The sequence below is a fragment of the Actinosynnema sp. NPDC002837 genome (assembly GCF_040295345.1).
Classification (GTDB): Bacteria; Actinomycetota; Actinomycetes; order Mycobacteriales; family Pseudonocardiaceae; genus Actinosynnema.
Genome location: NZ_JBEOVG010000039.1, coordinates 1 through 57,671, shown reverse-complemented (window position 1 = coordinate 57,671; position 57,671 = coordinate 1). Strand labels below are relative to the sequence as shown.

The 57,671-nt window shown below is 72.1% G+C and carries 50 protein-coding genes and 1 pseudogene (1 of these 51 running past the window's edge); 31 read left to right on the top strand and 20 right to left on the bottom strand.

The genetic code is table 11. The features are described from left to right. On the bottom strand, positions 1-329 hold the 5' portion of the coding sequence (gene rnhA, locus ABTZ99_RS24855; RefSeq protein WP_498782453.1) for a ribonuclease HI. 157 nt of this gene lie to the left of the window's left edge; only the first 329 of its 486 coding nucleotides appear in the window; the start codon lies at positions 327-329; its stop codon lies beyond the left edge, outside the window. Between the two features lie 85 nt (positions 330-414). Here rnhA and ABTZ99_RS24850 point away from each other — a divergent pair, with 85 nt between their 5' ends. The 3 genes from ABTZ99_RS24850 to ABTZ99_RS24840 all read left to right on the top strand — a co-directional run bounded on the left by ABTZ99_RS24850 (position 415) and on the right by ABTZ99_RS24840 (position 2,038). After that, positions 415-1,245, top strand: coding sequence for a class I SAM-dependent methyltransferase (locus ABTZ99_RS24850; protein WP_498782455.1), 831 nt, complete (start codon positions 415-417; stop codon positions 1,243-1,245). A gap of 78 nt (positions 1,246-1,323) precedes the next feature. Then, complete coding sequence (locus ABTZ99_RS24845; protein WP_498782457.1) at positions 1,324-1,722, top strand: hypothetical protein; 399 nt, start codon at positions 1,324-1,326, stop codon at positions 1,720-1,722. 37 nt (positions 1,723-1,759) lie between these two features. Beyond that, positions 1,760-2,038 carry a DUF7336 domain-containing protein gene (locus ABTZ99_RS24840; protein WP_499614351.1) on the top strand — a complete coding sequence of 93 codons (279 nt, stop codon included), beginning with the start codon at positions 1,760-1,762 and terminating at the stop codon, positions 2,036-2,038. Between the two features lie 290 nt (positions 2,039-2,328). Here ABTZ99_RS24840 and ABTZ99_RS24835 read toward each other — a convergent pair whose 3' ends face one another. After that, positions 2,329-3,426 (bottom strand): beta family protein, encoded by a 1,098-nt coding sequence (locus ABTZ99_RS24835; protein WP_498782461.1) that lies wholly within the window; start codon positions 3,424-3,426, stop codon positions 2,329-2,331. 240 nt (positions 3,427-3,666) lie between these two features. On the opposite strand from ABTZ99_RS24835, the gene ABTZ99_RS24830 reads away from it, so the two are divergent. After that, a complete protein-coding gene (locus tag ABTZ99_RS24830) occupies positions 3,667-4,488 on the top strand; it encodes a DUF4365 domain-containing protein (RefSeq protein WP_498782463.1) in 822 nt (273 codons plus the stop codon). Between the two features lie 61 nt (positions 4,489-4,549). Here ABTZ99_RS24830 and ABTZ99_RS24825 read toward each other — a convergent pair whose 3' ends face one another. Beyond that, positions 4,550-5,227, bottom strand: a complete 678-nt coding sequence (locus ABTZ99_RS24825; RefSeq protein ID WP_498782465.1) for an MBL fold metallo-hydrolase — start codon at positions 5,225-5,227, stop codon at positions 4,550-4,552. 117 nt (positions 5,228-5,344) lie between these two features. Here ABTZ99_RS24825 and ABTZ99_RS24820 point away from each other — a divergent pair. Beyond that, positions 5,345-6,283, top strand: a pseudogene (locus ABTZ99_RS24820) (acyltransferase family protein); the annotation flags it as partial. A gap of 101 nt (positions 6,284-6,384) precedes the next feature. Here ABTZ99_RS24820 and ABTZ99_RS24815 read toward each other — a convergent pair. Beyond that, positions 6,385-7,176 (bottom strand): maleylpyruvate isomerase family mycothiol-dependent enzyme, encoded by a 792-nt coding sequence (locus ABTZ99_RS24815; protein WP_498782467.1) that lies wholly within the window; start codon positions 7,174-7,176, stop codon positions 6,385-6,387. A gap of 247 nt (positions 7,177-7,423) precedes the next feature. Here ABTZ99_RS24815 and uvrA point away from each other — a divergent pair, with 247 nt between their 5' ends. Together uvrA and ABTZ99_RS24805 are read left to right on the top strand one after the other, a co-directional pair. Then, positions 7,424-10,297 (top strand): excinuclease ABC subunit UvrA, encoded by a 2,874-nt coding sequence (uvrA, locus tag ABTZ99_RS24810; protein ID WP_498782469.1) that lies wholly within the window; start codon positions 7,424-7,426, stop codon positions 10,295-10,297. A 327-nt stretch (positions 10,298-10,624) separates the two neighbouring features. Next, complete coding sequence (locus ABTZ99_RS24805) at positions 10,625-11,146, top strand: SRPBCC family protein (protein ID WP_499614346.1); 522 nt, start codon at positions 10,625-10,627, stop codon at positions 11,144-11,146. A 138-nt stretch (positions 11,147-11,284) separates the two neighbouring features. Here ABTZ99_RS24805 and ABTZ99_RS24800 read toward each other — a convergent pair whose 3' ends face one another. The 7 genes from ABTZ99_RS24800 to ABTZ99_RS24770 form a co-directional block, all read right to left on the bottom strand. Next, on the bottom strand, positions 11,285-12,658 hold the full coding sequence (locus tag ABTZ99_RS24800; RefSeq protein WP_499614344.1) for a hypothetical protein: 1,374 nt from the start codon (positions 12,656-12,658) through the stop codon (positions 11,285-11,287). Next, positions 12,655-14,028, bottom strand: a complete 1,374-nt coding sequence (locus tag ABTZ99_RS24795) for a hypothetical protein (protein WP_498782475.1) — start codon at positions 14,026-14,028, stop codon at positions 12,655-12,657. The genes ABTZ99_RS24800 and ABTZ99_RS24795 overlap by 4 nt, the downstream gene beginning before the upstream one ends. A gap of 5 nt (positions 14,029-14,033) precedes the next feature. Continuing rightward, positions 14,034-14,684: a hypothetical protein gene (locus ABTZ99_RS24790; protein ID WP_499614341.1), complete on the bottom strand. Its 651-nt coding sequence runs from the start codon at positions 14,682-14,684 to the stop codon at positions 14,034-14,036. Then, complete coding sequence (locus ABTZ99_RS24785; protein ID WP_498782479.1) at positions 14,681-15,292, bottom strand: response regulator transcription factor; 612 nt, start codon at positions 15,290-15,292, stop codon at positions 14,681-14,683. Before ABTZ99_RS24785 ends, ABTZ99_RS24790 begins: the two co-directional genes overlap by 4 nt. Before the next feature lie 385 nt (positions 15,293-15,677). After that, positions 15,678-17,072, bottom strand: a complete 1,395-nt coding sequence (locus ABTZ99_RS24780) for a GntP family permease (RefSeq protein WP_499614338.1) — start codon at positions 17,070-17,072, stop codon at positions 15,678-15,680. Next, on the bottom strand, positions 17,069-18,658 hold the full coding sequence (locus ABTZ99_RS24775) for an N-acyl-D-amino-acid deacylase family protein (RefSeq protein ID WP_499614336.1): 1,590 nt from the start codon (positions 18,656-18,658) through the stop codon (positions 17,069-17,071). Before ABTZ99_RS24775 ends, ABTZ99_RS24780 begins: the two co-directional genes overlap by 4 nt. A 10-nt stretch (positions 18,659-18,668) precedes the next feature. Beyond that, a complete protein-coding gene (locus ABTZ99_RS24770; RefSeq protein ID WP_499614334.1) occupies positions 18,669-19,922 on the bottom strand; it encodes an amino acid deaminase in 1,254 nt (417 codons plus the stop codon). Positions 19,923-20,024: 102 nt separating this feature from the next. Between ABTZ99_RS24770 and ABTZ99_RS24765 the strand changes: the two genes are divergently transcribed. The 3 genes from ABTZ99_RS24765 to ABTZ99_RS24755 are packed head-to-tail and all read left to right on the top strand — an operon-like array spanning position 20,025 to position 22,152. Then, positions 20,025-20,993, top strand: a complete 969-nt coding sequence (locus ABTZ99_RS24765; RefSeq protein WP_499614331.1) for a sugar kinase — start codon at positions 20,025-20,027, stop codon at positions 20,991-20,993. Then, positions 20,990-21,739, top strand: coding sequence for an IclR family transcriptional regulator (locus ABTZ99_RS24760; protein WP_498782489.1), 750 nt, complete (start codon positions 20,990-20,992; stop codon positions 21,737-21,739). Before ABTZ99_RS24765 ends, ABTZ99_RS24760 begins: the two co-directional genes overlap by 4 nt. A gap of 29 nt (positions 21,740-21,768) precedes the next feature. Further along, entirely contained in the window at positions 21,769-22,152 is a 384-nt protein-coding gene (locus ABTZ99_RS24755) for a RidA family protein (RefSeq protein ID WP_498782491.1), read from the top strand. A gap of 430 nt (positions 22,153-22,582) precedes the next feature. On the opposite strand, the gene ABTZ99_RS24750 is transcribed toward ABTZ99_RS24755, so the two are convergent. After that, positions 22,583-24,859: an ATP-binding protein gene (locus ABTZ99_RS24750; protein ID WP_499614414.1), complete on the bottom strand. Its 2,277-nt coding sequence runs from the start codon at positions 24,857-24,859 to the stop codon at positions 22,583-22,585. A gap of 107 nt (positions 24,860-24,966) precedes the next feature. Here ABTZ99_RS24750 and ABTZ99_RS24745 point away from each other — a divergent pair, with 107 nt between their 5' ends. Further along, on the top strand, positions 24,967-25,563 hold the full coding sequence (locus tag ABTZ99_RS24745) for a hypothetical protein (protein WP_498782493.1): 597 nt from the start codon (positions 24,967-24,969) through the stop codon (positions 25,561-25,563). 37 nt (positions 25,564-25,600) lie between these two features. Here ABTZ99_RS24745 and ABTZ99_RS24740 read toward each other — a convergent pair whose 3' ends face one another. Next, positions 25,601-27,130, bottom strand: a complete 1,530-nt coding sequence (locus ABTZ99_RS24740; protein WP_499614327.1) for a S8 family serine peptidase — start codon at positions 27,128-27,130, stop codon at positions 25,601-25,603. Between the two features lie 245 nt (positions 27,131-27,375). Between ABTZ99_RS24740 and ABTZ99_RS24735 the strand changes: the two genes are divergently transcribed. Further along, positions 27,376-29,607 carry an ATP-binding protein gene (locus ABTZ99_RS24735; RefSeq protein ID WP_499614324.1) on the top strand — a complete coding sequence of 744 codons (2,232 nt, stop codon included), beginning with the start codon at positions 27,376-27,378 and terminating at the stop codon, positions 29,605-29,607. Positions 29,608-29,611: 4 nt separating this feature from the next. On the opposite strand, the gene ABTZ99_RS24730 is transcribed toward ABTZ99_RS24735, so the two are convergent. After that, positions 29,612-29,962, bottom strand: coding sequence for a DUF1844 domain-containing protein (locus ABTZ99_RS24730; protein WP_053722440.1), 351 nt, complete (start codon positions 29,960-29,962; stop codon positions 29,612-29,614). Positions 29,963-30,229: 267 nt separating this feature from the next. Between ABTZ99_RS24730 and infC the strand changes: the two genes are divergently transcribed. The 4 genes from infC (at position 30,230) to ABTZ99_RS24710 (ending at position 32,437) form a co-directional block, all read left to right on the top strand. Next, positions 30,230-30,835, top strand: a complete 606-nt coding sequence (gene infC, locus ABTZ99_RS24725; protein ID WP_498782499.1) for a translation initiation factor IF-3 — start codon at positions 30,230-30,232, stop codon at positions 30,833-30,835. Positions 30,836-30,908: 73 nt separating this feature from the next. After that, a complete protein-coding gene (rpmI, locus tag ABTZ99_RS24720; protein WP_123746324.1) occupies positions 30,909-31,103 on the top strand; it encodes a 50S ribosomal protein L35 in 195 nt (64 codons plus the stop codon). 99 nt (positions 31,104-31,202) lie between these two features. Then, positions 31,203-31,592 (top strand): 50S ribosomal protein L20, encoded by a 390-nt coding sequence (rplT, locus tag ABTZ99_RS24715; RefSeq protein ID WP_073892005.1) that lies wholly within the window; start codon positions 31,203-31,205, stop codon positions 31,590-31,592. Continuing rightward, positions 31,589-32,437: a TrmH family RNA methyltransferase gene (locus tag ABTZ99_RS24710; protein WP_498782546.1), complete on the top strand. Its 849-nt coding sequence runs from the start codon at positions 31,589-31,591 to the stop codon at positions 32,435-32,437. The genes rplT and ABTZ99_RS24710 overlap by 4 nt, the downstream gene beginning before the upstream one ends. Positions 32,438-32,839: 402 nt before the next feature. Here ABTZ99_RS24710 and ABTZ99_RS24705 read toward each other — a convergent pair whose 3' ends face one another. After that, entirely contained in the window at positions 32,840-35,641 is a 2,802-nt protein-coding gene (locus ABTZ99_RS24705; RefSeq protein WP_499614319.1) for a hypothetical protein, read from the bottom strand. Further along, entirely contained in the window at positions 35,638-37,407 is a 1,770-nt protein-coding gene (locus tag ABTZ99_RS24700) for an HSP90 family protein (protein WP_499614316.1), read from the bottom strand. Before ABTZ99_RS24700 ends, ABTZ99_RS24705 begins: the two co-directional genes overlap by 4 nt. Before the next feature lie 683 nt (positions 37,408-38,090). Between ABTZ99_RS24700 and pheS the strand changes: the two genes are divergently transcribed. The 4 genes from pheS (at position 38,091) to sthA (ending at position 43,920) form a co-directional block, all read left to right on the top strand. Beyond that, positions 38,091-39,158, top strand: a complete 1,068-nt coding sequence (gene pheS / locus ABTZ99_RS24695; RefSeq protein WP_499614313.1) for a phenylalanine--tRNA ligase subunit alpha — start codon at positions 38,091-38,093, stop codon at positions 39,156-39,158. Positions 39,159-39,161: 3 nt separating this feature from the next. Further along, complete coding sequence (gene pheT, locus ABTZ99_RS24690) at positions 39,162-41,639, top strand: phenylalanine--tRNA ligase subunit beta (protein ID WP_498782507.1); 2,478 nt, start codon at positions 39,162-39,164, stop codon at positions 41,637-41,639. 306 nt (positions 41,640-41,945) lie between these two features. Further along, entirely contained in the window at positions 41,946-42,437 is a 492-nt protein-coding gene (locus ABTZ99_RS24685; protein WP_498782509.1) for a hypothetical protein, read from the top strand. A gap of 55 nt (positions 42,438-42,492) precedes the next feature. Continuing rightward, positions 42,493-43,920: a Si-specific NAD(P)(+) transhydrogenase gene (gene sthA, locus ABTZ99_RS24680; RefSeq protein WP_498782511.1), complete on the top strand. Its 1,428-nt coding sequence runs from the start codon at positions 42,493-42,495 to the stop codon at positions 43,918-43,920. On the opposite strand, the gene ABTZ99_RS24675 is transcribed toward sthA, so the two are convergent. Further along, entirely contained in the window at positions 43,921-44,550 is a 630-nt protein-coding gene (locus ABTZ99_RS24675) for an HAD family hydrolase (RefSeq protein WP_499614309.1), read from the bottom strand. It lies immediately after the preceding gene. Between the two features lie 118 nt (positions 44,551-44,668). Between ABTZ99_RS24675 and ABTZ99_RS24670 the strand changes: the two genes are divergently transcribed. After that, positions 44,669-45,862: a cytochrome P450 gene (locus ABTZ99_RS24670; RefSeq protein ID WP_498782515.1), complete on the top strand. Its 1,194-nt coding sequence runs from the start codon at positions 44,669-44,671 to the stop codon at positions 45,860-45,862. Here ABTZ99_RS24670 and ABTZ99_RS24665 read toward each other — a convergent pair. Next, positions 45,808-46,251 carry a hypothetical protein gene (locus ABTZ99_RS24665; protein ID WP_498782517.1) on the bottom strand — a complete coding sequence of 148 codons (444 nt, stop codon included), beginning with the start codon at positions 46,249-46,251 and terminating at the stop codon, positions 45,808-45,810. The genes ABTZ99_RS24670 and ABTZ99_RS24665 overlap by 55 nt on opposite strands. A gap of 111 nt (positions 46,252-46,362) precedes the next feature. Here ABTZ99_RS24665 and argC point away from each other — a divergent pair, with 111 nt between their 5' ends. The 9 genes from argC to ABTZ99_RS24620 are packed head-to-tail and all read left to right on the top strand — an operon-like array spanning position 46,363 to position 54,486. Further along, positions 46,363-47,379, top strand: a complete 1,017-nt coding sequence (gene argC, locus ABTZ99_RS24660; protein WP_499614306.1) for an N-acetyl-gamma-glutamyl-phosphate reductase — start codon at positions 46,363-46,365, stop codon at positions 47,377-47,379. Further along, the gene (gene argJ, locus ABTZ99_RS24655; protein WP_499614304.1) at positions 47,376-48,572 is read left to right on the top strand and encodes a bifunctional glutamate N-acetyltransferase/amino-acid acetyltransferase ArgJ; all 1,197 of its coding nucleotides are present in this window, start codon (positions 47,376-47,378) and stop codon (positions 48,570-48,572) included. The genes argC and argJ overlap by 4 nt, the downstream gene beginning before the upstream one ends. Next, positions 48,569-49,456 carry an acetylglutamate kinase gene (gene argB, locus ABTZ99_RS24650; RefSeq protein ID WP_498782523.1) on the top strand — a complete coding sequence of 296 codons (888 nt, stop codon included), beginning with the start codon at positions 48,569-48,571 and terminating at the stop codon, positions 49,454-49,456. Before argJ ends, argB begins: the two co-directional genes overlap by 4 nt. Continuing rightward, a complete protein-coding gene (locus ABTZ99_RS24645) occupies positions 49,453-50,640 on the top strand; it encodes an acetylornithine transaminase (RefSeq protein WP_499614301.1) in 1,188 nt (395 codons plus the stop codon). Before argB ends, ABTZ99_RS24645 begins: the two co-directional genes overlap by 4 nt. Then, entirely contained in the window at positions 50,640-51,566 is a 927-nt protein-coding gene (gene argF / locus ABTZ99_RS24640; RefSeq protein WP_498782527.1) for an ornithine carbamoyltransferase, read from the top strand. The genes ABTZ99_RS24645 and argF overlap by 1 nt, the downstream gene beginning before the upstream one ends. Further along, positions 51,563-52,069 carry an arginine repressor gene (locus tag ABTZ99_RS24635; protein WP_499614299.1) on the top strand — a complete coding sequence of 169 codons (507 nt, stop codon included), beginning with the start codon at positions 51,563-51,565 and terminating at the stop codon, positions 52,067-52,069. The genes argF and ABTZ99_RS24635 overlap by 4 nt, the downstream gene beginning before the upstream one ends. Continuing rightward, positions 52,062-52,469 carry a hypothetical protein gene (locus ABTZ99_RS24630; protein ID WP_499614297.1) on the top strand — a complete coding sequence of 136 codons (408 nt, stop codon included), beginning with the start codon at positions 52,062-52,064 and terminating at the stop codon, positions 52,467-52,469. The genes ABTZ99_RS24635 and ABTZ99_RS24630 overlap by 8 nt, the downstream gene beginning before the upstream one ends. A gap of 12 nt (positions 52,470-52,481) precedes the next feature. Further along, the gene (gene argH, locus ABTZ99_RS24625) at positions 52,482-53,873 is read left to right on the top strand and encodes an argininosuccinate lyase (RefSeq protein WP_498782533.1); all 1,392 of its coding nucleotides are present in this window, start codon (positions 52,482-52,484) and stop codon (positions 53,871-53,873) included. Further along, positions 53,857-54,486 carry a DNA-3-methyladenine glycosylase gene (locus tag ABTZ99_RS24620; RefSeq protein ID WP_498782535.1) on the top strand — a complete coding sequence of 210 codons (630 nt, stop codon included), beginning with the start codon at positions 53,857-53,859 and terminating at the stop codon, positions 54,484-54,486. The genes argH and ABTZ99_RS24620 overlap by 17 nt, the downstream gene beginning before the upstream one ends. A gap of 145 nt (positions 54,487-54,631) precedes the next feature. Here ABTZ99_RS24620 and ABTZ99_RS24615 read toward each other — a convergent pair whose 3' ends face one another. Continuing rightward, positions 54,632-55,153, bottom strand: coding sequence for an EF-hand domain-containing protein (locus tag ABTZ99_RS24615; RefSeq protein ID WP_498782537.1), 522 nt, complete (start codon positions 55,151-55,153; stop codon positions 54,632-54,634). A 156-nt stretch (positions 55,154-55,309) separates the two neighbouring features. Further along, positions 55,310-55,768 (bottom strand): hypothetical protein, encoded by a 459-nt coding sequence (locus ABTZ99_RS24610; RefSeq protein WP_499614293.1) that lies wholly within the window; start codon positions 55,766-55,768, stop codon positions 55,310-55,312. A 93-nt stretch (positions 55,769-55,861) separates the two neighbouring features. Between ABTZ99_RS24610 and tyrS the strand changes: the two genes are divergently transcribed. Further along, positions 55,862-57,136, top strand: coding sequence for a tyrosine--tRNA ligase (tyrS, locus tag ABTZ99_RS24605; protein WP_499614290.1), 1,275 nt, complete (start codon positions 55,862-55,864; stop codon positions 57,134-57,136). The last annotated feature ends 535 nt before the right edge of the window (positions 57,137-57,671 follow it).

The window sequence follows — 57,671 nt, the reverse complement described above, 5'->3', positions numbered from 1 at the left end:
GCGTCGAGGCGCTGCCACAGGTCGACGTTCTTGACCGGCTGCCTGCCCGAGGTCAGCCAGCCGTTGGCCTTCCACTTGGTCATCCACGACAGCACGCCGTTGCGGACGTACGTGCTGTCGGTGTAGATCCGCACCACCGACGGCCGCTTCAAGGTCTCCAACGCGCGGATCGGCGCCATCAGCTCCATGCGGTTGTTGGTGGTGGCCGACGACTCCCCGCCGAACAGGTCGCGCTCGTGCGACCCGTACCGCAGCACCGCGCCCCACCCGCCCGGTCCGGGGTTGCCGCTGCACGCGCCGTCGGTGTAGATCTCCACCACCTGCTCCATGCGGGGAACATACCGACCGGTTCGAGCAGGCCGGGACACGGCTTGTGCGGCGGGACGTCACCCGGGAGGTGGTGGTCGTTCCGCCGTGAGCGCAATCGCTTTCGCCCGGACGACGGCCGTGGGCACGCTGTCCGGCATGGCGCAGGGATTCCGGGGTGACGTGGCCGAGTTCTACCACCGCTACCGGCGGGGGTACCCGCCGGCGGTGTTCGACGCGGTGGTAGAGGTGTTCGGGCTGACACCGGACGACGTCGCGGTGGACCTCGGCTGCGGCACGGGCCAGGTGACCGTGCCGCTGGCGGCCCGGGTCCGCGCCGTGATCGGCGTCGACCCGGAGCCGGACATGCTGGCGCACGGCCGCCGCGCGGGGGAGGAGCGGGACGCGGCGAACCTGGCGTGGGTGGTCGGGACGGACGCGGACGTGCCCGCGTTGCGCGCGGTGCTCGGCGACGGGTCGGTCGGCGTGGTCACGATCGGCCAGGCGCTGCACTGGATGCGGCACGACGAGCTGTTCCGGGCGGTGCACCCGCTGGTCAGGCCCGGCGGTGGGGTGGCGGTGCTGACCAACGGCACGCCCCTGTGGTTGCAGGACGAGGACTGGTCGCGGGCGTTGCGCGAGTGCCTGGAGCAGTGGCTGGGCACGCCCGCCGGCAGCGCGTGCGGCACCGACGAGGAGAGCCAGGCGCGGTACCGGGAAAGCCTGGCCGCGGCCGGGTTCCGGGTCGACGTGCGCGGCGTCGACTACACCGACACCCTGGACCTGGAGTCCATTGTGGGCGGTGTCCTCTCGGCGCTGCCCGTGGACCGGCTGCCCGCGGACCGCGAGGCGTTCACCGACCTGGTCCGCGACGCGTTGGAGCCGCACGCGCCGTTCACCGAACACGTCCGCGTCACCGTGCTGACCGGGCGGCGGTGACCTGGTCGGCGGTGACCTGGTCGGCGGGACCCGCGGATCCCCACCTCGATCCCGCCGCTCGCACCTAGGCTCGGCGGGGTGGACGAACCGAGCAGCCCCGTGGCCGGGATGACGATCAGCGTGCGGACCCGCCGGGACGTCGTGGTGGTCGACCCGGAGCGGTTCATGGCCGCCGCGCGGGCGGCCTACCGGGAGCTGAACCCGGGCCTCACCGACGCCGAGGTGGCCGAGGCGGTCGCCGACGTCACCGACGCCGCGTACGCGTTGATCGACCGCGACGGCGACCTCGTCCCCGAGTCCTCCCGCGCCGGCCGCCCGCCACTGCCCGGCGTTCGCGTCCCGGACCGCCCGGACGGCCTGTCACCCGCCGGCCGCGTCCAGGAGCTCGTCCTGGACGAGCCGCAGCCGTTGCAGGACTACGGCTGCTTCCTCCCGGAGGACGTGTTCGCCCGCCCCACCGCGGCCCACGACGAGTAGCCACGCGCCCGGGGCTCGTCCTCGTACAGTCGGGTGCGTGGAAGTCTTCCTGCTCTGGCACGTCCGCCACGCCCGGAACCTCGACGGCTCCCCGGTCGAGCACGTCGACGAGGACGGCGAGCTGACCTGGGACGAGTGGGACGGCGACAACCTGAAGTTGTTGGGCGTCTACTCGACGGAGAGCCGCGCCCGGGAGCGGATCGAGCGCGCGAAGTCGACGCCCGGCTTCGCCGACGAGCCGGACTGCTTCCTGGTCGACCCGCACGAGATCGACGAGGACGCGTGGACCGATGGGTTCATCACGATCGTCGAGTGACCACGGGCGGGGCCGCCGCCAGTCCCCGGAAGTCCCCGCAGTCACGGTGTCCTTCGCCTTGGCCTCGACGTCGACCGCATTGCCGATCTTGGGAGCGGTGCGGGGCGCTCCCCCTGTGACTCCGTCCGCGAGACGAGGCCGCCGGGCGAGCAGGCAGCCGCGTCCCGCGGACGGGCAGTACACCTGGTCTGGTCACAAGCGTGCCGTGTCGACTCCGCTCGGGCCGGGCAACCATGCGTGTCCTTCTGGCCAAGTGGTCAAGCACGGGCCGTCAGCCCTCAAGGCCGGCATCAGAGGTCGGATGGCGCCCGGCGCGTCACGTGCTCGATGTGGTGCGACGTGGCGATGGCTATCCAGCGGGGTACGGTGCCCGCGGTTCTCCCGCCCCCTCGCCTGCAACGGGTCAGCTCGTGGTCACCCCACGAGAAGTCCCTGCCGGCGAACTCCGGCCGTGCCAGCAGCTCCTCCGCCAAGGCGGTGAAGGCCTCGACGGCGGCACCCTGCACCGGCTTGCCGTCTTCCCGGGCGAGCTGTCTGCGCAGCGCGACCACGGAACCCGGAGCCGTGTAGTAGAGGTACGGGTTGACGGTTCTCGGGCCGGGGTCCCCGCCTTTGGGTGGCACCGGGTGAACCACGCCGTAGTCCCCGTAGTTCACCGCCCCGCCCACCTGCTCGGCGACCGCATGCCACAGAGGCACTTCGGGGCGATGACGGGTAGTTGTGGCGAAGCTGTTCCGGTTGGCCGGGATCGAACCGGCCAGCAACGTCGTCGTCGACGGCCCGATGCCGTCGACGACAGTGCCGATCAGCCGTGCGGTCCGTGTCACATGGGCGGGCTGCACGGTCTCGATGAAGCCGAGGTCGATCACAGCGTGCAGCTGCCCCGCCTCGACACCGGTCCGGCTGACGACGCGCCGGAGCCGGGCGACGATCTCTGCCGGCGGGGTGGCGACCCCGCGCACCCGCACCACGACGTCCCGCGGCCGGTGCTGCCGGAGCAGGGAGATCGTCCTGAGCTCGTCGTCCGTCGCCGAGTCGCCAACGACTGGGGTCAACGCGGTGACGTCGAGCGCCAGAAGCCCGAGTTCGTCGTGCAGCGTGTTCTCGATCTGCTTGTCGAGGAACTCCAACGGGCCGCCCGGCTGCCGGGCCAGCGAACTGGTCGCGCTGAGCAGGTGCGCGTCGATCCACAGCGGATTGTCGTGCGCCGCAGCGTCCACCGCGGCTCTGACGAGCGCGGGCAGGAGTTGCCCTCTTTCCGCTACTCCGACGGAGTCCAGCAATTCCACGAGGATCGCCGGTCGTGACCCGGGGCTCGCCGGAAGGTGGAGGAGCGCGTCGAGTTCGCCCTTTTTGCTCTTCAACGCGACCAGTGGGGTGAAGGTCATCGCGCGACTCCCTGCCGAACAGTGCCTGTGGTCGCAAGCCGGGCAACTTCGATCCTGGGAGTTCGACCGGTCCGCTGACGCCCGCCGATCGGGTGATCTTCAGCTCCGCTCTCGCGCCGAGAGGCCCGGTGACCCGTGCGGGATCCAGGCCACCGCATAAGTGCGGTCAAGCTACGTGCCCGGCGATGGCGGCGGTGCGGTGGTGGCCCGGTTTTCCGGAGGTCGTGGTATTCGTGGTGCATGGCAAGCGTGAGTCCCGACCGCCGAACAGGGCGTGTGGGATTGAACCGGGTGACGGCGTTGTTCGAACGGCATCACCACATCGTGCAGCCGATCGACGGTTCCAACGACTTCGGCGTAGACCTTTACGTCACCTTCGTGTCGGATTTCAAGACCACGGGTGACACGATCGCGGTGCAGGTCAAGGCCGGAAGATCCTACCGCTCCGCAGGCGGTTACCGGGTGCGGGTCGGCGAGCACCGCGACGACTGGTCCAAGCCGAACATCCCGGTGGTCTGCGTTGTCCACGATCCTGAAGCCGACACCCTCCACTGGGCGAACGCCACCGCGCAGTTGCGAAACGCGAGTCGATTCGGCGATGAACTCAAATCGATCCGGGTTCCCCGTGAGTCGGTGCTGGCCGACGACACGTTACCCGAATTCGTCGACGAACTCCGCCTCCACCTCTCCTCGCGCACCGATCTCATTCACGCCCTGGCCGATCACGTCGGTGCCAGTGTGGAGTCCACCGACTACGTGGCCCATTTCATCAACGAGTTCGGCGATCTTCTCTTCTTCCAGCAGCAACTCGGCGTGCCGTGGGCGGTGTTGCGCCACAGCAGGGGAGGAGGGGTCACTCTCTTCGTCGAGAATCCAGATTCCCTGGCCATAACCGACTACGGCGAGGCGGCCTGGGTGGAGGGAGGCAGGATGGTGGACGACTTCTTGGAACACCATGACACCCCTGGCCGTGTGGTCTTGACCGTGGACGAGCGGATGTGGATGCGATTGTGCGCGACCGCGAGCGCGTGGTGGCGCAAAGCGCCGGCGCGGAAGGGCTGAGCGAAGCAGGTCGTGCGGGTGGACGGGCTGCTCGTTCTCACCGAACAGCCCGTCTGCCGGCTCACCAACCTCGCGCGCGCCACTCGTCCAGGTGAGGTCGCTCACGCCCCAGGGTGGTGTCGTCGCCGTGACCTGGGTAGACCCACGTGTCGTCGGGCAGCTCGGCGAAGATCCGGGTCTCCACGTCGTCGATCAGCGAAGTGAAGGTTTCGGGCGACGTGGTTTTGCCGACCCCTCCCGGGAACAGCGAGTCCCCGGTGAAGAGGTGGGGGTGGCCGGTTGGGTCGCGGTACAGCAGGGCGATCGAGCCCGGCGTGTGGCCGCGCAGGTGGATCACCGTCAACGGGACCTCGCCGACGTGCACCGTGTCGCCGTGCCCCACCAGCACGTCCGGCGGGATCGGCAGCACCTCCGCGTCCGCCTCGTGCGCGATGGTGTTGGAGCCGTTCGCGCCCGCGACCGCGCCGAGGGCGCCCCAGTGGTCCTGGTGCCGGTGCGTGGTCACGACCGTCTTCAGCCTCGGCCGCTGCACGTCGTGGCCGACCACGTCCGACAGCCGCTCCGGGTCGGCCGCCGCGTCGATGAGCAGACCCTCGTTCGTCGCGCGGCAGACCAGCAGGTACGCGTTGTTGTCCATCGGGCCGACCGAGACCTTGGTGATGGTCAGCGCGTCGAGGGTGCGCCGTGCCGCCGGGCCGCCCGGCGACACGTGCCCCTGGTAGTCCTCTAGTACGTCCACAATGGCCGACCGTATCCGACCCGGCACCCTTCAGGGCTCCCACAGGTCGACCCCATAGGGTTGGTAACGGTCACCGCCGCTCCCGGCGATAACGTCTGATTAGGGTTCTTCTTCCTCGTGCCTACCAAACGTCGGATCAACTGGGACGTCCTGCGCATCCTCGCCGTGCTGTGCGTGCTCCTCCAGCACGCCACCCGCGTCGGCCCGGCCAACCACCCCGAGCTCAGCCGGCCGTCGTTCGTGTTCGGCTTCGAGTTCGGCGCGAGCACGCTCGTGGTGATCTCCGCCTTCTTCGCCTGCGCCTCGCTGGCCAAGGGCGAACCCGGCCGCTTCCTGCACAACCGCCTGGCCCGCCTGCTGCCCGCCTACCTGGTCGCCGTCGTGGGCACCTACACCGTGCTGCGCCACCTCGCACCGGACGGCTGGAGCGAGCTCGAACCGCGCGACCTGCTCGTCAACGTCCTCATGCTCCAGAGCTGGTTCCCGGAGGCACGCCTGGTCGACGCCGCCTACTGGACCCTCCCGATCCAGGTCACGGGCTTCATCGCGGGCGCCCTGCTGGTGTCGCGGATCCGCGGCCGGGCGGTCAAGCCGCTGCTCTGGGTCCTCATCGTCGTCCCCCTGGTCATCCGGGACTGGACCGCCGACCCCGGCCTCGTCCACGCCCTGTACAACGGCCTCGGGGCCCAGCGCGCGCAGCTGTTCGCCATCGGCGTCGCCATCTGGCTGTGGTCCAAGGGGCGCCTCGGCGACCGGCACCTGTTCGCCCTGCTCACGGCGACCCTCCTGGTGCAGGTCGGGCACAGCGGCGACCTCGCGTCGACCATCGGCTTCGGCGTCCTGCTGATCGGCGTGTGCGCCGCGGCGGGCGGCCCGGACTGGGACATCGCCCCCGTGCGCCTGCTCTCCCGGCCGATCAAGTGGCTCGCGGGCATCTCCTACGGCGTGTACCTGGTCCACCAGGAGCTCGGCTACCTCGTCATGGCCAAGGTCTCACCCCACGGCGGGCCGTGGGTCGAACTGGCGTTCTTCACCGGCTCGGCCGTCTTCCTCGGCTGGCTGCTCACCAAGTTCGTCGAACGCCCGGCGCACCGCGCCCTGACGGCGAGCCGGCCGACCCTCGCCGGCCTGCTGCTCACCGCCCGGCTGCACGCCGCTCAGAGCCACTTGGGCAGCGTCGGCGCCGTCCCGTTCAGCCGGGCGCCGCTGTGGCGGCCCGTCAGCCACGCCAGCACGTCCGCCGCCGCCCCGCCGACCGCGGGCGACGTGGCGCTGTCCGCGGTCAGCTCCCAGCCGCGCTGACGGCCGTCCGGGAACACCGCCTCCACCCGCACCGACGGCGTGTCCGCCCGGTCGGCGTACTGGCCGACGGCCTCCTCGAGGAAGTGCTCCAGCAGCTCCGGCGGCAGGTCGGCGAACCCGACGCCCCGGTCGAGGTCGACCAGGTGGAACCACACCTCGCGCAGCCGCAGCCACGGCACCCGGTGCGCCAGGAACGGACCCGACGTCGGGTGCACCACCTCCGCCTCCCACGCCGTGGCCGGCAGCTCGCGGGCGGCCGTGGCGAACCGCTGGCACGCCGCGTCCAGGTCGGCCCGCAGCAGCTGCGGCAGCCGTCCCGCGCCCTCGGCGATGTCCGCGTCGCGGTCCACCGCGCTCGGGTACATCTGGTGCTCGACGCCCGTCTTCGCCCACATGAGCAGGTTGACCAGGGCGTCGGCGTTGCGTGCGAGGTGCGTCACCACGTGCGCCCGGCTCCAGCCCGGCAGCAGGCTCGGACCGCGCAGCGCCGAGAGGTCCAGGGCCGCGACGACCTCGTACAACGCGCCTGTCGCCCGTTCGACCTCGGCGAGCCCGGCGACCGCGTCCTGGACCGCGGCCGACTGCTCGCGGGGCGCGGGTACGCTCGTCTGGGCGGATCGGACCTGGGCGGCATCAGCGAAGCTCATGGGCACCTCATCCCGGCGTTTGCGGCCGAACGGCCTATCACCCCAGCGTAGGGGCGTTCACTACCGACCGGTAGAGCCGTTGGCGCACGATCGTGGGAGTGTGCCCGTCACGATTTGTCGGTACCCGGCCCTAGCATGGTTGACGCCCTCCCCGACAGGGCCGACGCGGTGGCCGGGCCGACGCGGTGGTCCGATACGCTTTTCGAACGTCTGTTCGGGGAAAGGTCAAGAACCGAAGGGAACCGTTGTGGCCGACCGGCTTGTCGTTCGCGGGGCGCGCGAGCACAACCTGCGAGGGGTGGACCTCGACCTGCCGAGGGACAGCCTCATCGTGTTCACCGGGCTGTCCGGCTCGGGCAAGTCCAGCCTCGCCTTCGACACGATCTTCGCCGAGGGCCAGCGCCGCTACGTCGAATCGCTCTCGGCCTACGCGCGGCAGTTCCTCGGTCAGATGGACAAGCCGGACGTCGACTTCATCGAGGGCCTCTCGCCCGCGGTGTCGATCGACCAGAAGTCGACCAGCCGCAACCCGCGGTCGACCGTGGGCACCATCACCGAGGTCTACGACTACCTGCGGCTGCTCTACGCCCGCGCCGGCAAGGCGCACTGCCCCACGTGCGGCGAGGCGATCAGCAAGCAGACGCCCCAGCAGATCGTGGACCAGGTGCTGGCCATGGAGTCGGGCACCAAGTTCCAGGTGCTCGCGCCGGTCATCCGCGGCCGCAAGGGCGAGTACCTCGACCTGTTCTCCACCCTGCAGTCGCAGGGCTACTCGCGCGCCAAGGTCGACGGCGTCGTCCACGCCCTCGCCGAGGTGCCGAAGCTGAAGAAGCAGGAGAAGCACGACATCGCGGTCGTCATCGACCGGCTGAGCGTGAAGGCGAGCTCCAAGCAGCGGCTGACCGACTCGGTGGAGACGGCGCTGCGCCTGGCCGACGGCCTGGTCGAGCTGGAGTTCGTGGACGTCCCGGAGCACGACCCGGGCCGGGTGCGCGGCTTCTCCGAGAACCTGGCCTGCCCGAACGGCCACGCGCTGGCGATCGAGGACCTGGAGCCGCGGTCGTTCTCGTTCAACTCGCCCTACGGCGCCTGCCCGGCGTGCACCGGCATCGGCGTGCGCAAGGAGGTCGACCCCGAGCTGGTCGTGCCGGACGACGAGCTGTCGCTGGCCGAGGGCGCGATCGCGCCGTGGGCGTCCGGCCAGACCGCCGAGTACTTCACCCGGCTGCTGGAGTCGCTCGGCCTCGCGATCGGGTTCCGGATGGACACGCCGTGGCGGCAGCTGCCCGCCAAGGTGCAGAAGGCCGTGCTGCACGGCGTCGACGAGCAGGTCAACGTCCGCTACAAGAACCGCTACGGCCGTGAGCGCTCCTACTACGCCAACTACGAGGGCGTGATCCCGTTCCTGGAACGGCGGCAGGAGCAGACCGAGTCCGAGTACATGCGGGAGAAGTACGAGGGCTACATGCGGGAGGTGCCGTGCCCGACGTGCCAGGGCACGCGCCTCAAGCCGGAGATCCTGGCCGTCACGCTGCACCACGGGCGCAAGGGCGACAAGTCCATCGCCGAGGTGTGCGCGATGTCGGTGGCGGAGTGCTCGGAGTTCCTCGACGGGCTCAAGCTCGGCAAGCGCGAGTCGATGATCGCGGGCGCGGTGCTCAAGGAGATCCAGGCCCGGCTGCACTTCCTGCTCGACGTCGGCCTCAACTACCTGTCACTGGACCGCGCGTCCGGCACTCTTTCGGGTGGAGAAGCTCAGCGGATCAGGTTGGCGACGCAGATCGGCTCCGGGCTCGTCGGCGTGCTGTACGTGCTGGACGAGCCCTCGATCGGGTTGCACCAGCGTGACAACCACAAGCTGATCGAGACCCTCGTCCGGCTGCGCGACCTCGGCAACACGCTGATCGTGGTCGAGCACGACGAGGACACCATCCGCACCTCCGACTGGGTGGTCGACATCGGCCCCGGCGCGGGCGAGCACGGCGGCAAGGTCGTGCACAGCGGCCCGTACCGGGAGCTGCTGAAGAACAAGGAGTCGATCACCGGCGCGTACCTGGCGGGGCGCAAGGAGATCCCCATGCCCGCCACCCGCCGCAAGGTCGACAAGAAGCGGCAGCTCACCGTGGTCGGCGCGCGGGAGCACAACCTGCGCGGCATCGACGTGTCGTTCCCGCTCGGCTGCCTGGTCTCGGTCACCGGCGTGTCCGGTTCCGGCAAGTCCACGCTGGTCAACGACATCCTGGCGACCGTGCTGGCGAACAAGCTCAACGGCGCGCGGCAGGTGCCGGGCAGGCACACGCGGGTGCGCGGGCTGGACCAGGTCGACAAGCTGGTGCAGGTCGACCAGTCGCCGATCGGCCGCACCCCGCGGTCCAACCCGGCCACCTACACGGGTGTGTTCGACCACATCCGCAAGCTGTTCGCGGCCACCACCGAGGCGAAGGTGCGCGGCTACCAGCCGGGTCGGTTCTCGTTCAACGTCAAGGGCGGGCGCTGCGAGGCGTGCGCGGGCGACGGCACGATCAAGATCGAGATGAACTTCCTGCCGGACGTCTACGTGCCGTGCGAGGTGTGCAAGGGCGCCCGGTACAACCGCGAGACGCTGGAAGTGCACTACAAGGGCAAGACGATCTCCGAGGTCCTCGACATGCCGATCGAGGAGGCGGCGACGTTCTTCGAGCCGATCAACGCGATCCACCGGCACCTGCGCACGCTGGTCGACGTCGGCTTGGGGTACGTGCGGCTGGGGCAGCCCGCGCCCACGTTGTCCGGTGGTGAGGCGCAGCGGGTGAAGCTGGCGGCGGAGCTGCAGAAGCGTTCGACGGGCAAGACGGTGTACATCCTCGACGAGCCGACCACGGGGCTGCACTTCGAGGACATCCGCAAGCTGCTCGGCGTGATCAACGGGTTGGTCGACAAGGGCAACACGGTGATCGTGATCGAGCACAACCTCGACGTGATCAAGACGTCGGACTGGCTGGTCGACATGGGCCCCGAGGGTGGGTCCGGCGGCGGCACCGTGGTGGCCGAGGGCACCCCGGAGCAGGTCGCCGACGTGCCGGACAGCTACACCGGCCAATTCCTGCGCGAAGCCCTACCAGCCACCGCCGCCGTCGGCTGACCAGTCGGCCCCCGACCCGCCGGGCATCCGGCCAAGATCACCCGAAGGCGTGACGGCCTCCGGGTATGAATGGAAAGCCGGCCGGCGTTGCCGGAAATGATAGGGAGGCGCGGCGGCCCCGGTCACATCACCATCCCGGTGTCCGCGGGCCGTCACTCACCCAACCGGTCCACGTGACCATGGCGCCATGCCGCTGAACCATGGCGAGCGTCCACCCGCCGCACCGCTGTCAGACACATGGCGTCCTGCCGCTGGCCCCTGCCGCCATGCCGCGGAACACCACGGCGTTCTGCCACGGAACCGCTCTGCTACGGAACTATGGGCGTCATGCCGCTGAACACGTACCGCTTCCGCAGCGTCTGGTCGGTGGACAGCACACCCGAGCGGACCTTCGACGTCCTCGCCGACCTGGGCAGCTACCCGCGGTGGTGGCCGCAGGTGCGCGCGGCCCGCCGCGTCGCCGACGACGTGGCCGAGCTCCGGTGCCGCTCGGCCCTGCCGTACGACCTGGTGTTCCAGGCGCGCCACAACGCCCGGGAGCCGGCGGCGGGTCTGCTGCGCGCGGACCTCGTCGGCGACCTCGACGGCACGGCGAGCTGGCGGATCTTCGCCGAGGGCACCGGTTCGCGCCTGGTCTACGACCAGGAGGTGGTGGTGCGCAAACCGCTGCTGCGCCGCCTGGCCCTCCTCGCCCGGCCGCTGCTCTTGGCCAACCACGAGGTGATGATGCGCAGCGGCCAACGGGGTCTGCGCACCTACCTGGCCGGGTTCCAGGCGGCGTTAGGGCAGGCGGCGGGTCAGGCGACCGGGCAGGCGGCGGGTCAGGCGGCGACGGGCGGTCAGGCCTGAAGGGGCGGGCACGGTCAGGTCTGAGCGGTCGGGTTTGGTCAGGCTTGAAGGGCTGGGTTCGGTCAGGCCCAAGGGGTGGGCTCGGTCAGGTGTGAAGGGCGGGGGCGGGGGCCTAGGTAGGCCCGAGGGCGTGCTCGGTCAGGTCTGAGGGTCGTCGGGCCACGGCAGCCGCGGGTCGGGGTCGGGGCAGCGCGGTAGGACCTCGCTCAGGTAGCCGACCAGCTGGGGGTCTGGCATCGAGATGTGGTCGCCCGCGGTGGTGGCGCCGGTCAGGCGGAACGGGCCGAACCTCAGCTCAGGGCCGTTGGGGGCGGCGAGGCGGTCGGCCCACGACCCGCCGTCGCTCCACTCGATCTCCACCTTGCGGGCGAGCACGGCGGCGGTCGGCAGCAGTGGCATCACGCCGGTCGGCACGAGCGACCCGACGAGGTCGCCGCCGGTGGAGATCCGGACGCCGTAGGTCCCGCTCGCCCGCGACCACCGCCAGGCGCGGCTGTGCAGCACCAGCGGGTCCAGCCACGGCCGGGCGATCTCGACCCGGCGCAGTTCACAGGCCAGCCGGAACCGGGTCGGCACGGCGGTCGGCAGCCGCAGGCCGCCGTCGAACTCCGCGGTGGACGCCTGGTGGAAGCCGCCGCGGGCGGGGGCGGGCCCGTCGCCGCACCGACAGCGGCACGGTTCCAGCCCGGCCCCGCCGGAGCGGTCCTGGTGGGCGAAGTCGAGCTCGTCGAACGTGAAGGCGGACCACCCGTCGTCGGTGAACCACTCCCGGTACGGGGGTGCGGTGTGGACGTGCTGGTAGTGGCCGCCCACGCCGTAGGGCCGGGTCCACTGCCCGAAGCGCTCACCCAGCCGCTGCCAGAACAACGCCGGCTCCAGCGCGTCGTACTGGTCGATCGTGGCGAACGCGAGGTCGACGCCGTCCCGGTCCCCGTCCACCCGCCACCGCTCCACGGCCCGGTCGAGCGCCTTGCGCAGCCGGGGCGGCACCTTCCGGCCGCCGTTGCGCTCGGTGGCCAGCGCCTGCTCGTAGGCGGCCGACGCCTCCAGGTACGCCAGTCGGCACGCCAGGTACCGCTCGTACCGCGCGGTCGGCGCGCCGTCGGGCTGGAAGACGAGTGCGCGGGCCGCCGCCAGGTCCTGCCGCTGCCGTTCGGTCAGGTGCGTCAACGGCGGCTCCTTGCCGTTCAGCACGGCCTCGTAGACCTCCGTGACGTTCGCCGCGCCGCGCTGCACCACCCACGAGCACGCCAGCGTCGGGTTCAGCAGGTTCGACAGCACGTACTGCGTGCCCGGGTCGTCCGGGTCGAGGTTCTGCTTGACGTACTGGCCGGGCACCATGAGCGACAGCAGGGCGCCGCTGCGCTCGGCCACGGTCTGGGCGGCGGAGAAACCGGTCGCGAGCTTGCTGTACAGCTGGGCGAACAGCTCCGCGTCGAAGTCCTCCGGCGTGAGGTCGAACGGCCCGGTGCGGTACCGGGCCGTTCGGTCGTGCCGGCGTGCCGTGGTCACGGGTTGGGCCACTTCAGCGTCGGGTCGGGGTCGGGCGACTTGGGCAGCACCTCGCACACGAACGCCACGATCTGCACGTCCGGCGCGCTGATCTGGTTGTTCGCGATGACGCCGGTCTGGCTGCCGCTGTGGTCGGCCATGTTGAACCGGCCCGAGATGCTGAACGGACCGATGCCGACCGACGCCTTCGCCTTGATGGCGGTGTTCATCTGCTTGACGATCGTGTCGGTGAAGTTGCCCTTGACCAGCAGGTCCTTCGACAGGATCGCGGCGGTCGGGATGACCGTCATGGTGCCGGTCGGCGCGACGTCGGAGGCGATGTCCGCGCCGGTGGAGAACTGGCTGCCGTACGTCGGCGTGCCGGGCGCCCACCGCCACGCGCGGCTGGACAGCACCAGGGGGTTCATCCACGGGCGGTCCAGGCTGACGCGCAGGAGCTTGCAGCTGAACGCCAGCTCCGTCTGGGTCATCTTCGTGTACGACGAGTCCTTGCTGTAGTCGCCGTCGCCGGAGACCTTGAAGATGCCGAACGTGCCGTCCAGGCTGCCGGACACGCCGATGGCCTGGGACTCCTGCTGGTTGTCCATGTCCTTCTGGTCGAAGGAGAACGAGGTCCAGCCGTGCTCGCCGAACCACGACTTGTACGGCGGTGACACGCCGACGGGCTGGAACGGGCTGCCCAGCCCGGCGTCCTGGGCGCCCGTCTCGAACCGCTCGGTCAGCTTGTACCAGAACGTCTCCGGCTCCAGCGCCTCGTAGCGGGCGATGATCGCCGTGGCCGAGTCGACGGCGGAGCGGTGGCCGAGGCGCTGCCAGTCCTGGAGGGCCGCGGTGACCTTCCGCTTCAGGGACGGCGGGACGGGCGGGCCGCCGTCCTTGTAGTCCGCGTACGCGCTGTCGTAGGCCGTGATCGCGACCTCGTAGGCATCCCGGTACTTCTCGTAGACGTCCTCGTACTTCTCCGCGGTCTTGGTCGCGGCGTCGAGCTGCTTCAGCTGCTCGGGGGTGAGGTGCACCTCCGGTGCTTCCTTGTACTCGAGGACGGACCGGTAGTTGTTGTCGACCGAGCTCGCCGCGGGCTTGTACACCCAGCTGAACTGGGGGACGCGGCTGAGCAGCACGGACAGCGCGTACCAGTCGTCGAGGTCGTGCGCCGGGTTGAGGTCGGCGGGCACGTACTGGCCGGGGTTGAGGATCGCGAGCAGGAACTGCGGGTCCTGGCGCGCGGCGGTGGGGGAGTAGCGCGGTGGCAGCGGTTCGCCGAGCTCGGCGGCCAGTTCCGCGTCGCCCTGCTCGTCGGGCGTCACGCCGAGCGCGAGCGCCATCTTGGAGTACAGCTTGGTGAAGAGGGCGGCGTTCCAGTCGGTCACGACCCTCACCTCCCCGCCGTCGCGGGCTGCGCGGGCACGAACGGCAGCGCGCCGGCCACCTCGGGCACGCCGAGCCCTTCGGGGCTCAGCCAGCCCTGCGCGGTGCGGACGGCCACCAGGCAGGCCACTTCGCCGACGTGGACCGCGCTGAAGATGCGGTGCCCGTCGATCTGGATGCCCAGCACGTCCTGGTAGCTCGGCTGGCTGAACGGCATGGCGAGCATGACCCGGTTCGAGCCCGCGTACGCGGGGCTGACGGACTGCTGGAGCTTGTCGAGGTCGTCGATCACCCCGGGGACGAACGCGGCGCGGTTGTGCCACGACTCGGCCTTGAGCTCGACGATCACCTGCGCGTCCGGCGCGGCGGTCGTGTTGAGCAGCAGGTCGCACCGCTGCCGGGTGTTGGTGTAGACGGGCTGTTCCCGCAGGATCTCGGCGGTGGGCGCGGCCGTGAGGATGGACGCGGTCAGGTCGACCTGGATCCAGCCCTCCCACCCGCCCTTGACGGGCCAGTTGTACTTGAATTGGCCATCGCGCTGCCGGGTCCACCCCTGAATTGCTCCGATGAATTGCAGCACGTCGATGTGGGACATCATGCGCCTCCCAGTGGTCTCGATGTCCACTTCAGGTTGCGCGGCGCCGGCGGCGGTGGTCATCCACAATTTTGATGAAATCGCCGCCACGGGTGGCGCGGGTCGAAGTCGGGGCCGCAGCGGTGGGCGGTGGCCGCGGCGGCGGTCTGCGAGCGGACGTCGAGCTTGCGCAGGACCGCGGCGATCTGGCTGCGCACGGTGGCCACCGAGACCGACAGGTCGCGGGCGATGTCCTCGGCGCGGTAGCCCGCCGCGATGCCCGCCAGCACCCCCGCTTCGCGCTCGGTCAGCGTGCTGATGCGACGTGCCTCGTCGAGCCTCGCCCGCAGGCCGGCCAGTGCCAGGTCGCGTTCCGCGGCCGTGGGCGAGGCCGCCCGCAAGGCGTCGTGCAGGGCTTTGAGCAGGCATTCGTAGGGAAGGGCGGCGTCGACGGCCCGCGCGCCGCGGGCGACGTGGCCGATCAGGTCCTCGACGGCGCGGATGTCGCCCACCGCCACCACGACCCCGGCCCACCTGCCCTCGGCGGTGGGCAGGCGACCGGACTCGTCCTCCACGAGCACGACGCGGCGGGGGTTCGGCGGGCCCGGCGGCTCGGCCAGGCGGGGTCGCCAGCCGAGCAGCCGCAGGCCGCTGGCGAGCGCCTCGGCGAGCGCGTGCCCCTTGCCGAGCACCAGCACGTCCGCGTCGGGCGGCTGCTCGAAACGGGCGCCCCCGGTTATTCCGGGACCGTCGTCCGAAATGGTGGGCGGAGCCGAACAGCCACGTATCGGGAACAATGGGAAATCGCCCCCATCCCGAACCGGTGAACCGTTTCCAGCGATATTACCTCCGGTCGCGCATAGCGCGTCGCAATTCATCCCACCGGTTCAACGGGCCCTCCGGTGGCCACTCGGATGGCCGCACGGCGTACCGGCCGCCGGGGTGCGGTGTAGGCCGTTCGGACCAGTGGGTCACTCGGCGGGACCAGCGCCGCCACCTCCGCCGGCCGTGCCCGCCCGCGGTCCGCCTGGGTGGCTGCCAGGTCGCCCCCGGGAGGTTCACCACGCACCCCGCCGGCTACACCACCAGGCTCAGCAGGGCGGCCACCACGAACCCGACCACGGACAGGATGGTCTCCAGCACGGTCCACGTCTGGAGCGTCTCCTTCACCGACAGGCCGAAGTAGCGCGACACGATCCAGAACCCGCCGTCGTTGACGTGCGAGGCGATGATCGAGCCCGCGGCGATCGACATGACCACCAGCGCCAGCTGCGGCTGCGAGTAGTCCAGGTCGGCCACGACGGGCACGACGATGCCGGTCGTGGTCACGATCGCCACGGTGGCCGAGCCCTGCGCGATGCGCATGCCGCAGCTGATCACGTACGACAGCGCGATCACCGGCAGCCCGACGTCGGCCAGCGACGTGGCCAGCACCTTGCCGACACCCGTCGCGGACAGCACCGCGCCGAAGAACCCGCCCGCGCCGACCACCAGGAGGATCATCGCCACCGGCCGCAACGACGCGGCGGACAGCTCGGTCACCTGCTCGCGCGTCATGCCCCGGCGGAAGCCCAGCAGCCAGAACGCCAGCAGCACGGCGATCGTCAACGCCACCGCGGGCGTGCCGAAGAACGTGAACACGCCCAGCACGGTGGAGCCCTTGGGCAGCAGGATGCTGCCGAACGTGCCCGCCAGGATCAGCACCAGCGGCACCGCGATGATCCCCAGCACCAGCGACAGCGGCGGCTCGCCCTTGGCCTGCTCGCCGCGCGCCGTCTCCGCGGCGGCCAGCATCTCCTCCGGCACGGGCACGTGCAGCCGCTTGCCCATCCACGCGGAGAACAGCACGCCGCCGATGAACCACGACGGCAGCGCCACGGCCAGCGCCATGACGATGATCCAGCCGAGTTCCACGCCGAGCATGCCCGCCGCCGCGACGGGACCGGGGTGCGGCGGCATGAACGCGTGCGTCACCGACAGCCCGGCCAGCAGCGGCATGGCGTACAGCACGATCGACCGGCCGCTGCGCTTCGCGGCCACGTAGACCAGCGGAGCGAGCACGAAGATGCCGATGTCGAAGAACACCGGCACGCCGAAGATCAGCCCGGACAGGCCCATGGCGAGCGGGGCGCGGTTCTCGCCGAACGCCCGCAGCAGGGACCGGGTCAGCACCTCCGCGCCGCCGGAGGCCTCCAGGATCGAGCCGAGCAGCGTGCCGAGGCCGATGATCGCGGCGACGTGGCCGAGGATGCCGCCGAAACCCTTCTCCACCAGGGAGTCCGACGCCTTCTGCGCCGAGCCGACCAGCGTCTCCACGGGCAGGCCCGCGGCGAGCGCGACCAGCAGGCCGACCACGAGCAGCGCGATGAACGGCTCGACCTTCCACCTGATGATCATCGCCAGGAGGAGGGCGATGCCGATCGCGGACAGCGTCAGCAGCCCTCCCGTGCTGTGCTGCAACCAGTCGATCACGGGCGGCTCCGGTGGTGTCGCAGGGAACGGCCGGGCAGGGCGTCGGTCCGCCCTCCCTCGTCGAGCACGGGCACCCCGTTGACGACGACGTGGGTGATGCCCGCGGCGGCCTGCCGGGGTTCGGCGAACGTCGCGGTGTCGGCGATCGCGTCGGGGTCGAACAGGACGAGGTCGGCGGCGTGCCCCTCGCGGACGAGTCCCCGGTCGGCGAGCCGGAGCCGCCGCGCGGCCCGCCCGGTCAGGTGGGCCACGCACTCCTCCAGGCCCAGCACGCCGAGTTCGCGCACGTACCGGGCGAGGTAGCGGGGGAACGTGCCCCACGCGCGCGGGTGCGGCCGGTCGCCGACCAGCAGGCCGTCGCTGCCGCCGGTGTGCGCGGGGTGCCGCATGATCGCGCGGACGTTGTCCTCGTGGCCGACGTGCATCAGGCACGAGGTGCCCAGCCGTTCGGAGAGCAGCACGTCGAAGTACAGCTCGGCGGGCGGCCGGCCCGCCCGGCGCGCCGACTCGGCGACCGAGTGCCCGACCAGGTGGGCGTTCTCGGCCTTGCGCACACCGTTGACCTCGATGGCGGACCAGTCGACCGGCACGCCGTGGCAGCCGTCGGAGCCGGTCTCCTCGACCTCGACCCGGATCCGCTCGCGGGTGCCCGGATCGGCCAGCCGGGCCAGGGTGGCCTCCGGTCCGCCCTCGCCCGCCCAGCTGGGCAGCAGCGCCGACAGGTACGTCGCGCCGGGCAGGTACGGGTAGGTGTCGAGGGTGATGTCCGCGCCGTCCGCGATCGCCCGGTCCAGCAGGTCCAGCAGCTCGCCCGCCCGACCCCGGTTGACCTCGAAGTTCATCGTGGCGTGCGCGAGGTGCAGCGGGCAGCCGGCGTCACGCGACACGCGCACCATCTCCGCGTACGCCTCCAGCGCGCCCGCGCCGTAGCTGCGGTGGTGCGGGCTGTAGAACCCGCCGTGCGCGCCGACGACCCGGCACAGCTCGGTCAGCTCGGCGGTGTCGGCGTACATGCCGGGCGTGTAGGTCAGGCCGGACGACATGCCCATCGCGCCCTCGCGCAACGACCGCGCCAGCACCTCCCGCATCCGGTCCAGCTCGGCGTCGGTGGCGGGCCGGTCCTCGTAGCCGACGCACAGCATCCGCAGCGTGCCCTGCGGCACGAGGTAGGCGGCGTTGACCGCGATGCCCCGGTCGAGGCGGTCCAGGTACTCGCCGACGGAGCGCCAGCCCCAGTCGAAGCCGGGCGGGTCGTCGTTCCACCCGGCCAGCTGCGCGCGCAGCACGGCCAGCACGTCGTCGTCCACGGGCGCGTAGGACAGCCCGTCCTGGCCGAGGACCTCGGTGGTGACGCCCTGGGACACCTTGGCCAGGTGGTCGGGGTCGGCCAGCACTTGGACGTCGGAGTGGGAGTGCATGTCGATGAAGCCGGGCGCGAGGACCCGGCCGTCGGCGTCGATCACCCGCCGCCCGTCGAGCCGGTCGCCGATCGCGGCGATCCGCCCGTCGCGCACGCCCACGTCCGCCCGGTAGGAGGGCGCGCCGGTGCCGTCCACCACCCGTGCGCCCCTGAAGACGATGTCCACGCCGAACCCCCTAGAAGTAGGTGCGGATCAGGTCGACCACGGTGGTGCCCTCGACCACCGGGATCAGCGGCCACTTGTCGAACACCGTGCAGGGGTGGGACAGGCCGAGGCCCACCCAGTCGCCGACCTCGACGTCGTCGCCGGACAGCCGCACGAACGCGTGCTGGTCGTTGAGCGCGGTGACCTCGGCGGAGAACGGCCGCTCGACGCCGTCCAGGCCGCGCCGGACCTGCGGCTCGGGCAGTCCCTCGTCGAACGACGCGTCCCGCTTGCCCAGCGTCAGCAGCGCCAGGTCGGGCTGCGGACGTGAGGTGACCTGCGCCCACGCGCGCAACGCGCTGCGGAACGGTTGCGCGCCGGGCGTGCGGCCCAGGGGCGAGATGCCGCGGTAGAACCCGTCGTCGTGGGTGATGTACGCGCCGCTGCGCAGCACCGGCCGCACCGGGAACGGCCACGGCTCGGTGAGCTTCGCCGCCACCTGGTCGAAGTACGCGCTGCCGCCGGCGGTGACGATCGGCTCGTCCACCCAGAACAGGTCCCGCGCGGCGATCGCCAGCTCGCGCAACGAGGTCAGGTAACCGTCCACGACGGACCGCGCGGCCGGTGACGCGTCGTGCGCCAGCGCGCCCTCGTAGCCGCCGACGCCGGCCAGGCGCAGCGCGGGGCTCGCGGCGGCGGCCCTGGCCACCTCCAGCGCGGTGGCCAGGTCCCGCGCGCCGGTCCGCCCGCCGCGCGCCCCGAGCTCGACCAGCACGTCGACCGGCCGTTCGACCGCGCCCAGCGCCTCGGTCATCCGCGCCACGCCCGCGACGGAATCGACCCAGCAGGTGAACTCGAACGTGTCGTCGGCGGCCAGTTCCGCGGCCAGCCACCGCAGCCCGGCGGGGTCGACGAGCTGGTTGGCCAGCACCACCCGCGCCACCCCGAACGCCCGGTAGACCCTCAGCTGGCTGGTGTTGGCCGCGGTGATCCCCCACGCGCCGTGCGCCAACTGGCGGGCGAACAGCTGCGGGGCCATGGTCGTCTTGCCGTGCGGCGCCAGCAGCACGCCGTGGTCGGCGCACCAGCGGGCCATGGTGGCGAGGTTGTGCTCCAGCGCGGCGGCGTCCAGCACGACCAGGGGTCCGACGAACCCGTCGGCGAACAGGTCGAGCCGGCGGGCGGCCACGTCGCCGATCGTGGCGCCGAACGCGTCGGCGGGCAGGCCCTTGAACCGCCAGTCGACCCGCTCGTCGCGGATGGCGGCCACAGCGTCGAGATCCACGTCTCCCGCTCCTAACGTTGCGCATTTTGCAACGGCTATTGCGCGATGTGATGCTGGAGTGTGTAACATTCGGTCACCGCCGCCGTCAATCAAGGAGTTCGGATGCGGTTCGACCTGCCGGGCGGCGTGGTGTGCCTGGGCGAGACCATGGCGGTGCTGTTGCCCGCCGAACCCGGTCCGGTGCGCGCGGCGCGCACGTGGACCCGGGCGATCGGCGGCGCCGAGTCCAACGTGGCCATCCACCTGGCCCGGCTCGGCGTGCGCAGCCGCTGGGTGAGCGCGGTGGGCGACGACGCGTTCGGCGGGGCGGTCCTCGACGCGGTCGGCGGCGCTGGCGTGGACGTCACCGGCGTGCGCGTCGACCCCGACCGGCCGACCGGCCTCTACGTCAAGGAAGCCGACGCCGCCGGCAGCCCCGTGCGGTACTACCGGCGCGGCTCGGCGGCGTCCGCGATGGGACCGGCCACGCTGGACCGGCTGCGGTGGGACGACGTCGCGCTGGTGCACGTCAGCGGCATCACCGCGGCGCTCTCGGACAGCTGCCTCGAGCTGCTGCGCGCCGTCCTGCGCCGGCCGCGGTCCGCGCCGGTGTCGTTCGACCTGAACTGGCGGCCCGCGCTGTGGCACGACCGCGACCCGGCCGTGCTGCGGGACCTCGCCGACGCGGCCGACATCGTGCTCGCCGGCGCCGACGAGGCGCACGCCGTGTGGGGGACCGGCGACCCGGCGGCGCTGCGGGCGTTGCTGCCCGGCCCGACGACGCTCGTGGTCAAGCACGGCGCACGCGGCGCGACCGTGGTCGAGGGCGGCGCGTCGACGTTCCAGCCGGGCCTGCGGGTGGACGTGGTGGAACCCGTCGGCGCGGGCGACGCGTTCGCCGCCGGCTACCTCGCCGCGCACCTCGCCGGCGAGCCACCGGCGCGCCGACTGCGCGCCGGGCACCTCCTGGCCGCCTCCGCGCTGCTCACCAGGGAGGATGTCGGCGAGTCGCTGCCGCCCGCGGTGACCGTGCCACTGCTGGACGCCGATTCCCGCACGTGGGCCGCCGCACACCTGAGGAGACGTCGATGAGCCAAAGCCTGGACCGGGCGCTGACCCTGGTGGGGGAACTGGCCACCGGGCCCAAGACGCTGGACGAGCTGTCGGGCGTCATCGAGGTGCACAAGTCGACCACCATGAGGCTGCTGCGCACGCTGGAGTCGCACCGGTTCGTGCAGCGCGAGGGCGTGCACCACTACCGGCTGGGCACCGCCCTGTTCGACCTGGCCAACCGGGCGCTGGAGGAGCGGGACGTGCGGCGCAGCGCCGAGAACGCCCTGCGCGAGCTCAACGCCCGCACCGGCTACACCGTCCACCTGGCCTCCTACGAGGACGGCGAGGTCATCTACATCGACAAGTACGACAGCACCCACCCGATGCGGATGTACTCGCGCATCGGCAGACGGGCCCCGCTGCACTGCACCGCCGTGGCCAAGGTGCTGCTGTCGGACCTGCCCGAGCCGCGCCGCCGCGAGGTCGCCCGGTCCATCGACTACGTGCCGCTGACCGCGAACACCATCACCACGCCGGACGCGTACCTGGCCGAGCTGGACCGCGTCCGCGCCGCCGGCTACGCCGTCGACAACGCCGAGCACGAGGACTTCATCCACTGCGTCGCCGCGCCCATCCGCGGCGCCCGCGGCGAGGTCGTCGCCGCCGTGTCGATGTCCGTGCCCAAGGTGCTGCTGGACTTCGACGGGCTGCTCGGCCACCTGCCCGACCTGCTCGCCACCGCGCGGGCCGCCTCCGTCGAGTGCGGCTGGACGCCGCGCGACTGAAGACCCACCAGGAAGGAAACGCACAACCCATGGCGAAGACCGAGATCAGGACCGCCGACGCGCCCACCCCCGTGGCCGCGTTCTCCCAGGGCGTCCGCAAGGGACCCGTGCTGCAGGTGGCGGGCCAGGTCGCGTTCGACCCGGCCACCGGCGCCGTCGTCGGCGACACCGTGGCCGAGCAGACCAGGCAGGCGATGCGCAACGTGATCGCCGTGCTGGCGGCCGGCGGCGCGACCCTCGCCGACGTGGTGATGCTGCGCGTCTACCTCACCGACACCGCGCACTTCGCCGAGATGAACGCCGCCTACGGCGAGTTCGTCACCGAGGAGCCGTTCCCCGCCCGCACCACCGTCTACGTCGGCCTGCCCGACAAGCTGCTGGTCGAGATCGACGCCCTCGCGGTGGTCGAGTAGCCGTCACGGAGCCGGGGCGTCCGGGGGCAGCTTCGCCTGCGCCACGTCCGCCCCGCTCAGCTTCGCCCCCTCAAGTCCGAACCGGTCAGGCCGACGTCACGCAGACCGGCGCCGGCAACGCCCTCCGCACGACCTCGCGCAGCCTCGTCCTCTGCTCCTCGTCCTCTGGTCCGCTCCTGATCTTCCGCGACCAGGCAGGGTCGACACCCCTCATGCGGAACACAGTGCCAGTCCCGCCGAAAAGTGCCCGAATGGGCGACCAACGGCCCCGGCAGTTGCCCGAACGGGCGATCGCGCGTACTTCTGCCGGTTGTTCTGCGTGGTGTCGGGCGCGCGCGGGCGATTGACTGGCCACAACCCCAAGAGCACGTCAGGGAAGGACCCGGCGATGGCTAGGAACGCATCACCGATCGGCTGATCGACAGCGGCCTCACAGAGCAGCGGCCTGGTCGCGGGACACCCCAGCCGCGACCGGGTCGCCCAGGTCGTCGAGCACGTCGGCCAACGCGCCGAGCACGACCGCCAGCCGGTGGTGCCGGTGATCCGACGCCAGCGCCGCCGCCCGCGTCAGCTCCACCCGCGCGCCCTCCGGATCGCCGAGCCGGTGCAACGCCAACCCGCGCAGGTAGTGGGCGTCGCACAGGCTCGGCGGCGCGGTCGCCGAGCGCAACAGCTCCAACGCCTCGTCCGCCGCCGCCAGCACCTCCGGCCACCGCTGCAACCGACCCAGCGTGTCCGCCGTGCGCACCAGCAGCGTCGCCGACATCTCGCTCGCCATCACCGGCGCCAGGTCCAGCTTCCCCGCCCGCACGTTCGCCAGCAGCTCCCGGTGCACCCGCACCGCGTCCTCGTACCGCGCCAACCCGTCGAGCACCAACCCCAGGCACGACAACGAGATCTGCTCACCCAGCGGGAACCCCGCCTGCCGGAACAACTCCTGCGCCCGCACCGCGCTGACCTGCGCCTCCTCCAACCGCCCGGTCCGCAGCTCCGACACCGACCGGTAGTGCACCGCCCAGCCCTGCTCCGTCACGTCACCCGCCGCCACCGACGCGCGCCACGCCTCGTCGTACAACGCCAACGCCTCCGGGTACCGGCGCATCAGCACCGACAGCGTCCACGTCAGGAAGTTCAGCTGCACGGCCTCGTCGCGCACGCTGCCCAACGCCCGCGCCGCCGCCACCCCCGCGGTGAACACCTCGACCCACGTCTCGGCCCGCCCGCGCTGGTCGGAGTACCAGTGCATCGCGGTGGCCAGCCGCAGCACCTCCGCGGGCAACCCGTTCGAGGCCGCCCACCGCATCGCGCCCAACCAGTTCGCGGCCTCCGCGGTCAGCCACGCGTCCGCGTCCTCCTGGCTGCCCAACGGCCCCGACGGCGTCGTGCGCGCGTCCGGGCCGAAGAACCCGGCCGCCGCCACCGCCGTGCCCAGCAGCCAGTCCGCCATCCGCCGCCGCCCCTGCGCCACCACCGGCGCCGGCTCCTCGTCGAGCAGCCGTTCACCGGCGAACACCCGGATCAGGTCGTGGAACACGTACCGACCGGGCACCTCCGCGGTGTCCAGCAGGCTCATGTCCACCAACTCCTCCAACGTGTCCTCGGCCGCGAACCGGTCCACGTCGGCCAGCACCGCGGCCAGGTCCGGCCCGAAGTCCGCGCCCGGCACCAGCGACAACCGGCGGAACAACACCGCCGCCTTCTCGCCGAGCTGCCGGTAGGACATCTCGAACGCCGTCCGCACCTGCAGGTCGCCCGCCGTCAACGCCGACAACCGCCGCCGCTCGTCCACCAGCTGCCCGGCCAGGTGCCCGATCGTCCACTTCGGACGACTCGCGAGCCGGTTGCCCGCGATCCGCAGCGCCAGCGGCAGGTGACCGCACAGCTTCGCCACCCGCGCCGTCGCCACCGGCTCCGCACCCACCCTCGCCCGCCCCGCGATCGCGCCGAGCAGGTCGAACGACTCGACCGGGTCCAGCACGTCCAACCCCAGCCGGTGACCCGCCTCCAACCCGCCGAGCACCAACCGGGACGTCACCAGCACCAACGACCCCGACCCCGTCGCCAACAACGGCCGCACCTGCGCCTCGTCGGACGCGTTGTCCAGCACCAGCAACGTCGACCGCTCCCGCAACCGCGCCCGGTACAGGTCCGAGCGCTCCGCCTCGCCCGCCGGGATCTCCTTCTCCGGCACGCCCAGCGCCACCAGCATCCGGTGCACGACCTCCGACGGGTGCACCGGCCGCACGTCCATCCCGCGCAGGTTGAAGAAGAAGCACCCGTCCGCGAAACGAGACGCCAACTGGTACGCCGCCCGCACCGCCAACGCCGTCTTCCCCGCGCCCGGCGGACCGTGCACCACGACCAACGAGGTGGTCCGCGTCCCCTCCGCCACCGCCGCCAACTCGGCCAGCTCGACCTCGCGACCCGTCAGGTCGGCCACGTCCGGCGGCAACGCCGACGGCGTCGCGGGCGACGGCGCGCGCCGCGCCCGACCCTCCTTGGCCGCGTCCAGCAACTCCCGGATCTCGTGCTCCGCCAACGAGAGCACACCGGCCAGCGCCTCCACCGTGCGCCGCTGGGGCCCCTTCGCGCGACCGCGCTCCATGTCGCTGATCGCCCGCACGCTGACCCCGGAACCCTCCGCCAGCTCCTCCTGCGTCAACCGGACCCGCAACCGGTGTGCGCGCAGCAGCTCACCGAACGTCATCCCCACGCTTGCGACAGTAGTGCCACCCGCCGCGACACCGACCCGCGGTCGCGGCGACGACCGTCACGTCGGTTTCCGGTAACGCCCGGGTGGTAAGACCACACCTCATGAAGTGGTACGCGGATCGTTCGCCCCGACTGGCGTGGCAAGTGGTCGCCGACCTGCTCGCGGTCGCCTGGACCTGGTTCTGGGTGGACGTCGCCACGGCGGTGGGCGACGCGGTCCGCGCGCTGCGCGCGCCCGGCGACGGCCTGACCACCGCCGGGCAGGGCCTGAGCGACACGTTCGGCGACGCCGCCGCCAAGGCCCGCGAGGTGCCGCTGGTCGGCGGGAAGCTCGCCGACGCGCTCGAACGCGGCCGCTCCGCCGGCGGCACGCTGACCGACGCGGGCCAGGCCCAGGTGGCGGCCGTCGAGTCCACCGCGCTGTGGCTCACCACCGCGCTCATCGCCATCCCGCTGGCGTTCGTGCTGATCACGTGGCTGCCGCTGCGGCTGCGGTTCGCCCGACGGGCCGCGGTGGCGCGGCGGCTGCGCGACCAGGGACGGCTCGACCTGCTCGCGCTGCACGCGCTGACCACCCTGTCGCTGCACGACCTGGCGACGTTCCCCGGCGACCCGGTCGAGGGCTGGCGGCGGCAGGACCCCGAGGTCATCGAGGCGCTGGCCGCCCGGCGGCTGCGGGCCAGCGGCGTCCGGCCGTGACGCCGGGGCCCGCTCCGACCCCGGCGTCACGTCGCGATCACGCCATCCGGTGCCAGAAGACCTGGCCCGTCGGACCGTAGAGCACCACGTTCGAGTCGTTCTGCACGATCAGCCGGTCGGCCGCCGTGCCGTGCGTGTTCGTGTGCCACACCGGCTGACCGGCCTCCGTGTAGATCACCAGGTTGCCGTCGTGCTGGAGGACCACGTACGCCGCGCCCGTGCCGTGCGTGTTCGTGTGCCACAGCGCCTGACCGGCCGCCGTGTACAGCACCAGGTTGCCGTCACCCTGCATGACCAGCGTGAACCGGCCGTCCTGGGACACCTTGGCCTGCCCCGCCCGCAGGCCCTCGCCCCGGACCAGCGTGTCGGCGCCCGGCTGCGGCGGCGGCGCGGAACCCGTGAACAGCAGCGCGTTCGGCGAGCCCGTGCCCGGGTTGCCCACCTTGTTCGGCGTCGCGGCGGACACCAAGGCGTCCCGGACCTGCTGCGGCGACGCGCCCGGATTACCCGCCAGGACCAGCGCGGCGGCGCCCGCCACGTGCGGCGACGCCATCGACGTCCCGCTGATCGTGTTCGTGGCGGTGTCACCCGTGCTCCACGCCGACGTGATGCCCACGCCCGGCGCGAACACGTCCGTGCACGTGCCCCAGTTCGAGAACGTCGCCCTCGCGTCGGAGCTGTCCGAGGCGTTGACCGTGATCGCCTCCGCCACCCGGGCGGGTGAGTACGAGCACGCGTTGGCGTTCGAGTTGCCCGACGCGACGGCGTACGTGACGCCCGACGCGATGGACCGGCGCACGGCCGCGTCCAGCGTGTCGTTCGCGCCGCCGCCGAGGCTCATGTTCGCCACGGCCGGCTTCAGCGCGTTCGCCGTGACCCAGTCCACCCCGGCGACGACGCCCGCGATCGTGCCCGAACCGGAGCACGTGAGCACCTTCACGCCGTGCAGCCGGACGGCCTTCGCCACACCGTGCGCCGCGCCGCCGACCGTGCCCGCGACGTGCGTGCCGTGACCGTTGCAGTCCGTGTTGTTGCCGTCACCGGTGGTGTTGGCGTCGAAGGTCGCCCGGCCGCCGAAGTCCGCGTGCGTGGCGCGGATGCCGGTGTCGATGATGTAGGCGTGCACGTTGCCCGCCGTGGTCGCGTAGCCGTAGTTCGCGTTCAGGGGCAGGTCGCGCTGGTCGACGCGGTCCAGGCCCCACGACGGCGGGTTCGGCTGGTCCGCCAGGGCCTCCACCCGCTGGTCCTGCGCGACGTAGGCCACCGCCGGGTCGGCCGCCAACCGCTTCGCCGCCCGTTCGCTCATGGTCGCCGCGAAACCGTTCAACGCCGACCGGTACCGGTGGGTGACGTGGGCGCCCACCTTCGCCGCCAGCACGTCCGCGCCGGCGCCGTCCTCCAACACCACGATGTAGCTGCCCGGAACGGCCGTCGGGCCACCGGCGTCGCGGATCTGCGGCTCGGCGGCCTGCGCGGGCGCCACGCCCAACACCGCCGCCAACACCACCGACGCACCGACACCGACCGCTCGGACTGATCGAATCCAGGGCGCGCGTAACTCTCCCATGTGGGGTTCTCCCTCGTGCAGGGTCGAGGATCAGGAGTTCGCGCGAACCCCTCCGACCCTGGCACGCCCACGTGCCGAACCTCCACCTCCCCGCAAAGCAACCCTTCGGCATCGGGCAGCGGACACGCAATCGTGCGGGGAACAGCACCGACCAACGGGTGAAACCCCACCGCCGGCGGCCGTGCCGCCCGCCCGACTGCGCGACCCTCAGGTGACTCACGCGGCGATCCGGAGGTGTCGCAGCCGTGGTGCGCCAACCCGAGCCGACGGTGCGGAACACGTCGACCGCCGACACCATCGGCACCGTCGTCCAGGTCGGCGTGGTGAAGGGCGGCATCAGCGTCCACCACCCGCATCCACTACCCGTCCCCCGGAACCTCCCGCCCCGCACGCCCACCTTCACCGACCGCCACGACGACCTCGCCCGGATCTGTGCCGACACCATTGGTACACCGCCCGTGCTCGTGGTGGACGGCATGCCCGGCGTCGGCAAGAGCGCCCTGGTGGTGCACGCCGCGCACGAACTGGCCCAGCGCTACCCGGACGGTCAGGTGTACCTCGACATGCGCGGCTACACCGCCGGGCAGTCACCGCTGAGCACCGGTGAAGCGCTCGGCATCCTGTTGGAGACGCTCCACGTGCCGCCCCGCACCATCCCCCGATCACTCGAAGCCAGGGTGGCGCTGTGGCGCTCGTTGCTCGCTCCCCGGAAGCTCCTGATCGTCCTGGACAACGTCGTGCGCTTCGCCGACGCCAGACCGCTGCTGCCCGGAACGGGGATGTCCCGGTGCCTGGTCACCAGCCGACGGAGGATCGGTGTCGCGGACGGCGTGACCACGCTCTCCCTCCGCACCCTGCCCGTGCGGGAAGCGGCCGACCTCTTCGCGAAGTGCGCCGGACTCCCTCCGACCCCGGCGATCCGACCCGACACCCTCCACCTGGTCCGCAACTGCGGCCACCTCCCGTTGGCGATCACCATCGCCGCCGCCTGGCTCCGCAAGCACAGCGCCTGGAGCGTCGCGGAACTCGACACCAAACTCACCGACGCGGTCGCCGTGCTCGGACTTCAGGGGGAGGACGCTCACGTGGCCACGGCGTTCCAGCTGTCGTACCGGGACCTCACGCCACCTGCGCAGGAGCTGTTCCGCGCACTGGCCTTGCACCCTGGACCCGACATCTCCGCGCACTCGGCCGCCGCGCTGCGCTCGCTCGACCACGCCACCGCGCAGCGACTCCTCGACCACCTCTTCGACCGCCACCTGCTCGAAGAACACCGACCGGGCCGTTACCGGATGCACGACCTCGTCCGCGAGTTCGCCCGCGAGCTCGGCCGAGAGCACGACGACGAGGCCGACCGCGCTCTGTCCGTCCGCCGTCTCCTCGAAGACCTCTTCCGCAGGGCACAGGCAGCAGCACGACTCATCCCCACACCGATCAGCACACCTCGGGACGACACGCCCGAAGACGACGGGCGGCGTCACGCGGAGCCGACCGACTACTCCAGTGCCATCCAGTGGTTCAGGTCGGAGCTGCCCAACCTGGTCTCCTGCGTGCGCTACGCGTCGGCCCACGACGTGAAGCCCTACGCCTGGTCGATCGTCGCCGAGATCGGGCATGTCCTGTGCATCTGCGGAGACAGTGAGGAAGTGCCGGCAATCCACACGGCCGCGATCGAGGCGGCCGAGGCGCACGGTGAGCTGTCGGCACAGCGCGGCATGTTGCTCAACCTCGGCACGGTCCACCTCCAACAAGGCGACTACCCGGCCGCGCGAGCGGCGCTCACCCGGGCGCTCCGGATCTCGCCCGACGCCCACGACCAGCGGGGCATCGCCCTGTCGTTCACCTACCTCGGTGGCGCGAGCCAACAAGAGGGGAACTACGCCGATGCGTCCGCCCACCTGGAGCGGGCGCGCAGGATCTTCGTGGAACTGGGCGACCTCCACGGAGAAGCCGAGGCGCTCGGTCGGATCGGGGTCGTGCACCTCCAACAGGGCGAACGGACAGCCGCCCTCGCGTCCTTGCAACGCGCCTTTGCCCTGTTCGCGCAGGTGGGCGACCGACGAGGGGTGGCCGGCGCACTGGTCCACATCGGCGTCGTCCACTACCGGCTCACCGGCGACGTCCCGGCGGCCCTGCGACACCTGGGCGAAGCCCTCCTCGTCAACCGCGAACTCGGCGACCGCTACGACGAGGCCTGGACGCGTTCGGGCATCGGCATCGCCCACCGGGTCGCGGGTGAGCCGGAAGAGGCGCTGACACACCTCGACCAGGCCTTGCGGTCGCACCGTGAGATCGGCGACCGCCAAGGCGAGGCCACCGCCCTCGTGCACCTCGGCGCGGTGCAGCGGCAGCTCGGCAACGCCGACGTCGCCCGGGAGCTGCTCGAGGAGGCGCTGGACCTGGCCAGGGCGATCGGCAACCGCCGCGAAGAGGCCAACGCGCTCGCCGAACTGGGCGAACCGGGGCCCGGGGAATGAGCTGTCAGTACACGGGGCCGGTGTACTTCTCGCCGGGGCCCTGGCCCGGCTCGTCCGGGTACGCCGACGCCTCGCGGAACGCCCGTTGCACGGACTGCAACCCCTCGCGCAGCGGCCCGGCGTGCGGGCCCAGGTACTCGGCGGACGCGGTGACCAGGCCGGCCAGCGCGGTGATCAGGCGGCGTGCCTCGTCGAGGTCGCGGCGAGGGCTGTGCTCGGGGTCTTCGTCGGCCAGGCCGAGGCGCTCGGCGGCGGAGGAGAGCAGCATGATCGCCGCCTTGCTGATCACCTCGACGCTGGGAACATCGGACAGGTCGCGGACGTTGTTCGAAGGCAGGTCGGTCACGGGAGCCATTCTCGCAACCGCCCCCGACCGGTCGCCGATTCGGGGGTTGACAAGGCCATCTGCTACTATTCTCCGCGCGACCAGTCCCCACACGTGTGGGGACGGCAAGTGGAGCCCCGCTCCCACCCGAGTCTGCCGCTTCGTGCAGGTGGCCGGGTCCGGTCCATCGAAGGGTCGACTGCGCCCTTCGTTGTGCGATCGGTAGGAAGCGGGCCTCACACCGGGCAGGTGTGGGGCCTCTTGTCTTTGGCGCACAACGAGTCACAAAGGACGTGAATGACAAGTCCCTCGAACCGAGGTGCTCCGGTGAGCACCGAGCCGCGCATCAACGACCGCATCCGCGTGCCCGAGGTTCGTCTGGTCGGGCCGAACGGCGAGCAGGTCGGGATCGTTCGCATCGAGGACGCGCTCCGACTCGCCCAGGAATCGGATCTCGACCTCGTCGAGGTCGCCGCACAGGCTCGGCCGCCGGTCTGCAAGCTCATGGACTACGGCAAGTTCAAGTACGAGAGCGCGCAGAAGGCCCGTGAATCGCGCCGCAACCAGCAGCTGACGGTCATCAAGGAGCAGAAGCTCCGGCCGAAGATCGACCCGCACGACTACCTGACGAAGAAGGGCCACGTGGCCCGCTTCCTGTCGCACGGGAACAAGGTCAAGGTGACCATCATGTTCCGCGGCCGTGAGCAGTCCCGGCCGGAACTGGGTTACCGACTGCTGCAGAGGCTCGCCGAGGACGTCGCCGAGCTGGGGTTCGTCGAGTCGAACCCGAAGCAGGACGGCCGCAACATGATCATGGTGTTGGCGCCGCACAAGACCACGAAGACCCGTCCGATCAAGAACGACAGCGCCGACGAGGCGACGGACGAGTCTGTCGAAGAGTGATCTCCCGGCCTCCGGGCCGGGAGCAAGCATGGCCGCCCCCATCCCCGGTGGCTGCACGAGACTGAGGACGGAAATGCCCAAGAACAAGAGCCACAGCGGGACCTCCAAGCGCGTGAAGGTCACCGGCAGCGGCAAGCTCGTCCGCGAGAAGGCCGGCAAGCGCCACCTGCTGGAGAAGAAGTCCAGCAAGCTGACGCGTCGTCTCGCCGGCACGACCGAGGTCGCGAAGAACGACGTGCCGCGGCTGAAGAAGCTGCTCGGCCTCTGAACGTCCGAGGCCGTCCGAGCCTCCGAGGCCTAAGACCTTCACCCCCTTGAACACCGGGGTCGGCCCCCACCGGCCCCACGAGATCGACAGGATGGACCCGTGGCACGCGTCAAAAGGGCAGTGAACGCCCAGAAGAAGCGCCGTACCACCCTTGAGCTCGCCAGCGGCTACCGCGGCCAGCGTTCGAGGCTGTACCGCAAGGCCAAGGAGCAGGTGCTCCACTCGCTCAACTACGCCTACCGGGACCGCCGCGCCCGCAAGGGTGACTTCCGGAAGCTGTGGATCCAGCGCATCAACGCCGGTGTCCGCGCCAACGGCATGACGTACAACCGCTTCATCCAGGGCCTGCGGCTCGCCGGCATCGAGGTGGACCGCAAGATCCTCGCCGAGCTGGCCGTCAGCGACCCCGGCGCGTTCACCGCGCTGGTCGAGGCCGCTCGCGCCGCCCTGCCGAGCGACGTGAACGCGCCCGTCGAGGACAAGGCCTGAGCGCGGACGATCGCGCACCACGACCCGGGGATGCTCCGTTTACCGAACGGACACCCCGGGTCGTTGCCGCTAAGCGGCTGACCAGGCGTTCCGGCCGTGATCGCGCCGAACGGTTCCTCGCCGAGGGCGCGCAGGCCGTGCGCGAGGCCCTGGCCTGGGCGGCAGCCGGGCGCGGCCGGGTGCACGAACTCTTCGTCACCGCCGACGCCACCACCCGCAACGGTTCGCTGGTGCACGCCGCGGTCGACGCCGGCGTGCCCGTCAGCCCCGTGACCGACAAGGCCGCCGCCGCGCTGTCGGAGACCGTGACGCCGCAGGGCATCGTCGCCGTGTGCTCGCTGGTCGACGTGCCGGTGGCGGAGGCGCTCTCGCCGGGCGTGCGGCTGGTGGCCGTGCTGCACGGCGTGGCGGACCCCGGCAACGCCGGCACGGTGGTGCGCGTGGCCGACGCGGCGGGTGCCGACGCGGTGATCTTCGCGGGCGACGCGGTCGACCCGCACAACGGCAAGTGCGTGCGCGCGTCCACGGGCAGCGTGTTCCACCTGCCGATCGCGCGGGTGCGGGACGCGGATGCGGCGTTCGCGGCGTGCCGGGAGGCGGGGCTGCGGCTGGTCGCGGCGGACGGGTACGCGCCGGAGGACCTGGTGACGGCCGACCTGCGCGGTGATCTCGCGGCGCCGACCGGGTGGGTCTTCGGCAGCGAGGCGCACGGGTTGCCGGACGAGGTCGTGGCGAGCTTGGACGCTTCGCTGAAGGTGCCGATCTACGGCGAGGCGGAGAGCCTCAACCTCGCGACCGCCGCAGCGGTGTGCCTCTACGCTTCCGCTCGCGCTCAGCGGGTCTGACGAGACGGCTCGGCTGACTGCTCGCGGGACGGCTCGGCTGACTGCTCTGCGGTTCTGTTCGGTGGTGTTGCTCGGTGGTTCTGCCGGGTGAGGGTTGCCAGCGGCCGGCGATGGCTCGGCGGTCTCACGCGGCGCGGCGCGGCTGGCTCGGTGGGGTCGGCTGGCGACGGTTCGGTGTGGCCGGTGACTGGTGGCTGGTGGTGGTGAGGCCGGTGGTGGGTGGTTGGGGCACGTGGTGCTGGTGCCTTGGCCGGCCTCCTTCTTGTTCTAGGCGACGCGCGAGTTCGATTTTGGTTCTCGCCAGAACGGTGATTCGCTCGATCTGGTGATCATGGTTGACATTTGTGCCGAAGCGGTGGCGGCGTGCTGACCAGCGGGTTTGGTGGTCAGCACGCCGAATCGTCAGGTGTCCAGGCGGGTGGTGAGGGTGCGGAGTAGGGGGTCTCCCGAGGTCGGTTTGGACTGGGTTCGGAGAGCTTGCTCGAGCACGTTCGCGATGTCGCCGAGGATCTGCGGCGGGGTCTCGTCGGTCAGCAGGGTGCCGGCCCGGCGGGTTTCGGCTTCCGCGTTGGCCGCATCTCCGGACTCCAGGAGGAACCTCGCGCCCCGGGCCACCAGGAACGTCTGCCAGTCCGAGTCGCCCAGTTGGGCGGCCAGCTCCTCGGCGATGCCGTTCTGCTCGATCGCCGCCGCGTGTTCACCCGCCTGGACGTGCAGGAACGCCCGGATCGCGGCGATCCGCGCGGTCAGGTGGGTGCGGTGGTCGGGGTCCTCGACGGCGGGCAGGAGTTGTTCCGCCTCGGTCAGGGTGGTGGCGCACTCGGCGGCCTCTTCGTTCGGCAGCGCGGCGGCGGCCTCGACCAGGGAGCCCGCGGCTTCGGCCGGTTCCGACACCTCCTGCCACGCGGCCGCGGCGCCCTGGTAGGCGGACGCGGCTTCCAGCGGCAGGTCGAGGCGGCGCAGGACGCCCGCCAGGACGTCCAAGACCATGGCACGCCGCCACGGCTCGTCGGCCGGCACGAGGCCCAGGGCCACTTCCAGGTGACGGCGGGCGGCCTCGGTCTCGTCCAGCCGGGCGCACACCTGACCCAGCCGGTAGCGGACGGGGACGACGATGTCCGGGTCCACCTCGCCGCCGTCGATCACGCGCACGGCCTCTTCCAGGGCTTCGGCGGCCTCGACGAAACGGCCCGCCTTCAGGTATCCGCCGGCCAGCGCGTAGCACGCCTTCGCCACGTCGTCCGGCACGCCGACCTCGTGCCCGATCGCGACCGCCTCACGCAGTTCGGCCAGGTGCTCGGCCTCCAGCCCCAGCCGTTCGACCGACGCCACCCGCTGCCGGTGCGCCTCGGCCGTCCACGGTCCGCGCGGCGTGCTGAACGCGCCGACGAACTCGGCGGCGACGCGCACCGCGTCCTCCTCGCCGCGCACGGTCTGGATCTTCAGCAGCAGGCGCAGCGCGTCGAACCGCACCGAGGCCGTCGGCGCGTCCGACAGCACGGCCACGACCTCGGCGTGCGCCTCGTCCAGGTGACCGGTGCCGGCCAGGTGCTGGGCCCGGTCGCAGCGCGCCCGCGCCACCAGCTCCGGGACCTCGGCCCGCGCCAGCTCCAACGCCTCCGCGGTCAACGCGTCCAGCTCGTCGGTCTCGTCCTCGTCCGCCAGCAGGTCCGCGAGCAGCAGCCTGGTCAGCACCCGCGTGTACGGGGTGCCCGCGACCTCCGCCTCGGCCAGGCACGTGCGCGCCGCCGCGATGGCCTCGGCCGGCCCGTCGTCCTCGGCGCGCAGCCCCGCGCCACGCGCCCGGAACCGGTTGGCCAGGTCGTGCTCGCCGCACGTGACCAGCCGCTCGACCGCGACGTCCAGCTCGGCCAGCACCTCCGCCTTCGGCCGCACGTGCGCGCTCACGATCGCCCGCCGCGCCGCGACCAGCGCGCCCAACGTCTCGGGCAGCAACGGGTCCATGTCCTCCGGCAACGACCTCAGCAGCCGCATGCCGGTGATGAACTCGCCGCTGTCGAACGCGTCGCACAGCTGTTGCGCCAGCTCGACGGGGTCGGCGACCGCCACCGGGTCGTCCTCGTCCACCACGGGAGCGGGCGTGGACGCGACCGGCACCGCCAGCGCCACGGGGATCGTGTCCGGCGCGGCCAGCGTCCGCCGGATGCGGGTGCTCACCGCGTCACTGCCGTTGCGCTCGTCGAACTTCGCCGCGATCTCCAGCGCCTGCGCCTGGAGCAGCTCGCGCAGCTCCGGCGCGGTCAGCACGGTCGTCCGCCCGTCCCGCGGCACGGCGAACTCCTCGTCCGCCGACACCCGGCTGAGCAGCAGCGCCGCGCCCGCTGCGAAGTGCATGGCCCGTGACGGGCTGGTGGAGTGGTGCACCCGGTGCAGGTGGCCGCGCAGCAGCTCCACGCCGCGCCGCACGTTGCCCGACGTCGCGCAGAACTCCAGGTGGTCGTCCAGGTAGCCGCCGACCAGGTCGTCGCGCACCAGCCGGTACGCCACCACGTGCGCCTGCCGGGCCCGGTCCACGTCGCCGAGCGCCACGAACGCGGGCGTCAACGTGGTCAGGATGCCCTGCGGCTGGGTGGCGCAGCCGGTGTCCTGCTCCAACTGGTGCTCGGCGTGCGCGACGGCCTCGGCGTGCCTGCCCTGCCGGATCAGGTGCCCGGCCTGCTCCTCGACGACGCACGCCTCGCAGTCGCTCATCGGGCCGCGGTCCATCGCCAGGTACTTCGCGAAGTGCTCCCGGTACGCCTCGTCGTCGCCGACGTGCGCGGCCACGTCGGCCCGCGCGCCGTGCACCGGCTGCATCGAGTACCCGAGCCGCTGGTAGCGCTCGGCGAGCTGGTCGACGAACGACCCGATCTGCGCCAGCGTGAACCTCGGGTCCGCGATCAGGCCGCTGACGATCCACTTGTGCGCCCAGTCGTAGCTGTGCGTCTCCCACTCGTCGAACGCCGTGGGGTCGCGCTGCTCGGCCGTGCCGCACCAGGCGAACGGGGCCAGCATCAGGTCGTAGCGGCCGAGGTCGTAGGCCGAGCGGATCAACGCGATCCGGCAGCTCACGGCCAGCGGCAGGTGGTCGAGGGCGTCCGCGGCACGGGCCGCGCGCTCCAGCGCCTCGTGCCGCGCCATGCCCTCGGGCATGTGGTAGGCCTCGACGAACTGCCGCTCGGCGGCTTCCTTCTCCTCGTTCACAGGTGATCCCCCACAGCGCGGTCCAGCAGTTCCAGGAACGAGCGGTTCAGCGCCGCGGTGTCCTTCGGGCGCATCGGACGCCGTGCCTGCAGCAGTGCGTGCACGTACAGCGACTCCACGGTCAGCTCCACCAGCGCCGGGTCGGTCAGCTGCGCCAGCCGCCGCACCAGCGGGTTGCGGCAGTTGAGCACCAGCCGCTGCGCCGCGTCCGACGTCGACTCGACCAGGCTGCCCAGCAGCTCCGCCCACAGCGGGTCGGCCTGCTCGCCGACCTGCTGCGCGTCCCGCTTGCGCTCCGCTTCCACGTTCGTGACCAGCAGCGCGGGCAGCGAGCCCGGGTCGAAGTCGCGCGGCACGGCCTCGCAGTCGTGCCGCTCCAGCACGTCCTTGGCCAGGGTGAGCCGTTCGCGCAACGCGCGCTCCAGCTCGGCGTCCGGGTCGCCCAACGCGGCCAGCACCTCGCTCGGCGCGACCCGGCGGGCGGCGGTGGGTCCGTCCAGGGCGACCAGCCGCTCCATGATCTCCGCGTCGTAGGCGTAGCCCGCGTTGACCAGGCCCATGCCCTGCGCGTGCGCGACCGGCGCGAGCTGGCGGAACTCGTCCACGTCCGGCACGTGCGCGATGGCGCCGTGCTTGCGGCGGAACTGGCGCAGCGACTGCGGGCCGTCGGTGGTCTCGAACGGCAGCCACCGCTCGACCAGCCGCAGCATCTCGTCGTCGACCCTGGCCAGCGACTTGATGCCCAGGTGGTGCGCGTCGAGCAGGGCCCGGGTGCGGTCGGGGTCGGTCGCGTCGAGCCGGACCAGCCAGTCGCGGACCTGGCGGCCCAGCTCCTCGCGCACGGCCAGCAGCGTCTCGTCCTGGTAGAGCGACTCGCGGCTCGCGGTCGGCCGCAGCGACGTGGAGTCGACCACGCAGCGCACGAAGTAGGCCCACTCCGGCAGCAGGCCTTCGATGGAGTCGCCGACGAGCATCCGCTTGAGGTACACGCGGTGCGACTGGCGGGCGCCGGGGTGCACGCCGCTCGGCAGCACGTAGGCGACGCCGCGCAGGCCGACCGTGGGCACCTCGACCGGGATCGCGTCGAACGGGCGCACGCCGAGCACCTTCTCGCCGTACGCCAGCGCGTCCTCGACCCACGGCAGCTCGCCGTGCGTGACGACCTCGTCGCCGACCCGGACCGTCACCGGCAGCAGCGCGCCGTACTCGGTGACGAGCGCCTTCACCACGTCGTGCTCGAGCCAGTGCTCGGAGTCGCGGTGGGGCACCAGTTCGATGGTGGTGCCGACCGGGATCGCGGAGTCCGCGCCGTCGGCGGAGCCGACGAAATCCACCTCGTAGTTGCCCGCCGCGTCGGCCGTCCACCGCACCGCGGGGCCGCCCTTGACCGAGCGGCTGACGAGCCGGATGCGCTCGGCGACCAGGAACGCCGACAGCAGGCCGACGCCGAACTGGCCGAGGAAGCCCTGGCGGGCGAAGCCCAGGTCGTCGCGCTTGGACGTGCGGCCGAGCGTGGACAGCAGGTCGTGCACCTCGCGCTCGGTGAGGCCGATGCCGGTGTCGGTGATGCGGAGGGTGCCGCCGGAGGACCCGACCGGCTCGATCACGACCTCGCCCGGCGCGTCCGGTTGCAGCGCGCGGCGGGCGGTGATCGCGTCCACCGCGTTCTGCAGCAGCTCGCGCGCGTACACGCGGGGGCTGCTGTAGAGGTGGTGGCTGAGCAGGTCGATGATCCCGCGCAGGTCGACACCGAAGGTGTGTGCCATGGGAGTGGAGTTCACCTCGGGTCAGGTCACGGGGGAGGGACGATTCTAAGGGCGTGCCGGCGGCTTGTGACCCGGTTTTCCGCTGATCGCCCGCCGGGGTCCTGCTCGCGGGGTCAAGACTGCCACGGCCCACCGACAATTCCCGGAACCGAAGGGGCGGTCGGCCACACTCCCGGGCCGGCGCGGGTGGGCACGGCGCGGGGTGGGCACGGCGGGTGGGGGCCGACACAGGGTAAGCACGGCGGGCACGGCGGGTGGCCGGTCGACGCGGATCGCGAACGCGGACCGGACCGGCCCCCGACCGGAGGCGCCACACCGCTCGGCCCGAATGCACCCCGGTCGGCTCGGCGCGCGCCTGACGCGGGTGGGCGACCCTTCCGCTCGGGTGCGCTTCCCCCGCCGGTCCGGGGTGACCGCCCGTCGCGACCAGTCGTGCGGTCACCTGGCCGAGCCGGTCCTCCATCCGGTCGAACGACCCCGGGTCGTGAGCCGTCACGTGGCGCATCGGCCGGCACCGGGCTCCCGGCGCGGCGGCCCGCGGTGAGCGCGACGTCACGTGACGCGGCCCCGGCGGGCGGCGGTGGACCCCCGGTTCGGCCGATCACCTAGGATCGACCCGCCGCTCCGCATGCCGTGCGGAGGGCTGACCACCAGTTGTCCGTGACGGGAGCTGTCCACCAACCATGTCCGGAGCCAACGACCCGTACGACCCCAAGCAGGTCGCGGCGCTCTCCCCGGAAGCGCTCGCCGCGGCGGTCGAGCAGGCTCGTGAGGCGTTCGCGAAGGCGGCCGACCTCGACGAGCTCGCCGCCGTGAAGCCGAGCCACCTGGGCGACCGCTCGCCGGTCCTGCTGGCCCGCCGCGAGATCGGCGCGCTGCCACCGGCCGCGAAGGCGGAGGCGGGCAAGCGGGTGAACGAGGCGCAGAACGCGGTCAAGGTCGCGTTCGAGGAGCGCCGCGCCCGGCTGCAGGCCGAGCGCGACGACCGGGTGCTGCGCGAGGAGGCGGTCGACGTCACGCTGCCGTGGGACCGCGTGCCCCGCGGCGCCCGCCACCCGATCTCCACCCTCGCCGAGCGCATCGGCGACGTCTTCGTGGCCATGGGCTACGAGGTCGCCGAGGGCCCGGAGCTGGAGACCGAGTGGTTCAACTTCGACGCGTTGAACTTCGGCAAGGACCACCCGGCGCGCTCCATGCAGGACACGTTCTACGTGGCGCCCGCCGACTCCGGCCTGGTCCTGCGCACGCACACCAGCCCGGTGCAGGCACGCACCCTGCTCGACCGCGAGCTGCCCGTGTACGTGGTGTGCCCCGGCCGCACGTTCCGCACCGACGAGCTGGACGCCACCCACACCCCCGTCTTCCACCAGGTCGAAGGCCTGGCCGTGGACAAGGGCCTGACCATGGCGCACCTGAAGGGCACGCTCGACGCGTTCGCCCGCGCCATGTTCGGCGAGGACTCCAAGACCCGCCTGCGCCCCAGCTTCTTCCCCTTCACCGAGCCGTCCGCCGAGGTGGACGTCTGGTTCCCGGAGCGCAAGGGCGGCGCGGGCTGGGTCGAGTGGGGCGGCTGCGGCATGGTCAACCCCAACGTGCTGCGCAACTGCGGCGTCGACCCCGACGTGTACTCGGGGTTCGCGTTCGGCATGGGCCTGGAGCGCACGCTGCAGTTCCGCAACGGCCTGCCCGACATGCGGGACATGGTCGAAGGCGATGTCCGCTTCACCCGGCCATTCGGAACGGAGGCCTGACCGGTGCGCATTCCGGTTACCTGGCTGGTCGAGAACCTCGAGTTCGCCGAGACGCCCACGCCCGAGCAGCTCGCCGAGGCGTTCGTCCGGATCGGCATCGAGGTCGAGGACGTCCACAAGCTCGACTCCGTCACCGGCCCGCTCGTCGCGGGTCGCGTGGTGGAGATCGAGGAGCTGACCGAGTTCAAGAAGCCGATCCGCTACTGCCAGGTCGAGGTCGGCCCGGACCAGGTCAACGGCATCGTCTGCGGCGCGTCGAACTTCCAGGAGGGCGACACCGTCGTGGTGGCGCTGCCCGGGGCGGTGCTGCCCGGCGACTTCACCATCTCGGCGCGCAAGACCTACGGCAAGACCAGCAACGGCATGATCTGCTCGGCCCGCGAGCTGGGCCTCGGCGACGACCACGCGGGGATCATGGTGCTGCCCAGCGGCACCGCGCAGCCCGGTGACGACGCGCTGGAGCTGCTCGGCCTGGGCGACACGGTGATCGAGGTCGCGCCGACGCCCGACCGCGGCTACGCGTTCTCCGTGCGCGGCCTGGCCCGCGAGATCGCGTGCGCGTTCGACGTGCCCTACCGCGACCCCGGCACCGCCGAGGTGCCCGAGGGCGAGGGCGAGGTCCTGCCGGTCGCGATCGAGGACGAGGGCGCGTGCTCCCGGTTCGTGGCCCGCCGCGTCAGCGGTGTCGACCCGACCGCGCCGACGCCGTGGTGGATGCGCCGCCGGCTGATGCTGGCGGGCATCCGGTCGATCTCCCTGCCGGTGGACGTCACCAACTACGTGATGCTGGAGCTGGGCCAGCCGCTGCACGCGTTCGACGCGGCGTCGGTCAAGGGCGGCCTGGTGGTGCGGCGCGCGGTGGCCGGCGAGAAGCTGACCACGCTGGACGAGCAGGTCCGCGCCCTGGACCCGGACGACATCGTGATCGCCGACGACACCGGCGTGATCTCGCTGGCCGGCGTGATGGGCGGCGCGAGCACCGAGGTGTCCGCGACCAGCTCGGACATCCTGCTGGAAGCGGCTAACTGGGACCCGGCGTCCATCGCGCGCACGGTGCGCAGGCACAAGCTGCCCAGCGAGGCGGCGAAGCGGTTCGAGCGCACGGTGGACCCGGCGCTGGCGCCGGTCGCACTGGAGCGCGCGGCACGGCTGCTGGACATGTTCGGCGACGGCAGCATCAAGCCCGGCCGCACGGACGTGGGCGTCCCCGCGCAGCCCAAGCCGGTGTCGATGCCGATCAACCTGCCCGACAAGGTCGCCGGGGTGAACTACGCCCGCGGCGTGACCGCGCGCCGGCTCGGCCAGATCGGCTGCCTGGTCGAGGTCACCACGGGCGACGACGGCGCGACCATGGTCACCGCGATCCCGCCGACGTGGCGCTCGGACCTGACCCAGCCCGCCGACCTGGTGGAGGAGGTGCTGCGGCTGGAGGGCTACGACACGATCCCGTCCACGCTGCCGCCCGCGCCCGCCGGTCGCGGGTTGACCGAGCAGCAGCGCCGTCGCCGCACGGTGTCGCGCGCGTTGGCGGAGAGCGGTTTCGTCGAGGTCAAGCCGTTTCCGTTCGTGGCGCCGTCGGTGTTCGACGAGCTGGGCCTGCCCGAGGGCGACGTGCGCCGCAACACGGTGAGCGTGCTGAACCCGCTGGAGTCGGACAAGCACGCGCTGGCCACCACGCTGGTGCCGGGGCTGCTGGAGACGGTGCAGCGGAACCTGGCGCGCGGCCAGAAGGACGTCGCGCTCTACACGATCGCCCAGGTGACGTTGCCGCGCACGCAGCAGGTGCCGGTGCCTCAGGTGGGCGTGGGCGAGCGGCCGTCGGACGCGCAGGTGGCGTCGTTGCTGGCGGCGCTGCCGCAGCAGCCGGTGCACGTGGCGGCCGTGCTGGCGGGCCACCGCGAGCGGGCCGGCTGGTGGGGCAAGGGCAGGCAGGCGGACTGGGCGGACGCGGTGCAGGCCGCGCGGCTGGTCGGCCAGGCCTACGGGGTGGAGCTGACCGTGGTCGCCTCCGACCTCGCGCCGTGGCACCCCGGCCGGTGCGCCGAGCTGCGCGTCGGCGACTGGCCCGTGGGCCACGCGGGCGAGCTGCACCCGAAGGTCGTGGAGGCGCTGGGGCTGCCGAAGCGGACCGTGGCGATGGAGCTGGACCTCGACGCGCTGCCGTTGAGCGACAACCGGCCCGCGCCGGTGGTGTCGGCGTACCCGCCGGTGCTGCTGGACGTGGCCGTGGTCGTGCCCGCGGACGTGCCCGCCGAGCAGGTGGCGCGGGTGCTGCGCGGCGGCGGTGGGGCGTTGCTGGAGGACATCCGGCTGTTCGACGTCTACACCGGTGACCAGGTCGGCGAGGGCAAGCGGTCGCTGGCGTACTCGCTGCGGTTCCGGGCGCCGGACCGCACGCTGACCGTGGAGGAGGCGACGGCGGCGCGTGACGCGGCCGTGGCCGCCGCGGCGGAGCGCTTCGGCGCCGTGCTGAGAGGCTGAGGCCGGTGTCCCGGATCCGCACCACTGCGGGTCCGGGACTACGCCGCACGGGTGAATCACCCGGTGGCGGATACCGGAGAACGTGCAGTTCACGCGCGGTCGCGTGACGTGTCAAGAGGTCCAAAGGCCTTTCTTTCCGGGCCGGCCAGGTCCTTGCGCACAGGTTGAACGTTCTCCAAGATTGGCTTCGCGGCCCGCTGGGCCGAGGGGCGAAGCGATGAACCGCCGGGCGAGTCTGGTCGCCGGTCCGACGGGGAGCTAGCGGCGAACCCACCGCCTGGAGCAGCAATCGAGTGAGGTTGCCTCATGCGCAGCTTGGGCCCGCGGATGGAAGTCGCCGTCGCCATGACCATCCTCGGCGTGGGTGCCGCCGTCGTGGCCGCCATGCACCTGACCTGGCCCGAACCCGAGCTGCCCGCGATGGCGTACTCGGTGAGCGGCGGCGAGGTGTCCGACCTCCAACCCTTCGAGATCAACGACATCTCCGGCGGCGCGGTCGAGTTGACGCCGGGCAGCGAGGGCGCCCGCCTGGTGCGGCTGTCCAACCCGAACACCGTGGACATCGTGGTGCTGACGTTGCAGGCCGAGCCCGGCCAGCCGTTGGACGCCGCGCGGAACGGGGTGCCGGGCTGCCCGTCGAGCGTGCTGACGGTGGTGCCGATGGCGGAGCCGGTCACGATCCCGCCGGCGGGCGAGGTCGAGGTGGAGATGGTCGTGCGGATCGCGCACGACGTGCCGAGCGCGTGCACGGACCTGGTGTTCCCGCTGACCTACTCGGGCCGCGCGGCACGCGTGTAGGCGAGTCCGCCCGCCTTGCCACCGCGGAGCGGCGGTCTGTGCGACGCTTCGGCGTATGACTGCTGTGGGCGCGAGTGAGTACGACTACGACCTGCTGGTGATCGGCTCGGGCCCGGGCGGGCAGAAGGCCGCCATCGCGGGCGCCAAGCTCGGCAAGCGGGTCGCGATCGTCGACCGCGCCGACATGGTGGGCGGCGTGTGCGTGAACACCGGCACCATCCCGTCGAAGACGTTGCGCGAGGCGGTGATGTACCTGACCGGCCTGAGCCAGCGCGACCTGTACGGCGCGAGCTACCGCGTGAAGCAGGACATCACGATCAGCGACCTGCTCTCCCGCGCGCAGCACGTGATCGGCCGCGAGGTCCAGGTCGTGCGCGCGCAACTGCACCGCAACCAGGTCGACCTGCTCTCCGGCACCGCCCGGTTCGTCGACCCGCACACGGTCGCGGTGGACGGCGGGCACCGCGGCGAGCACCACCTCGTCACGGCCGGGCACGTCGTGATCGCCACCGGCACCCGTCCCGCCCGACCGGACCAGGTGGACTTCGACGAGGTCCGGGTGCTGGACTCCGACGAGGTGCTGGCGCTGGAGGAGATCCCGTCGTCCTTGGTGGTCGTGGGCGCGGGCGTGATCGGCATCGAGTACGCGTCGATGTTCGCCGCGCTGGGCACCCGGGTCACGGTGGTCGAGCAGCGCGACCGGATGCTCGACTTCTGCGACCCGGAGATCGTGGAGTCGCTGAAGTTCCACCTGCGCGACCTGGCGGTGACGTTCCGGTTCGGCGAGAAGGTCGTCAACGTCGACGTGTCCGACTCCGGCACGGTCACCACGCTGGCCAGCGGCAAGCGCATCCCGGCCGCCGCGGTGATGTACTCGGCGGGCAGGCAGGGCAACACCGAGGCGCTGGACCTGGACAAGGCGGGCCTGGAAGCGGACCACCGCGGCCGGCTGAGCGTGGACGAGCACTACCGCACGCCCGTCGAGCACATCTACGCGGTCGGCGACGTGATCGGCTTCCCGGCGCTGGCCGCCACGTCGATGGACCAGGGCCGCCTCGCCGCCTACCACGCGTTCGGCGAGCGGGCGCGCGAGCTGTCCGCGTTGCAGCCCATCGGGATCTACACCATCCCCGAGATCTCCTACTGCGGCGCCACGGAGGCCGAGCTGACGTCGTCCGCGGTGCCGTACGAGGTGGGGCTGGCGCGCTACCGCGAGCTGGCCCGCGGCTCGATCGTCGGCGACGCCTACGGCATGCTCAAGCTGCTGGTGTCCACTGTGGACCGCAAGCTGCTCGGCGTGCACCTGTTCGGCACCGGCGCGACCGACCTCGTCCACATCGGGCAGGCGGTGATGGCGTGCGGCGGCACGGTGGACTACCTGGTGGACACCGTCTTCAACTACCCGACGCTGTCCGAGGCGTACAAGGTGGCCGCGCTGGACGCCACGAACAAGATGCGCGCGTTGGAGCGCTTCGGCTCCTGATCACGCGAGCAGGGCCGTGACGAGGTGCAGGCGGGCGTCCTCGACGTCCCGCAGCGGCGGCACGAGCAACGTCGGCAGGCCCGCTTCGACGCCCGCGCCGTCGTGCGTCGAGCGGTCGCCGACCATCAGCGTCTCCTCGGGCTCGGCGCCGAGCTCGCGCAGCGCGATGCGGAAGATCGCCGGGTCGGGCTTCACCACGCCGTGCTCGAAGGACAGCACGAACGAGTCGACCGGCAGGTCGCCGAACGCGGGCCGGATGTCGAAGTGGATGTCGCTGAGCACCCCGATCGGCACGCCGGCCGCGTGCAACGCCCGCAGCGTCGGCCCGGCGTCCACCGCGAACGGGGTGAACGCCGGGTCGGACTCCACCGCGTACAGCGAGTCGGCCAGCTCGGCGTCGAACCCGGCCGCCCGGAACGCCCCGTAGTACGTCTCCCGGTGCAGCGCGGCGTCCGCGTCGACACCGGGCACGCCCAACCCGGTCACGTCCAGCGACGCGATCACCTCGGCGGTCCGGCCGGCGTCGCGGCCGATCCGGCGCAACGCCTCCGCCACCCACCCGCGGAACGTGGGCGTGAGCACCAGCGTCCCCCGCCAGTCGAAGATCACGGCCCGCAGGCGTCCGGCCATCGACGCACGCTCCTTCTCATCACGATGGGTAGTCGGCACCTCACTCGTGTGAAGGCTCGCGCATCACCGCGCCGCGTCGCTACGTTTTTTCGCAGGACCCCCGAGGGTTGGAGACGGCATGGCCGCGGAGCCGACGACGCCCCTGATCTACCGCCGGGTGGGGGTCGACCCCCACCCCGACCTGACGGAGATCCGCGACGAGGGCGGGGTGCGCCGGATCGACTCGCCGGCGCTGGGCACGTCGGTGTGGGTGGTGACCCGCATCGAGGACGTCCGGCTGGTCTACAGCGACTCGCGGCGGTTCGGGATCTCGGCCCACCACCTGGTGCCGGGCGCGCCCGCGCTGACCGACGAGGAGCTGGCCGCCGTGCGGCCGGGCAACATGCTCGCGTTCGACCCGCCCGAGCACACCCGCCTGCGCCGGACGCTGGCCCCGGAGTTCACCGCCCGCCGGATGCGCCGGCTGGAACCGCGCATCCACGACATCGTCCGCGACCACCTCGACGCGATGGAGCGCAAGGGGCCGCCCGCCGACCTGGTGGCCGACTTCGCGCTGCCCGTGCCGGCGCTGGTGATCTGCGAGCTGCTCGGCGTGCCGTTCGAGGACCGCGACACCTTCCAGGACCGCTACACGAGGTACTTCGACGCGGCGCTGTCGTTCGAGGAACGGCTCGCCCTGCAGTACGAGACCAAGGCCTACCTGGCCGACCTGGTCGCGCGGGCCAGGGTCGAGCCGGGCGACGACCTGCTCGGCGTGCTCGCCCGCGACGAGGCCGCCGCCCTCGACGACCGCGAGATGGTCGGCATCGCGGACCTGCTGCTGCTGGCCGGCCACGAGACCACGGCCAACATGCTCGGCCTCGGCGTGCTCGCCCTGCTGCGCCACCCCGACCAGCTCCGGCTGCTGCGCGACGAGCCCGAACGCGCCGACGCGGCCGTGGAGGAGCTGCTGCGGTGGCTGACCGTCGTGCACACCGGCGTGCCGCGGATCACGACCGCCGAGGTGCGGCTCGGCGGTCACGCGCTCGGTCCCGGCGAGCTGATCCTCTGCTCGCTGCCCGCGGCCGACCGCGACCCCGGTCTCGTGCCGGACCCGGACGTGCTGGACATCACCCGTGACGCGGGCGGCCACGTCGCGTTCGGCCACGGCGTGCACCACTGCCTCGGCGCGCCGCTGGCCAGGATGGAGCTGCGGATCGCGTTCCCCGCGCTGGTGCGCCGGTTCCCCGGCCTGCGCCTGGTCGGGCCGGAACCCGACTACCGCACCCAGCGGGTCGTCCACGGCCTCGGGTCGCTGCCCGTGGCGTGGTGACGGCGGCGCGGCGAGCGCCCGAGGCCCGCGACGGCCGCGAGCGCGAAGCCGCCGAAGACCAGCCCGATGCCGAAGCCCGCGTCGCCGGGTCGTGCCGGCCTGCTCCCGGCGGCCGTGCGGTCGAGCGGGTCGTCGGCGGGGATCGGGGCGCCCGGGAACGGGTCGCGGCCCGGGAACCCGTCGGCGTGCGCCGAGCCGACGGCCGTCGGCGCGGAGTCGCACACCACGTCCAGCCCGATGACGGTCATGCCCACGATCGCGGTGAGCACGCCGACCCAGGCGAGCGCGTTGAGCCACGGCCGTGCGGCGAGCGGGCCCGGGTGGCCGTCGCGCGGACGTCGCGGGCCGGGTGAGAAGTGCCCCCGTGCGTGGTCGTGCGGATGGTGCATCACGATGAACCCCCCAGTTCCCGTACAGGAAAGCATGACACCGGGGAACGCGCCGCCGCATCAAGCGGAACCGATTTGAGTACCTTTGCATCAGCGTGCATACTTATCCGTATGACGGTACGGATCGCGGTCGCCGGGGCCAGCGGGTACGCCGGGGGCGAGGTGCTCCGCCTCCTGCTCGGTCACCCGGACGTGGAGATCGGCGCGCTCACCGCCGGCGGCAACGCGGGCTCCCCGCTGTTCGCCCACCAGCCACACCTGCTGCCGCTGGCCGACCGGGTGCTGGAGGAGACCACCGCCGACACCCTCAAGGGCCACGACGTCGTCTTCCTCGCCCTGCCGCACGGCCGCTCGGCCGAGGTCGCGGCGCAGCTGGGCGACGACGTGCTCGTCGTCGACTGCGGCGCGGACCACCGGCTCACCGACCCCGCCGCCTGGGACCGCTGGTACGGCGGCGCGCACGCGGGCAGCTGGCCGTACGGCCTGCCCGAGCTGCCCGGTCAGCGCGACGAGCTGCGTGGCGCCCGCCGCGTCGCCGTGCCCGGCTGCTACCCGACCGTGTCGTCGCTGGCCCTGGCGCCCGCGATGGGGCTGGTCGAGCCCGAGGTGACGGTGGTGGCCGTGTCCGGCACGTCCGGCGCGGGCAAGGCGCTCAAGCCCCACCTCCTCGGCTCCGAGGTGATGGGCTCGCTCAGCGCCTACGGCGTCGGCGGCGCGCACCGGCACACCCCGGAGATCACCCAGAACCTGTCCAAGGTCGCCGACGAGCCGGTCCGGGTCTCGTTCACCCCGGTGCTGGCGCCGTTGCCGAGGGGCATCCTGGCCACCTGCTCGGCGACGCTGAAGGACGGTGACGCGGACGTCCGCGCCGCCTACGAGAAGGCCTACGCCGACGAGCCGTTCGTGCACCTGCTGCCGGAAGGCCACTGGCCCACCACGGCCGCGGTGCTCGGCTCGAACGCCGTGCAGCTGCAGGTGGCCGTGGACCGCGACGTGAACCGGCTGGTCGTGGTCGCCGCGATCGACAACCTGGCGAAGGGCACCGCGGGCGCGGCCGTGCAGTGCATGAACCTGGCGCTCGGCCTGCCCGAGACCACCGGCCTGTCCACCGTGGGGGTGGCGCCGTGAACCACGGGACCGCGCACGGACCCCGGCGTGACAAGGGCGTGACCGGCCCCAAGGGCTTCAAGGCGGCGGGCGTCGCGGCCGGCATCAAGGAGTCCGGCGCGCTCGACCTGGCGCTGGTCGTCAACGAAGGGCCCGGCCAGGCCGCCGCGGGCGTCTTCACCACCAACCAGGTGAAGGCCGCGCCCGTGCTGTGGTCCCAGCAGGTGCTCAAGGAGCGCAAGCTCCACGCCGTCGTGCTGAACTCCGGCGGCGCGAACGCCTGCACCGGCCCCGAGGGCTTCCAGGACACCCACGCCACCGCCGAGAAGGTCGCCGAGGTGCTGGGCGTCGGCGCGATCGAGGTCGCGGTGTGCTCCACCGGCCTGATCGGCGAGCGCCTGCCGATGGACGAGCTCAAGGCCGGGGTCGAGCAGGCGGCCCGGGAGCTCGACGCCACCGACGGGTCGGGCCTGGCCGCCGCCACCGCCGTGATGACCACCGACTCCCACCCCAAGCAGTGCTGGCAGGATCACCCGGACGGGTGGTCGGTCGGCGGGTTCGCCAAGGGCGCGGGGATGCTCTCGCCGAACCTGGCCACGATGCTCAGCGTCATCACCACCGACGCGGTGATCGACGGCGACGCCCTGGACGCGGCCCTGCGCGCGGCCACCGCCAAGACCTACGACCGGCTCGACGTGGACGGCGGCACGTCCACAAACGACACCGTGCTGGTCCTCGCCTCCGGCGCCTCCGGCGTCACGCCGACCGCCGAGCAGTTCGCCGGCGTGCTCACCGCCGTGGCGGCAGACCTGGTCAAGCAGCTCCAAGGCGACGCGGAGGGCGCGACCAAGGAAGTCGCCATCACGGTCAACGGCGCGCTCACCGAGGCCGAGGCGATCGTGGTCGCCAAGACCGTCGCCGAGGACAACCTGGTCAAGACCGCGCTGTTCGGCTCGGACCCCAACTGGGGCCGGATCGCGATGGCCGTGGGCCGCTCGCGGGCCACCGTCGACCAGCACAAGCTCGGCATCGCGATCAACGGCGTCACGCTGTTCGCGGACGGCCACCGGGCCGCCGACCGCGGTGAGGCCGACCTGTCCGGCCGCGACGTCGCCGTCGTGGTCGACCTGAACCTCGGCGACGGCACCGCCACCGTGCTCACCACGGACCTGTCGCACGGGTACGTCGAAGAGAACAGCGCGTACAGCTCATGATCACACCGCAGGTCAAGGCCGGGATCCTGATCGAGGCGCTGCCGTGGCTGCAGCGCTTCCGCGGCGCGATCGTGGTCGTCAAGTACGGCGGCAACGCCATGGTGGACGACGAGCTCAAGCGCGCGTTCGCGCAGGACATGGTGTTCCTCAAGCTCGCGGGCCTGCACCCGGTCGTGGTGCACGGCGGCGGGCCGCAGATCGCCGCGATGCTCAAGCGGCTCGGCATCGACAGCGAGTTCCGCGGCGGCCTGCGCGTGACCACGCCGGAGGCCATGGACGTGGTCCGGATGGTGCTGGTCGGCCAGGTGCAGCGCGAGCTGGTCGGCCTGATCAACTCCCACGGCCCGCTCGCGGTCGGCCTGTCCGGCGAGGACGCCCACCTGCTGACCGCCGCCCGGCGACCGGCCATCGTGGACGGCGCGCCGGTCGACATCGGCCTGGTCGGCGACATCGTGGACGTCAACCCGGACGCGGTGCTCGACATCGTGCACGCGGGCCGCATCCCGGTCGTGTCCACGGTCGCGCCGGACGTCGACGGCGTGGTGCACAACGTCAACGCCGACACGGCGGCGGGCGCGGTGGCCGTGGCGCTGAAGGCCGAGAAGCTGGTCGTGCTCACCGACGTCGAGGGTTTGTACGCGGACTGGCCGGACAAGAGCTCGCTGCTGCACCGCGTGGACGCCGAGCGGCTGGAGAAGATGCTGCCGGACCTGGACAGCGGCATGGTGCCGAAGATGGAGGCCTGCCTGCGCGCGGTGCGCGGCGGCGTCCCCGAGGCGCACGTGATCGACGGCAGGCTGGCGCACTCGGTGTTGTTGGAGGTCTTCACCTCCGAGGGCGTCGGAACGATGGTGACCGAACGGACAGAGGCGGGCGGGGCATGAGCGAGAGCCGGAACCGGCAGCGGTGGCAGGCCGCGATGATGAACAACTACGGCACGCCCGGCCTGACCCTGACCCGAGGCGAGGGCGCGCACGTCTGGGACGCCGACGGCAACCGCTACCTGGACCTGCTGACCGGCATCGCGGTCAACGCGCTCGGCCACGCGCACCCGGCGATCGTGGCCGCCGTGACCGAGCAGGTCGCCAGGATCGGCCACACGTCCAACCTCTACATCAACGAGCCCGCGCTCGCGCTGGCCGAACGGCTGCTCGACCTGTCCGGTGTGGACGGTGACGGCCGGGTGCTGTTCTGCAACTCCGGCGCGGAGGCCAACGAGGCCGCGTTCAAGCTGAGCCGCCGCACGGGCCGCACCAAGGTCGTGGCCACCGACGGCGGCTTCCACGGCCGCACCATGGGCGCGCTGGCGCTGACCGGCCAGCCCAAGAAGCGCGAGCCGTTCGAGCCGCTGGTCCCCGGCGTCGTGCACGTCCCGTACGGCGACGTGGCCGCGCTGGAGGCCGCGATCGACGACGAGACCGCCGCGTTCATCGTGGAGCCGATCCAGGGCGAGAACGGCGTCGTCGTGCCGCCCGAGGGCTACCTCGAAGCGGCCCGCCGGATCACCACCGAGCACGGCGCGCTGCTCGTCCTCGACGAGGTGCAGACCGGCGTCGGCCGCCTGGGCACCTGGTTCGCGTTCCACCAGGTCGGGATCGTCCCCGACGTGATCACCCTGGCCAAGGGCCTGGGCGGCGGGCTGCCTCTCGGCGCGTGCATCGCGGTCGGCCCGGCCAAGGACCTGTTCGACCCCGGCCACCACGGCACCACGTTCGGCGGCAACCCGGTGTGCTGCGCCGCCGCGCTCGCGGTGCTCGACACGATCGCCGCCGACGGCCTGCTGGAGCACACCGCCGCGGTCGGCAAGGAGATCGCGACCGGGGTCGAGGCACTGGACCACCCGCTCATCTCCGGGGTGCGGGGCGCCGGCCTGCTGCTCGGCATCACGCTGCGCGAGGCGGTCTCGGCGAAGGCCGCGGCGGCCGCGCAGCGGGCCGGTTATCTGATCAACCCGATCCAGCCCGACGTCATCCGCCTGGCGCCGCCGCTGGTGCTGGACGAGGCGGACGCCCACCGACTGGTGGCCGACCTGCCCTCGTTCCTCCCCACCCCAGGCCAGGAGCCGTGATGGTGCGCCACTTCCTCCGTGACGACGACCTGACCCCGGACGAGCAGTCCGCGGTCCTCGACCTGGCCGACGGCTACAAGGCCGACCGGCTGACCGCCAAGCCGCTGGCCGGGCCCAAGTCCGTCGCGGTGATCTTCGAGAAGAACTCCACCCGCACCCGGCTGTCCTTCGAGGTCGGCATCGCCCAGCTCGGCGGCAACCCGGTGATCATCGACGGCCGGTCCATGCAGCTGGGCCGCGAGGAGACCATCGAGGACACCTCCCGGATCCTGTCCGGGTACGTGGACGCGGTGATCTGGCGGACGTTCGCGCAGAAGCGCATCGACGCGATGGCGTCGGTGTCCCGCATCCCGGTGATCAACGCGCTGACCGACGAGTTCCACCCGTGCCAGGTCCTGGCCGACCTGCAGACCATCCGGCGCGTGCACGGCAAGCTCGCCGGCCTCACCGTCACCTACCTCGGCGACGGCGCGAACAACATGTCCCACTCGATGCTGCTCGGCGGCGTCACGGCGGGAATGCACGTGCGGATCGCCGCGCCCGCGCTGTTCCAGCCGCTGCCGTGGGTGCTGGACGACGCGCGCAAGCGCGCCGCGGACACCGGCGGCTCGGTGACCGTGATCGAGGACCCGCGCGAGGCGGTGGACGGCGCGGACGTGCTGGTCACCGACACCTGGACGTCGATGGGCCAGGAGAACGACGGCCGCGACCGGATGCGCCCGTTCCGGCCCTACCAGCTCAACGCCGACCTCGTGGCCGCGACCGGCGTGACGACGACCGTGCTGCACTGCCTGCCCGCCCACCGCGGCCAGGAGATCACCGACGACGTGCTGGACGGCCCGGACAGCGCGGTGTGGGACGAGGCCGAGAACCGGCTGCACGCCCAGAAGGCGCTGCTCGTGTGGCTGCTGGAGCAGTCGCGATGACCCGGACCGCGCGGCAGGCCCGCATCGTCGAACTGGTCGCCCAACGCGCCATCCGCAGCCAGTCGGAACTGGCGAAGACGCTGGCGGTGGAAGGCATCGAGGTCACCCAGGCCACGTTGTCGCGCGACCTGGACGAGCTGGGCGCGGTCAAGCTGCGCGGACCCGACGGCGGCGCGCCCGTCTACGTCATCCCCGAGGACGGCAGCCCGGTCCGCGGCGTGCAGGGCGGCACGTCCCGCCTCACCAGGGTGCTCGCCGAACTGCTCGTGTCGGTCGACCACTCGGGCAACCTCGCCGTCCTGCGCACCCCGCCCGGCGCGGCCCAGTTCCTGGCCAGCGCGCTGGACCGGGCCGCGCTGCACGACATCGTCGGCACCATCGCCGGTGACGACACCATCCTCGCAGTGGCCCGCGAACCCCTCACGGGCGCGGACCTGGCCGCCAGGGTGACCGCGCTCGCCGCGGGCGACGACCAGGCGCAGCCGGGAGAACCCCATGAGTGAGTTCTCCTCCGGCGCCTCGGCCGTCGGAGAGAGCGCCATCGCGCCGCGGGCCGCCCGGGAGCCGGGCCGGGCGGCGGGCGTGCGGGCCCGCGAGACGTCGACCACCGCTCGCCACCAGCCGCCGGAGGCCACCCCGACGCCCGACCTGATCCGCTTCGAGCGGCGGGCCGGGCGGCACTGGGGTGCACTGGTGCACGAAAGCCGGTGGTTCCCGCTGCCCGAGCAGGCGTTGGACAGCTTCACCGACACCACCCGGCGGCACGGGTCCGGCGACGTCCGGCCCGTGGCGCGCGGTGTCCGCGCGGTCGTCACCGACCGGCGCGGCGGGGAGCCGCCGTCCGACCCCGGCCCGGGCGCCGGGCAGCACCGGCTCCTGCCGGACAAGATCGCCGCGACGTAGGGATTCGATCACGTGAGTTCATTGTGGGGTGGCCGGTTCGCCGGAGGACCGGCGGAGGCGATGGCGCGGCTGTCCGCGTCGACGCACTTCGACTGGCGACTCGCCCCGTACGACATCAGGGGTTCCCGCGCGCACGCCCGCGTGCTGCACCGGGCCGGTCTGCTGACCGCCGACGAGCTGGCGCGCATGCTGGCGGCGCTGGACGCGCTGGAAGCCGACGTGGCGGCCGGGTCGTTCACCCCGACGCTGGCCGACGAGGACGTGCACACCGCGCTGGAGCGCGGCCTGATCGAGCGCGCCGGACCGGAGCTGGGCGGCAAGCTGCGCGCCGGCCGGTCCCGCAACGACCAGGTGGCCACGCTGTTCCGGATGTGGCTGCGCGACGCCGCCCAGCGGGTGTCGGCGGGCGTGCTCGACGTGGTCGAGGCGCTGGCCGACCAGGCGTCCGCGCACGCCACCGCCGTCATGCCCGGCCGCACGCACCTCCAGTCCGCCCAGCCCGTGCTGCTGGCGCACCACCTGCTCGCCCACGGCCAGGCGCTGCTGCGCGACGTCGACCGGCTGCGCGACTGGGACAAGCGGACCGCCGTGTCGCCCTACGGCTCGGGCGCGCTGGCCGGCTCGTCGCTGGGCCTCGACCCGGCCGCGGTGGCCGAGGAGCTGGGCTTCGACGGCCCGGTGGAGAACTCCATCGACGGCACCGCGTCGCGCGACTTCGCCGCCGAGATCGCGTTCGTGCTGGCCATGATCGGCGTCGACCTGTCGAGGATCGCCGAAGAGGTGATCATCTGGACCACGGCCGAGTTCCGCTTCGCCGTGCTCGACGACGCGTGGGCCACCGGCAGCTCGATCATGCCGCAGAAGAAGAACCCGGACGTCGCCGAGCTGACCAGGGGCAAGTCCGGCCGGCTCATCGGCAACCTGACCGGGCTGCTGGCCACGCTGAAGGCACAGCCGCTGGCCTACAACCGGGACCTCCAGGAGGACAAGGAGCCGCTGTTCGACTCGGTCGAGCAGCTGGAACTGCTGCTGCCCGCGCTGGCCGGGATGATCGCCACCACGCGGTTCGACACCGCGCGGATGGCCGAGCTGGCGCCCGCCGGGTTCACCCTGGCCACCGACATCGCCGAGTGGCTGGTGCGGCAGGGCGTGCCGTTCCGGGTGGCGCACGAGGCGGCGGGCGAGTGCGTCCGGGTCGCCGAGGGGCGCGGCGTGGGGCTGGAGGAGCTGACCGATGAGGAGTTCGCCACGATCTCTCCCGCGTTGACGCCCGAGGTGCGTAGCGTGTTGACCGTGGAAGGGTCCATCGCGTCACGGGACGCGCACGGCGGCACCGCGCCCGATCGGGTCGCCGAGCAGCTCAAGAGGTTGCGCGACAAGGTCTCCGTTGCCCGCAACGCCTAGGCAGCTCACCGAGCGGGAGCTCGCGGTCGACCCCGTCGACGCCGCGCGGCTCCTGCTCGGGAGCGTCATCGAGTCGACCACCGACGAGGGCGTGGTCGGGCTGCGGATCGTGGAGGTCGAGGCCTACCGGGGCGGCGACGACCCGGCGTCCCACTGCTACCGGGGCCGCACGCCGCGCAACGACGTGATGTTCGGCCCGGCCGGTCGGCTCTACGTGTACTTCGTCTACGGCATGCACTTCTGCGCGAACGTCGTCTCGCTGACCGACGGCGTGCCCGGCGCGGTGCTGCTGCGCGCCGGCGAGGTGGTGACCGGGTCGGCGCTGGCGCACGCCCGCCGCCCGACCGCGCGCAACGCCGCCGAACTGGCCAAGGGCCCGGCCCGGCTGACCGGCGTGCTCGGCCTCGACCGCGTGCACAACGGCGTGAACCTGACCGAGCCGGACGCGACCGTGCGGCTGCTGGCCGGCGAGCCGGTGGACGACGCCGACATCCGCACCGGCCCGCGCGTGGGCGTGGCCGTCGCGGTGGACGTGCCGTGGCGGTTCTGGATCGACTCGCCCGCCGTCAGCGCCTACCGCCGGGGCACCCGCCGGACGCGCGTCACCACCTGAGGCCGTTCGCCCGGGGACCCCGCCGGCCGGCGACCCGCTTCGGCCGCACCGACCCGGAGCCGCACCTCGACGCCGACCGGACGTTACGTTCGAGGCGACCTCGCGCCCGACCCCGCCGGTCCTGCCCCACGACCTGGTCGAGGTCCTAGACCTCGCCGAACACGTGGGCGCCGGGCGCGTCCGCGTCGTCGCCCGCCCAGAACTCCACCCAGTGCTGGACGAACTCGGACTTCGAGATCGAGCCGTCGCCGTCGAGGTCCAGCCGGGCGAAGACGGCGTCGGTCGGGGAGTCGTCGCCGGTCCAGGCGTGGATCATCCGGGCGTACTCGGGCGCGGACACCCGGCCGTCGCCGTCCTCGTCCACCGCCTCGAACATCGACTCCGCGGTGGCCACCACCAGGTCGAGCATGGTGCCGAGGTCCTTCACCACGGTCAGCACCTCGTCCACCGTGACCTTGTCGTCGCGGTCGTGGTCGGACGCCGCCCGCAGCGCGTCCCACCAGCCCATCATGATCTCCCGCAACCGATCAGGGTCGGCCGCGCCCCGGAGGTGCACCCACCGGTCCGTCAACGCCTCGAAATCGGCCCGCTCGAGGAACCCGTCGCCGTTCGAGTCCATCGCGGTGAACACGATGGAGGTCTTCTTCCGCTGCAAGTCGCTGGCCACGCAAGCAAACTTGGTCGGGGAACGCCACGAGGACAATTGACCAGCCGGGGCAAACCCCTGCGCGCCCGAGTGACATCACGGTGACGGTCGGTAGTGCCCGGTCCGGCGCAAGAAGACACGCCGCCCGACCGCCGTCACCCACACCGGCGGGGTGGCCTAGCGCACCGTGCGCCGGTACCAGACCCGGCGCTCGTGCGCGGGCAGCGCCACCCGGCTGATCACGCTGGTCAGCACCGCGCCGATCAGCAGCCACAGCAACGCGGCCAAGCCGTCGTTGAACAACGTCCGCACACCGGCGTTCGCGGGCGTGAACAGGTCGCGCAGGCCCAGCGACACCGCCGCCGACCACGAGTCGATCAGCTGCGCGAACCCGTTCGCCGGGTTGGCGCCGCCGATCACCAGGAAGATGTGGATCGCCAGCACGATCGCGAACAACCAGCACAGCACGTCGATCACGGCGCACACCACGCGCACGGCGCGCACCCGGCCGTCACCGCGCTCGACGACCTCCTCCTCCCGCGAGTAGGGGAGTTCCTCCCGGTACGCGGGCTCGGCCGGGGGCAGGTGCTCGGTGGGACGGTCGGCGGGACGTCTGTCGCGATTCGGGTAGGTCATCAGCCGTGGTCCTCTCACTAGAGCCCCTCGCCGACTACCCGCAGGCGGCACCGCCTCAAACTGCTTTGACCAGGTGGAGGAGAATGGCCGTCCGTGAGCGAGCACATCCTCGACGAGCTGTCCTGGCGCGGCCTGATCGCGCAGTCCACCGACCTCGACGCGCTGCGGAAGGACCTCGACGCCGGTCCGCTCACCCTCTATGCGGGGTTCGACCCGACCGCGCCCAGCCTGCACGCCGGCAACCTCGTCCCGCTGCTCATGCTGCGCCGCTTCCAGCGCGCCGGGCACCGGCCGATCGTCCTCGCGGGTGGCGCCACCGGCATGATCGGCGACCCGCGTGACAGCGCGGAGCGCGCGCTCAACCCGCTGGACACCGTCGCCGAGTGGGCCGGGCGCATCCGCGGCCAGCTGGAGCGGTTCGTCGAGTTCGACGACAGCCCCACGGGCGCGGTCGTGGTCAACAACCTGGACTGGACCGGGAACGTCTCGGTGCTGGAGTTCCTGCGCGACGTCGGCAAGCACTTCTCGATCAACGTCATGCTCGCCCGCGACACGGTCAAGCGCCGGCTCGACGGCGACGGCATGTCGTACACCGAGTTCAGCTACCTGCTCCTGCAGTCGCACGACTACCTCCAGCTCAACCGGAAGTACGGCACCAGGCTCCAGGTGGGCGGCTCCGACCAGTGGGGCAACATCATCGGCGGCGTCGACCTGGTCCGGAAGGTCGACGGGAAGTCCGTGCACGCGCTGACCGCGCCGCTGGTCACCGACGCCGAGGGCCGCAAGTTCGGCAAGTCCACCGGCGGCGGCAACGTGTGGCTCGACCCGCAGATGACCTCGCCGTACGCCTGGTACCAGTACTTCGTGAACGTGGGCGACGCCGACGTGCTGCGCTACCTGCGGCTGTTCACCTTCCTGTCCCAGGAGGAGATGGCCGAGCTGGAGCGGCAGACCACCGAGGCGCCGCACCTGCGCGCCGCGCAGAAGAAGCTGGCCGAGGAGTTCACCAACCTGGTGCACGGCGAGCACGAGACGCGGCAGGTCATCGCGGCGAGCCAGGCCCTGTTCGGCCGCGGCGAGCTGCGCGGGCTCGACCTGTCGACGCTGGTGGCCGCGATGGCCGAGGCGCCGACCGGCGAGGTCCGCCTGGCCGACGCGCCGACCATCGTCGACCTCCTGGTCAGCTCCGGGCTGGCGGACAGCAAGGGCGCGGCGCGGCGCACCGTGAAGGAGGGCGGCGCGTACGTGAACAACTCCAAGGTCACCGACGAGGAGTGGGTGCCCGCCAAGGAGGACCTGCTCCACGGCGAGTGGCTGGTCGTCCGGCGCGGCAAGCGCAACACCGCCGGCGTGCGGGTGCTCCTCTGACCTGCGCGAACAGGCTTCGCGAGCGTGACGTCGAAGGCCGTCGGTCCCACCCGGACCGGCGGCCTTCGCCACGTTCGAGTGTGATCGCGGTCACACTGTTGCCGGTGGGCAGGGTCGGATAGCGTGGACTGGAGTGCGGCATGGGCTGCTGACCTGCGGTTTCAGCCTGTGGCGCGGTGCTGCGCCCCCGATTTGACCTCCGGTTCGGCTGCGTGTAACTTTCTCCATGTCAGCGCGGAACGGGCCGGGAACACCGGAACGGAGTGCGGCAGGTCACGAACCAAGCTCCCGCTAACGTGGTAGAGTGGGTGACCGCGGAACGGAAGACCCAGTCGAGGCTCGTCTGAGCCCAGCGACCAGGGCGTCTTGTTTCCCAACACAAGCTTTAGCTGAATCACAAGCCTCGGATCGAGCCGCTTCGCAGCGGTGAGTGATGATGTGCGCGTGTTCTTTGAGAACTCAACAGCGTGCCGAATAGCCAGTAAATTTATGAACCTCGTCAAGAGGTTTCCTTTGAGATTGTTACTGGACAACT

Excerpts from the sequence above, each read along its gene's own strand:
- ABTZ99_RS24835 (WP_498782461.1), bottom strand. The coding sequence starts at position 3,426 with ATGACCTTCACCCCACTGGTCGCGTTGAAGAGCAAAAAGGGCGAACTC.
- ABTZ99_RS24830 (WP_498782463.1), top strand. The coding sequence starts at position 3,667 with ATGGCAAGCGTGAGTCCCGACCGCCGAACAGGGCGTGTGGGATTGAAC.
- ABTZ99_RS24815 (WP_498782467.1), bottom strand. The coding sequence starts at position 7,176 with ATGAGCTTCGCTGATGCCGCCCAGGTCCGATCCGCCCAGACGAGCGTA.
- ABTZ99_RS24805 (WP_499614346.1), top strand. The coding sequence starts at position 10,625 with ATGCCGCTGAACACGTACCGCTTCCGCAGCGTCTGGTCGGTGGACAGC.
- ABTZ99_RS24790 (WP_499614341.1), bottom strand. The coding sequence starts at position 14,684 with ATGACCACCGCCGCCGGCGCCGCGCAACCTGAAGTGGACATCGAGACC.
- ABTZ99_RS24765 (WP_499614331.1), top strand. The coding sequence starts at position 20,025 with ATGCGGTTCGACCTGCCGGGCGGCGTGGTGTGCCTGGGCGAGACCATG.
- ABTZ99_RS24760 (WP_498782489.1), top strand. The coding sequence starts at position 20,990 with ATGAGCCAAAGCCTGGACCGGGCGCTGACCCTGGTGGGGGAACTGGCC.
- ABTZ99_RS24755 (WP_498782491.1), top strand. The coding sequence starts at position 21,769 with ATGGCGAAGACCGAGATCAGGACCGCCGACGCGCCCACCCCCGTGGCC.
- ABTZ99_RS24750 (WP_499614414.1), bottom strand. The coding sequence starts at position 24,859 with ATGACGTTCGGTGAGCTGCTGCGCGCACACCGGTTGCGGGTCCGGTTG.
- ABTZ99_RS24745 (WP_498782493.1), top strand. The coding sequence starts at position 24,967 with ATGAAGTGGTACGCGGATCGTTCGCCCCGACTGGCGTGGCAAGTGGTC.
- ABTZ99_RS24740 (WP_499614327.1), bottom strand. The coding sequence starts at position 27,130 with ATGGGAGAGTTACGCGCGCCCTGGATTCGATCAGTCCGAGCGGTCGGT.
- ABTZ99_RS24730 (WP_053722440.1), bottom strand. The coding sequence starts at position 29,962 with ATGGCTCCCGTGACCGACCTGCCTTCGAACAACGTCCGCGACCTGTCC.
- infC (WP_498782499.1), top strand. The coding sequence starts at position 30,230 with ATGACAAGTCCCTCGAACCGAGGTGCTCCGGTGAGCACCGAGCCGCGC.
- rpmI (WP_123746324.1), top strand. The coding sequence starts at position 30,909 with ATGCCCAAGAACAAGAGCCACAGCGGGACCTCCAAGCGCGTGAAGGTC.
- ABTZ99_RS24700 (WP_499614316.1), bottom strand. The coding sequence starts at position 37,407 with ATGGCACACACCTTCGGTGTCGACCTGCGCGGGATCATCGACCTGCTC.
- pheS (WP_499614313.1), top strand. The coding sequence starts at position 38,091 with ATGTCCGGAGCCAACGACCCGTACGACCCCAAGCAGGTCGCGGCGCTC.
- ABTZ99_RS24685 (WP_498782509.1), top strand. The coding sequence starts at position 41,946 with ATGCGCAGCTTGGGCCCGCGGATGGAAGTCGCCGTCGCCATGACCATC.
- sthA (WP_498782511.1), top strand. The coding sequence starts at position 42,493 with ATGACTGCTGTGGGCGCGAGTGAGTACGACTACGACCTGCTGGTGATC.
- ABTZ99_RS24675 (WP_499614309.1), bottom strand. The coding sequence starts at position 44,550 with ATGGCCGGACGCCTGCGGGCCGTGATCTTCGACTGGCGGGGGACGCTG.
- ABTZ99_RS24670 (WP_498782515.1), top strand. The coding sequence starts at position 44,669 with ATGGCCGCGGAGCCGACGACGCCCCTGATCTACCGCCGGGTGGGGGTC.
- ABTZ99_RS24665 (WP_498782517.1), bottom strand. The coding sequence starts at position 46,251 with ATGCACCATCCGCACGACCACGCACGGGGGCACTTCTCACCCGGCCCG.
- argC (WP_499614306.1), top strand. The coding sequence starts at position 46,363 with ATGACGGTACGGATCGCGGTCGCCGGGGCCAGCGGGTACGCCGGGGGC.
- argB (WP_498782523.1), top strand. The coding sequence starts at position 48,569 with ATGATCACACCGCAGGTCAAGGCCGGGATCCTGATCGAGGCGCTGCCG.
- ABTZ99_RS24645 (WP_499614301.1), top strand. The coding sequence starts at position 49,453 with ATGAGCGAGAGCCGGAACCGGCAGCGGTGGCAGGCCGCGATGATGAAC.
- argF (WP_498782527.1), top strand. The coding sequence starts at position 50,640 with ATGGTGCGCCACTTCCTCCGTGACGACGACCTGACCCCGGACGAGCAG.
- ABTZ99_RS24635 (WP_499614299.1), top strand. The coding sequence starts at position 51,563 with ATGACCCGGACCGCGCGGCAGGCCCGCATCGTCGAACTGGTCGCCCAA.
- ABTZ99_RS24630 (WP_499614297.1), top strand. The coding sequence starts at position 52,062 with ATGAGTGAGTTCTCCTCCGGCGCCTCGGCCGTCGGAGAGAGCGCCATC.
- ABTZ99_RS24610 (WP_499614293.1), bottom strand. The coding sequence starts at position 55,768 with ATGACCTACCCGAATCGCGACAGACGTCCCGCCGACCGTCCCACCGAG.